Source organism: Thioalkalivibrio sp. ALE30, assembly GCF_000377465.1.
GTDB lineage: Bacteria > Pseudomonadota > Gammaproteobacteria > Ectothiorhodospirales > Ectothiorhodospiraceae > Thioalkalivibrio.
On sequence record NZ_KB898170.1, the window covers coordinates 112979 to 168148 of the forward strand.

The window sequence follows — 55170 nt, forward strand, 5'->3', positions numbered from 1 at the left end:
ATGGCCACCCGCTCGGGAGTACCGAAGAGATTGGCCAGAACCGGGATGTCGGATCCGGTGGGGTTCTCGAACAACAAGGCCGGGCCGCCGGCGCGCAAGACGCGGTCGGCGATCTCGGTCATCTCGAGGTTCGGGTCCACCTCGCGGGTGATGCGACGCAGCTCGCCGCGCTGTTCGAGGCCGTCGATGAAATCACGCAGATCCTTGTACTTCACGGGTCGCTCCCAGTGGTCAGGCGGGCCGGTGAGTGGTCTCGGCTAGTCGGAGAATTCCGCCCAGACCGGGGCATGGTCGGAAGGACGCTCCCAGGAGCGCGGTTCGCGATCGATGCCGGCGGCCTGCAGGCGCGCCTGCAGTGGCGCGCTGGCCAGGACCAGGTCGATCCGCAGGCCGCGGTTGCGGCGGAACGACGCGGCGCGATAGTCGAACCAGGAGAACTCCGCCTCCGGCTGGTCGAAGGCGCGGAAGGTATCGACCAGGCCCAGACCGGTGAGGGCTGCCAGGGCCTCGCGTTCGGGCGTGGAGCAGAGGATGCGTTCGTGCCAGGCCTCGGGGTCGTGGACATCACGATCGTCGGGGGCAATGTTGAAGTCGCCCAGAACCACCAGATTCGGATGCCGAGCGATCTCGTCGGCCAGCCAGTCGCGCATGCGTGCCAGCCAGTCGAGCTTGTAGGCGTATTTCTCGGTGCCAACGTTCTCGCCATTGACCACGTACAGGTTGACCACGCGGATGTCGCCGATGGTGGCGGCCAGGATACGGCGCTGGGCATCCTCGAGCCCGGGCGGATCGGTGACGAACTCGGTCGCCTCGGTGCGCGACAGGATCGCCACGCCGTTGTAGGTCTTCTGGCCCGAGTACACCACCTGGTAGCCGGCGTCCTGAATGGCGGACACGGGGAAGTTCTCGTCGGTCAGCTTGGTTTCCTGCAGCGCCAGGATGTCGGTGCGCGAGCTCGAGAGCCACTCGAGCACCTGCGGCAGGCGAACCTTCAGCGAATTGACGTTCCAGCTGGCGATCTTCACGCGGCGTCCTCCAGGCCGCTGTGGCGCAACAGGGCATCGATCTGGGGATCACGACCCCGGAACGCCCGGAAGGAATCAGCGGCGGGCCGCGAGGCTCCCGCCTCGAGGATCTCGTGCAGGTAGGCGGCGCCGACTTCCGGGGAGAACAGGCCTTCTTCCTCGAAGCGGCCAAAGGCATCCGCGGACAGGACCTCGGCCCACTTGTAGCTGTAATAGCCAGCGGCATAGCCGCCGGCGAAGATGTGGCCAAAGCCGTGGGCGAAGCGGTTGAATTCCGGCGGATGCACCACCGCGATCTCTTCCCGAACCGCCTCCAGCAGGTGCTGGATGGCGGCCGCGTCGCCCGGGGGCGGACCGGCGTGCAGGCGCATATCGAACAGGGAAAACTCGACCTGGCGCAGCAGCTGCAGGGCGGCATGGAAGTGACGCGTGCCCAGAAGACGCTGGTAGAGGTCCTCGGGCATCGCCTCCCCGGTCTCGTGGTGACGGGCAAACAGGTCCAGGGCCTCGCGCTCCCAGCACCAGTTCTCCATGAACTGGCTGGGGAGTTCCACCGCATCCCACTCGACCCCGTTGATGCCGGCGATGTCCGGTTCGTCGACGCGGGTCAGCATGTGGTGGAGTCCATGCCCGAATTCGTGGAACAGGGTGATCACCTCGTCATGGGTGAACAGGGCGGCCTTGCCGTCCACCGGAGGGGTGGAGTTGCAGGTCATGTACGCGACCGGCAGTTGGGCGCGATCACCCGAGACAAAGCGGTTGCGGCAGACATCCATCCAGGCGCCCCCGCGCTTGTTCTTGCGGGCGTAGAGATCGAAGTAGAAGCCGGCGCGTTCCGCGCCTTTCGCGTCAAAAATACGGTAGAAGCGGACATCATCATGCCAGGTCTCGACGCTGTCGTCGGGCTCGAAGCGGACCTGGAACAGGCGCTGGACCAGGCCGAACAGGCCGTTCACGGCCTGGTCGGCGGGGAAATAGGGCTTCAGCATCTCCTGACTCAGGCCCAGGCGCCGTTCGCGCATCTTCTCCGCGGCGAAGGCCATGTCCCAGGCCTCCAGCGTCTCCAGATCGAGCTCGTCCCGCGCAAAGCTCTGCAATTCCTCGAGGTCGCGTTCCGCCCGGGGGCGTGCGCGGTGGGCAAGATCCAGCAGGAACCCTTCGACCTGTTCGGCGCTGGTGGCCATCTTGGTCGCCAGCGAACGCTCGGCATAGTGGGCGAAGCCCGTCAGATCTGCCTTTTCCGCGCGCAGCTGCAGGATCTCGACCATGATCTCGGAGTTGTCATGGTTGCCGGCCCCCGGCCCGCGGTCGGAGGCTCGCGTGGTGAAGGCCTCATAAACCCGGTAACGCAGCTCGCGATCCTCGGCATGGGTCATCACCGCGAGGTAACTCGGGATGTCGAGGGTGACGACGAAGCCCGACTGATCATGGTCGCGGGCGTTCTGGGCCAGCATGGCGCGATCCGACTCGGGGATGCCCGCCAGGGCCGCGGGATCATCGGTCTGCCAGGTCCACGCCTGGGTGGCATCGAGCACATTCTCCTCGAAACGAGCAGTGAGCTCGGACAACCGGGCGTTGATCGCGCGCAGCCGGTCGCGCTGGGGCTCGGGAAGGTCCACGCCGCTGAGATGAAAATCGCGCAGCATGTCGTCCAGGACCTTGCGCCGGGGGGCCGGGAGATCTCCATATTCGTCGCTGTCGGCCAGGGCACGGACGGCGCGGTACAGTCCCTGATGCTGCGAAACCCAGCTGCCATAGTCGGAAAGCAGGGGCAGGCTGGCGTTGTAGGCCTCGCGGATCGCGGGGCCGTTCATCACCGCGTTCAGGTGTCCGACCGGGGACCAGACGGCATCCAGACGGGCGTCCAGTTCCTGCAGCGGCCGGATCAGCGAATCCCAGCTCGGGTGATCCCCGGCCGCTTCCACCAGTCGGTCGATCTCGGTTCGGTTCTCGACCAGCACGGTTTCCACCGCCGGCAGCACGTGTTCGGGTTCGATGGAGCGGAAGGCGGGCAGCCGGTCGGTCTGCAGCAGGGGATTGGACACGGTCTCTCCAGGGGTCGGGTGAGCCAGGGTCGCGCGAACCGGTCATGGCACGCGGGCGCGACTGCCTGCGGATTATGCCATTCGGACCGCATCCCCGGGAGGGTGTTCCCCCTGGGGATGCAAGCCGGTTCAGGCCGAGGTGTCCGGTGGGGGTCCGATGGGATCGAAGGTTTGATAGCCCGCGAGGCGCGCCAGGGGACCCAGGGCCCAGTGCCTGCGCAGGGCGGAAAAGTCGGCTACCGCGGCGTTGTATCGCGCGAGGGCGTCGGTAATGGCCTGATCCAGGGCTGCGACCCGTTCCGGGGTACGCCCGGCAAGGACCGGTGCAGATTCTTTTTCTTCCGATAATTCATACAGATAGGTGTCCCACGTGGCTCGAATGCTGCGCTCGGTTCGGGCCAGCGCGGGGAGATCGCCGCGGCGTCGGGCAGCCTCCTGCGCACGCAGGGCGGTCTGGACGTCGACGAGCGGATCGGGGTCGGCCAATCCCATCATGTGCAGGAGGCCGTTGCGTTGCGTAAGCAGTGTGTCCAGGCGATTCCAGGCGGATACCACCCGGCGTTCGTGGATTGCCAGGTGGGTGTGCACCCGGAAGCCGACGAGGCTCAGGACCACCAGCGTGAGGATGACAGCCAGGACCTCCATGCGCAGGGGCTACATTCGGGGCGAGGCGTGGCCCGTCAGATATCGACGTTCTCCGCGCTCAGCGCCCGTGTCTCGATGAAGTCGCGTCGGGGTTCGACCTGGTCCCCCATCAGGGTGGTGAAGATCTCGTCGGCCCGGATCGCGTCCTCGACACGCACCTGCAGGAGGCGGCGGGATTCGGGATTCATGGTGGTTTCCCACAGCTGGTCCGGGTTCATTTCGCCCAGACCCTTGTAACGCTGGGTGGCCAGGCCGCGGCGGCCTTCGTGCAGGAGCCATTCCATGGCTTCCGAGAATCCCTCGATCAGGTGGACCCGCTCGCCGCGCTTCATGTAGGCGCCTTCGTCCAGCAACGCATTGAGTCGGGCGGAGAGGTCCAGCACAGCCTGGAAATCACGCGAGGCCAGCGTATCGTCGTTGATGTACTGGGACAGGGCCGCGCCGTGCTCGATCCGGTCCAGGCTCAGCTGGGCATGGCCGTCGCGGTCGGTCACTGCCCCCAGGCTGTAGCGCGTCGCGCCGGCCTTGTCGCTGGAGAGCCCCTCGAGGATGCGGCCGAACCAGGCCTGCACCTCCGGATTGGTGACGCTACGCGGCTCCGGGATGGCGTCGGCCTCGAGCATCGCCCAGAGGATGCGCGGGTCGTACATGCGGCCCAGGCGCTCGACCGCGCGGGCGGCCTTCTGGTAGCCCTTCACCAGATCCTCGAAGGCCTCGCCGGTAATGGGCGGGGCATCCGGGCTGGGATAAAGCGCGGCACCATCCAGGGCCAGAGAGATCACGATCTCGCCCATCTCGGCCTCGTCGCGCACGTATTGTTCGCGCTTGCCACGCTTGATCTTGTACAGCGGTGGCTGAGCGATATAGACATGGCCACGTTCGATCAGCTCCGGCATCTGGCGGAAGAAGAACGTGAGCAGAAGGGTTCGGATATGGGAGCCGTCCACGTCGGCATCCGTCATGATGATGATGCGGTGGTAGCGCAGCTTGTCCGGGTCGTACTCTTCCTTGCCGATACCGCAGCCCAGGGCGGTAATCAGGGTCCCGACCTCGGCCGAGCCGAGCATGCGGTCAAAACGCGCCCGTTCGACATTCAGGATCTTGCCCTTCAGCGGCAGAATGGCCTGGAAATGACGGTCCCGCCCCTGCTTGGCCGATCCGCCCGCGGAGTCGCCCTCCACCAGGTAGAGCTCGGACTGGGCCGGATCCTTCTCCTGGCAGTCGGCCAGCTTGCCGGGGAGCCCGGCGATATCCAGGGCCCCCTTGCGGCGGGTCACCTCGCGGGCCTTGCGGGCGGCCTCGCGAGCACGCGCGGCGTCCAGGACCTTCTCCGTAATCGCCTTGGCCTCCTGCGGATTCTCCAGCAGGAAGTTGTTGAGGGCGTCCGACAGCACACTCTCCACAATCGGCTTGACCTCCGAGGAGACCAGCTTGTCCTTGGTCTGGGAGGAGAACTTCGGATCAGGCACCTTCACCGACAGCACGGCCGTGAGGCCCTCGCGCATGTCGTCGCCCGCCGTGGCCACCTTGGCCTTCTTGATGAGGCCTTCGGTCTCCAGGTACTGGTTGATGGTTCGCGTCAGCGCCGCGCGGAAGCCCGCCATGTGGGAGCCACCATCGCGCTGCGGGATGTTGTTGGTATAGCAGAAGATATTCTCCTGGTAGGAGTCATTCCACTGCAGCGCCACCTCGACCGCATAGTCATCCCGCATCTGGTCGGCATAGACCACGGTGGGATGCAACGCGGTCTTCTTCTGGTTGAGATGCTCGACGAAGGCCCGAATCCCGCCCTCGAAGACGAACGTCTCCTCGCGGTTGTCGCGATGGTCGCGCAAGGTGATGCGGACCCCGGAGTTCAGGAACGACAGTTCGCGCAGACGCTTGGCCAGCACCTCGTAGTGAAAGTTGATATCGGTAAAGATCTCGGGGCTGGGTCGGAACCACACGCGGGTGCCGTGACGGTCGGTCGTGCCGGCCTCGGCCAGCGGTGCGGCGGGAACCCCGAGGTGATACGTCTGTTCGTGGCGCTTGCCGTCGCGATGGATCTCGAGGCGCAGCTCTTCCGACAGGGCGTTCACGACCGAGACACCCACGCCGTGGAGCCCGCCGGAGACCTTGTACGAGTTGTTGTCGAACTTCCCGCCGGCGTGCAGGACAGTGAGGATAACCTCGGCCGCCGACGTGCCTTCTTCCTCGTGGATATCCACCGGGATACCACGGCCGTTGTCGCTGACGGAGACCGCGTTGTCCTCGTGGATCGTGACTTCGATGCTGTCGCAGTAACCGGCCAGGGCCTCGTCGATGGAGTTATCGACGACCTCGAAGACCATGTGGTGCAGGCCCGTCCCGTCATCGGTGTCGCCGATATACATCCCGGGTCTCTTGCGCACGGCATCGAGACCCTTGAGGACACGGATCTGGGAAGAATCGTAGGCGGAGGGATCTTGGGATTCGATATCGGACATGCAGGTGGTCATCCGGCGAGTTGCAGACACGCCAGTATAGCGCAAAGACGGGGGCGACCGGTGGGGGGGCGTCGAGAGGCCGCGGGAGCGTCGGGGCGTCCATGGGCCCGCGACAGCGAAGAGGATCAGGCGGGGGTGCTCGGTGTGACGCGGCCATGTTTCACGTGGAACAATTCGCCCGCGTCCGCTCCAACCAGCCCCGGCACCGCATCCTCCACGGCCGTCACCAGGATCTGCCAGCCGCACTCACGGAGTCCAGCCATCAGCCCCTCCACCGCTTCCCGGTCCAGTTCGGAGACGACATCGTCCAGCAACACCACGGGTGCCCGACCGCACTCGCGTTCCAGCATTCGGGCCTGCCCGCCAACCAGCGCTGTCACGACCCGCTTTTGCTCCCCCCTGGAGGCCTCGGCTGCCACCCGCCCCGCCAGCCGGAGGTCGATATCCGCCCGTTGTGGCCCCACCTGCGCGAACCCGCGCTCCTCGTCGCTGCCCCGGCTACGCTCCAGGGCCTCCCCAAGACTGCGGTCCCGATCCCACCCCATGCGAACCCGCAAGCCCAGGTCTCCCAGCCGGTCGCCAAACCCGAATCGTTCCGCTGCCTCTGCGGTGCACCCTTCCCAAGCCCCGACGTACCGCGCCCGCGCCTCGCTGATCGCCACCCCGAATTCCACCCACGGGCGTTCAAACTCCCGGGCGGCGGCCCGGTCGCCGGTGCGGAGGGCCGCATTGCGCTGATCGTGGGCGCGTTTCCAGCGTTGCCAGTTCTCACGGTATCCCGGGATCGCATGAAAACAGCCCCAGTCCAGCAGACGACGTCGCTCCTCCGGCCCCCCGGTCAGCAATTCGAACGAGCCGGCATGCAGGGTGCGCACCGGCAGCCATTCGGCCACCGTCGCATGGCCCTCCATCCAGCGACCATCCAGGCGGGATCGCCGCGTACCATCCCAGACGACGCCCAGGCGATGCGCACCGCCACGCCCATCGCGGACCTCTCCGCCAACCCAAAGCGACTCGCCGCCACTTCGCAATACCCGCCGCAATTGCTGCGTCCGGAACGAACGCCCCGCCGCGAGGATGTGGACGGCCTCGAGCACCGAGGTCTTTCCCGCGCCGTTCGGGCCAACCAGGCGATTGATCCCCGGCCCCAGTGCCAGCGTCTGCTCCCCGAGATTACGCACCCCCTGCCACCAGAGCGACTCCAGCACACAACCTCCAGCCTACGGAAACACGAATTCATCGACACGCACGCGCTCGAGTCGCTTTTGCGTGCGTTTAATGCGCGGCGACGGCCGTGCAGTCATTCTGCTACAGGTCAGCCGCAACGCTGTGCGCGCGCCCGTTGTCATTAAAAACGAGCGGCCGAGCCCCTTCGTTGATTCGGTTGCGGGGTTGGCGCCCCCCTGTTCCCCAATCCTGCGTTGCGCCCCGAATCCATCAGAAAAGGGCGGGTAGAACTACCCGCTACACGACGCGTCCGGTCTCGGAAAACCCGGGATACCAACGCGAGCGTATTCATGGATCGGTGTTTCCCTAGAGCCGCATCGGCATGACGACGTAGCGTGCCCCGCCCGGCGGTTCCGCCTGGATCAGGATGGACGAGTTGCCGTCGCGCAGCCCGATCCGCACCTGGTCGGTCTCCAGCACATTCAGCACGTCGGCGAGGTAGCCCAGGTTGAACCCGATCTCCATCGGGCCCCCGTCGTATTCCGCCTCCACCGACTCCTGGGCCTCTTCACGATCGGCGTTATGGGTCATGACCTGACACCCGCTCTCGCCCAGCACCATCCGCACACCCCGATACTTGTCGCTTGCCACAATCGCGACGCGCCCCAGTGCCTGCTTCAGGACCTCGCGGTCCACCCGCAGGGTGGCCGGAAGATCCGCCGGGATCACCCGTTCGTAGTCCGGGAACCGCCCTTCGATCACCTTGCTCCGCAACACCGCGCTGCCGAGCTCGAACACCACCTGGTCTTCCCCGAAGCCGATGCGCACCGACGTGTCGTCATCGGCCAGGTTGCGCCGCAGCTCGGCGACGGCCTTTCGCGGCACGATGCGTTCGATTCGCTCCTCGACCGGCTGCTCCAGCTCTACCTCGGCCAGCGCCAGGCGATGACCATCCGTGGCTACCGCCCGCAGACTGTTGCCACTGGCGACCAGGAGAAGCCCTTGCAGGTAGTAGCGCACGTCCTGCTGAGCCATGGAGAACATCGTGGCCTCGAGCAATCGGCGTAGCCGATTCTGCGGCACATCCAGCACGGCCTCGGACCCACGCGCCTCCCAGTCGGGAAAATCTGCCCCCGGGAGCGTGGCCAGACTGAAGCGCGAGCCTCCGAAACCGACCGTCATGCGTTCGCCCTCGACCTTCGCGCGAATCTCGCTGTCGGCCGGTGCGGCCTTGACCACGTCGAGCAGCTTGCGAACCGAGACCGTGACATCGCACTCCCCGGGAATTGCGCCCTCGGCGCCGGCCTGCCAAGCGAGTTCGAGATCGGTGGTGTCCATCCGGATCGCGCCATGGTCATCCGGGCGCAGGCGCACGTTCCCGAGAATGGGCATCGTCAATCGTTTCTCGGCCGCGCCCACAATCCGTTGCAGCGCTTCGGTCATCGTCTCGCGATTGAAAGACAGTTCCATGGCGATGTCCTGTATCTAGTCTGTTTAGATATTCATCTAGTGATAATAAGAGGCCGACTTCCCTGTGAAGAAAACCCTATACATTCTTTTTAATCAGCAACTTGATAAGATTCCAGGGGCTGCCGATACCTCTGTGAAGCCTGTTGCCAACCTGTGGACAGTTTGGCCGTCGAATTTTTCCACGAATCCATACCGGCGTTGCACCCAGGTTATCCACAGGTTTCGGCCGACCGGAATGGACCGCGTTCAACTGCTCAGTGTCCGCAACAGATTGGAGTAGTCCTCGTCCAGGCTTGCATCTGCCTCGCGCAACTCGACCACCTTCCGGCAGGCATGGATGACGGTGGTGTGGTCGCGCCCGCCGAAGGCCTGGCCGATCTCCGGGAGGCTGTGCTGGGTCAGTTCCTTGGCCAGTGCCATCGCGATCTGACGCGGCCGGGCGATGGAACGGCTGCGCCGGGTGGAGAGCAGATCCGCGACCTTCACGCGATAGTAATCCGCCACGGTCTTCTGGATATTCTCCAGCGTAATCAGCTTGTTCTGAACGGCAAGCAGGTCCCGCAGCGCATCCTTCGCGAAGTCGAGCGTGATCGGCTTGCCGGTAAAGTGGGCATTGGCGATCACCCGACGCAACGAGCCTTCCAGTTCGCGGATGTTGGACCGGATGCGCTTGCCCATGAAGAAGGCGACCTCGGTGGGAAGCTCGATCCCGGCTTGCTCGGCCTTGCGCTGGAGGATCGCGACCCGCGTCTCCAGTTCGGGCGGCTCGATCGCAATCGTCAGGCCCCAGCCAAAGCGCGACTTCAGTCGCTCCTCGAGGCCCTCGACCTCCTTCGGATAGCGATCCGAAGTGAGGATGATCTGCTGCTGGCCTTCCAGGAGGGCGTTGAAGGTGTGGAAGAACTCTTCCTGCGAACGCTCCTTGCCGGCGAAGAACTGGATGTCGTCGATCAGCAGCGCGTCCGCGGAGCGGTAGTGCTGCTTGAACTCGTCGATCGCGTTGTGCTGCAGCGCCTTGATCATGTCGGCCACGAAACGCTCGGAGTGCAGGTAGATGATCCGCCCCTCCGGATGCCGCGCCAGGATGCTGTGCCCGATCGCATGCATCAGATGGGTCTTGCCCAGACCCACCCCGCCGTAGATGAACAGCGGGTTGTAGGCGACCCCGGGATTCTCCGCGACCTGCAGACTCGCCGCCCGCGCAAGCTGGTTGGATTTCCCCTCGACAAAGGTGTCGAAGGTAAACGCGGGGTTCAGGTTGCTGACCGGACCCTGGGGCCGCGGCGCCGGGCTTGCCTTTTCCGCTGCGGCCCGCTCGCGCTGGGACTCGTGGGGATCGGGGGCCGGAGCCGCCGGCAGCTCCGCACCGCCGATGCCAAGGCGCACGCGCCGACCGCCCGGATCGTTGGCAGGCTGCAGCTCGCCGACCGTTTCCTCGATCGAGGCCAGCAGATGGTCGCGCACATGCTCGAACACAAACTGATTCGGCGCCAGCAGGCGCAGCGTGCCCCCCGACTCCTCGGCATGCAGCGGCCGCAGCCAGGTGTTGAGTTGCTGCTCGCTGACCTTCCCCTGCAGGCGGTCCAGACAGGCTGTCCACAGGGCATTGGCTGACACGCGTTTGTCTCCGGGGCGGCGGGGAATGGAAGTCCCCGAGTCTACGCCGATGGGCCCCCGCGGTGCCAGCGCCTTCCCGACCCCGAGATTGACTTTGTCCCCGGATGGCGCTAGTTTTCACCGCCCTTTAACCAAGCGTCACGGGAACCGACATGAAGCGCACTTTCCAACCCAGCCGGCTCGTCCGAGCCCGCACGCACGGCTTCCGGGCCCGTATGGCCACCCGTGGTGGTCGCAAGGTCCTGAACGCCCGTCGCGCCAAGGGCCGCAAGCGCCTCTGCCCGTAACCCGGGCGGCGCGCCGGCTCCCGTGACCGCGGCGCCAGCCATCCAGACCTTTCCGCGCCGCGTCCGTTTGCTGACGGGTGCGGATTACCAGCGTGTATTCGAGGATGCCCGGCGGCAGCGCGGTCGCGACCTGACCTTGCTCTATCGACGTTCGGAGACCGGCGAGGCGCGTCTGGGCCTGGCCATCGGCAAGCGGCATGTGCGCCATGCCTCGGACCGCAACCGGATCAAGCGCATCGTGCGCGAGGCGTTCCGCGTGCGCCGCGCCCAGCTGCCGCCGGTCGACATGATCGTGCTGGCGCGGGGTGGCGCGGCGAGCGCCGACCGGCGCGCGCTGCGTGCCCAAATCGACAGCCTGCTGGAACGTCTGCAATGAGCCTGCCCCGCAAGATTGCCCTGCTGCCCGTGCGGGCCTACCAGTACGGGATCTCGCCGTTCATGGCCCCGCATTGCCGTCACTACCCGACCTGCTCGGCGTATACCGTCGAGGCGGTCGAGACCCACGGGGTCCTGCGGGGCTTCTGGCTGGGTCTGCGGCGCATCCTGCGCTGCCACCCCTGGTCCCCGGGCGGTTATGATCCGGTTCCGGCACCGCGTTCCGATTCTCCCAGCACCCGACCCTCAAAGTAGTCGCGCTCATGGATAACCTTCGTCCCCTCCTGTGGCTAACCCTGGCCTTTGTCCTGTTCCTGATGTGGCAGGCCTGGAATCAGGATTACGGCACTCCCTCCCAGCCCGATCGTACCGCCGAGCAGGCCGAGGAGGATCCGGACGCGCGGCCGGAGGATGTGCCGGATGCGCCGCAGTTCGAGTCGGAGGACCAGCCGCGCGCGGACGATGCGCCGCAGGTCAGTACGCTGCAGGAGCCGGACCGCCGGCAGATCACGGTGCGTACCGACACCCACGAGATCCTGATCGATACCCGTGGCGGTACGCTCCTGCGGGCGGACCTGCTGCAGTACCCGCGGGACCTGCAGGACGATCCGCTGGTCCCTGTGCGCCTGTTCGACCACCGGGTCCGGGGCTATGTTGCCCAGAGCGGCCTGACCCATGATCGGGTCAACGACCGTTCCATGGAGGGTCGCGCCCCGTCGCATCACGCCAATTTCCAGGTCGACCAGGACCGCTTCGATCTGGCCGAGGGCCAGGACACCCTCGAGGTCCCGCTGCGCTGGACCTCCGAGGATGGCGAGATCGAGGTCATCAAGACCTATACCTTCACCCGTGGCTCGCATCTGATCGAGGTGGACTACGAGGTCCACAACCGCTCGGATTCCACCTGGAGCGGTCGCCAGTACCGTCAGCTGCGTCACGGCCCCACGCCCGACCGCGAGTCCTGGTGGCTTTACACCTTCACCGGTGCCGCCTATTTCGATGGGAGCTACGAGCGCGAACGCTTCGAGTCGCTGCGCGACGACCCCATCCAGGCGCGCATCCAGGGTGGCTGGGTCGCGATGATCCAGCACTACTTTGTGTCCGCCTGGGTCCCGGGCGAGGACGAGGTCAATGCGCTCTATGCCCGCGCGGTGCCGGGCGAGGTGGGTGACGAGTACCTGATCGGCCTCCACTCCGAATCGATCCAGATCCCGGCCGGCTCCAGCGGCGCGTTTTCCACCCGCCTGTGGGTGGGGCCGAAGCTGCAGGACGAGCTCTCCCAGATCGCACAGGGTCTGGAGCTGACCGTCGACTACGGCATCTTCACCTTCCTGTCCAAGCCCCTGTTCTGGCTGCTGGACAAGATCCATGCGGTGGTCGGCAACTGGGGCTGGGCGATCGTCATCCTGACGATCCTGATCAAGCTGGCGTTCTTCAAGCTCTCCGCGACCAGCTACCGCTCGATGGCGCGCATGCGCAAGGTCGCGCCCAAGCTGCAGGCCCTGAAGGAGCGCTACAAGGACGACAAGCAGCGCATGAACCAGGCGCTGATGGACCTGTACAAGAAGGAGAAGATCAACCCGCTGGGTGGCTGTCTCCCGATCCTGGTCCAGATCCCGGTATTCATCGCCCTGTACTGGGTGCTGCTGGAGAGTGTGGAACTGCGTCAGGCCCCGTGGTGGCTGTGGATCCAGGATCTGTCCTCGCGTGATCCGTACTTCATCCTGCCGATCCTGATGGGCGTGTCCATGTTCGTGCAGTACAAGCTGAACCCGCCGCCGATGGATCCGGTGCAGCAGAAGATCTTCATGGCGCTGCCGTTCGTGTTCACGATCTTCTTCGCCTTCTTCCCGGCGGGCCTGGTGCTGTACTGGTTCACCAACAACCTGTTCTCCATCGCCCAGCAGTGGTACATCACGCGCAAGATCGAGGGCGGCGAGGACCCGGACAAGCAGAAGAGCTGACCGGGCCGTGACCGTGGCGGACACCATCGTCGCGGTCGCCACCCCGCCGGGGGTCGGCGGCATCGGCGTGGTCCGCCTGTCGGGCCCCGAGGCACTGGTTATCGCGCGGCGCCTGACCGGGCGCGACAGACTGCGACCGCGCCACGCCCACTACGGCCGCCTCATCGATCCGACCAGCGGCGAGGCCATCGACGATGGCCTGATCCTCTATTTCCCCGCGCCCCATTCCTACACCGGCGAGGACGTGGTCGAGCTGCAGGGGCACGGCAGCCCGGTGCTGCTGGAGGCGCTGGTCGCGGCGTCGGTCGATCTCGGGGCCCGCCGCGCGCGGCCGGGCGAATTCACCGAACAGGCCTTTCTGAACGGTCGTCTGGACCTCGCGCAGGCGGAGGCCGTCGCCGACCTGATCCATGCCCAGACGGCCGAGGCCGCGCGCCTGGCCCGCTCCAGCCTCGATGGCGCGCTGGCCGCGGAGCTGGAGCCGGTCTCCCGCGCGATCCGCGACATGCGCGTGGTCATCGAGGCCGAGATCGACTTCGGCGAGACCGATCTTGAATCCGAGGCCGCCCCGGACATCGCCCGGCGGGCGGAGGCCCTGCACACCACCATCGTCGCGCTGCTGGAGCGCCTGCGCCCGGCCCGCTACTTCGCCCAGGGTTTGCGTCTGGCCCTGGTCGGGGCCCCGAATGTCGGCAAGTCCAGCCTGATGAACCGCCTGGCCGAGAGTGAGGTGGCGATCGTCACCGATCGCCCCGGGACTACGCGCGACGTGCTGCGCTCGCCGATCGCCATCCACGGCATCCCGGTCGAGTTGATCGACACCGCCGGACTGCATGCCAGCGACGACCCGGTGGAGCGGATCGGCATGGAGCGCGCCCGCGAGGCCGCGACCGGGGCCGATCTGATCGTGGAGCTGCGGGACCTGACCCGGCCGGAGGCCGTCCCCGATCTGGAGGCCGCGCCCGAGATCCCGCGTCTTACGGTCTGGAACAAGCAGGACTGCGTTGCAAAGGATTCCCTTCCAGGCCGGGGGATCGCCATCTCCGCGCGCACGGGTGCGGGCATCGAAGCACTGAAGCAGGCGATCGTCGAGCGCCTGGGTGCCGGCGAGGGCGGTCAGCAGCGCTTCAGCGTGCGGGCGCGCCACCTCGATGGTCTGCGTTCGGCCGCCCACCACCTGGCCGCGATCGACGCGCAGGCCCCGCCGGATGTGATTGCCGAAGAGCTGCGCCTGGCCGAGGCCGCGCTGGATGCCCTGCTGGGTCGCCAGGACCACGAGGCCCTGCTCGGCGAGATCTTCGCCGGGTTCTGCATCGGCAAGTGATGGCGCAGGGAAACATGGATCCCCATGCGGCCGCTTCGACGCCGCCGCCACTCCTGCTAAACTGCTGATTTTACGTTTTCGGGCCGACCACCGGCCGGGCTTGCAGAGGTCATGGCAGAAACATTCGATGTCATCGTGATTGGCGGCGGACACGCCGGCACCGAGGCCGCACTGGCCGCGGCGCGCGCGGGTGCGCGCACGCTGCTGCTGACCCACAACCTCGAGACCATCGGCCAGATGAGCTGCAATCCGGCGATCGGCGGCATCGGCAAGGGCCACCTGGTGAAGGAGATCGATGCCCTGGGGGGCGTGATGGCACGTGCGGCGGATGCTGCCGGCATCCACTTCCGCATCCTCAACCGGCGCAAGGGCCCGGCGGTGCGCGCGACCCGCGCCCAGTCCGACCGGCAGCTCTACCGCCAGGCCATTCGCCAGTTCGTGGAGGCCGAGCCGAATCTGGAGATCTTCCAGCAGCCGGTGGCCGACATCACCATGGAGGGCGATCGTGCGACCGGCGTGGTCACCGAGGCGGGGACTGCGTTCCAGGCCCGTGCCGTCGTGCTGACGGTGGGGACCTTCCTCAACGGCCAGATGCACACCGGGCTGACCCGGCAGCCGGGCGGTCGCGCGGGCGATCCGCCGAGCGTGCGCCTGGCCGCGCGCCTGCGCGAGATGGCCTTTGCGGTCGGGCGCCTGAAGACCGGCACCCCGCCGCGCATCGACGGGCGCAGCGTCGACTTCGCGCGCCTCGAGGTGCAGCCGGGCGATGACCCGCGCCCGGTGTTCTCGTTCACCGGCTCGGCCGACGACCACCCGGCCCAGCGCCCCTGTCATATCGCGCGCACCAGCGAGAAGACCCACGACCTGATCCGCGCCAACCTCGATCAGGCCCCGATGTATTCCGGCCAGATCGACAGCACCGGACCGCGCTACTGCCCCTCGATCGAGGACAAGGTGGTGCGCTTTGCCGACAAGACCAGCCACCAGGTCTTCGTCGAGCCGGAAGGGCTGACCACCCAAGAGCTCTACCCGAACGGGATCTCCACCTCCCTGCCCTATGCGATCCAGGTGCCGCTGGTGCAGAGCATCGAGGGCTTCGAGCACGCCCGCATTACCCGTCCGGGCTACGCGATCGAGTACGACTACTTCGACCCGCGCGGCCTGCGCCCGTCGCTGGCCACGCGCGAGGTAGCCAATCTGTTCTTCGCCGGGCAGATCAACGGCACCACCGGATACGAAGAGGCCGCCGCCCAGGGCCTGGTCGCCGGGCTCAATGCCGCCCGCCTGACCCGGGACGCCGAACCCTGGATCCCGCAGCGTTCCGAGGCCTATATCGGCGTGCTGATCGACGACCTGGTCACCCGCGGCACGCAGGAGCCCTATCGGATGTTCACCTCGCGCGCCGAATACCGGCTGCTGCTGCGCGAGGACAATGCGGATCTGCGTCTGACCCCGGTCGGCCGTGAATACGGCCTGGTCGACGATGCCCGCTGGGCCCGGTTCGAGCGCCGCGCCGCCGCGATCGAGTCGGAGATGAGCCGGTTGGCACAGACGCGACCGGACCGCGATCAGCGCAGCCGCCCGGCCCTGGTCGAGCTCCTAGGCAAGGCCCCGGACCCGGATGCCACGCTGCTCGACCTGCTGCGCCGGCCGGAGGCCGACTATGACGCCCTGATGCAGGCCCTCCCGGAACTGGATGCGGGCTGCGCACCGGACGTGCGCGAACAGGCCGAGATCCAGGCCAAATACGCCGGGTACATCGAGCGCCAGCAGGCCGAGATCGATCGCCAGGCCAGGGCGGAACAGACCGCGCTGCCGGACGGACTCGACTACGACCGGGTCCACGGCCTGTCCAACGAGATCCGCCAGAAGCTGGCCGAATTCCGTCCGCATACCCTGGCCCAGGCCCAGCGCATTCCCGGCGTGACCCCGGCCGCGCTGTCGGCCCTGGCCGTACATCTGAAGCAGCGCGCCAGTGGCGAGTGAGGACTGGGGGGCGCGGCTCGCGTCCTGTGCCGATGCCTGGGACCTGGATGCCCGCGCCCGCGAGGTGCTGGCGACGTACCTCGCCGAGCTCCAGCGCTGGAACCGGGTGCACAACCTCACCGCGGTGCGCGATCCCGCCTTGCTGATTCCACGTCACGTACTCGACAGCCTGACCCTGCGCCCGTATCTTCAGGGCGAGCGCGTGCTCGACGTGGGCACCGGGGCCGGGCTCCCGGGGTTCATCCTGGCCGCGACCGAACGCGAGCGCGACTTCTGTCTGCTGGACAGCGCGGCCAAACGCATCCGCTTCCTGCGTAACGTGATTGGCCTGACCGGTCTGGCGAACGCCGAGGCGATCCACGCGCGCATCGAGGACTTCCACCCCGAGGCGCCGTATACCACCGTGCTGTCGCGGGCGTTCAAGGCCCCGGCCGAGATGCTCGCGCGGGTCGCGCACACCGTGGCGCCCGGGGGGCGGGTGCTGGCCATGCTCGGACAGCGGCGGGTGGTCGATGACCCCCTGCCGGCGCCCTGGGCGTACCGCCGGGTGGATCCGGTTACCATTCCCGGCGAGGTGGCCGAGCGCCACGTTGCCATTATCGAGAGAGCCTGAGCCGTGACCGATACACTGGCGATCACCAATCAGAAGGGCGGGGTCGGCAAGACCACCACCTGCGTTAACCTGGCCGCATCGCTGGCGCGCCTGGGCAAGCGCGTACTCGTGGTGGACATGGATCCCCAGGGCAATGCCACCACCGGCTCCGGCGTGGACAAGCATGCCGACGACCCCACCTCCTGCGAGGTGCTGCTGGGCCAGGCCACGGTCGCCGAGGCTGCCCACCGGGTCGAGGCCGGCTACGACCTGGTCCCGTCGAACGGCGACCTGACCGTGGCCGAGGTCCGGCTGATGGAGGCCGATCGCCGCGAATACCGCCTGCAGGATGCGCTGGGCGCGGCCGCCGCGAACTACGATCACATCCTGGTCGACTGCCCGCCGTCGCTGAACCTGCTTACCGTCAATGGCCTGGTCGCCGCCGATGGCGTGGTGATCCCGATGCAGTGCGAGTACTACGCCCTCGAGGGTCTGACCGCGCTGATGCGCACCATCGAGAGCATCCAGCGCGGGCCGAACCCGAAGCTGCGCATCTCCGGGTTGCTGCGCACCATGTTCGACCCGCGCAACCGCCTGTCCGGCGACGTCTCCGAACAATTGACCGGCCATTTCGGCGACCGTGTGTTCCGCACCGTGATCCCGCGCAACATCCGCCTGGCCGAGGCCCCCAGTTTTGGCCAGCCGGCCTTGTTGTATGATGCCTCCTCGCGTGGCGCGGTGGCCTACCTGGCCCTGGCCGGCGAGATGTTGCGGCGCTGACGCCGCCCGTCCCCCAACCGACTGTCTGCAGGAACGATCGACCATGGCGAAACGTGGACTGGGCCGCGGCCTCGATGCCCTCCTTTCCGGCGCCCAGGCCGGCGGCGACGAAGCCGACAGCCTGGATCAACTCCCGATCGAGCAGATCCGGCGTGGCAAATACCAGCCGCGCGTGCATATGGCCGAGGCCGCCCTGGCGGAACTCGCGGACTCCATTCGTGCCCAGGGGATCGTGCAGCCAGTCGTCGTCCGGCGGCTGGAGGATGGCTACGAACTGATCGCCGGCGAACGCCGCTGGCGCGCGGCCCAGATCGCGGGGCTGGAGACCGTGCCGGCGGTGGTGCGCGACATCCCCGACCAGGCCGCCGCCGCGATGGCCCTGATCGAGAACATCCAGCGCGAGGACCTGAACCCGCTGGAGGAGGCCCAGGCGATCCGGCGCCTGATCGGGGAGTTCGAGATGACCCACCAGGCCGCGGCCGATGCCGTGGGCCGTTCGCGCACCTCGGTGACCAACCTGCTGCGCCTGCTGGAACTCCACGACAGCGTGAAGGAACACGTCAACGAGGGCCGCCTGGAAATGGGCCATGCGCGCTGCCTGCTCGCTGTTCCCCTCGACGATCAGCCGGGGGTTGCCGCCACCGTCGTCAAGCGCGGGCTCTCCGTGCGCGCAACCGAACAACTGGTGAAGAAGGTCCTGGCCGCCACCCCGGAGCCGAAGAAGGACACCGGACCCTCGCCCGAAGTCCGGCAACTGGAAAGCCGCCTGTCCGACCAGCTCGGCGCCCCGGTGCAGGTGCGCTACAACCGCCAGGGCAAGGGTCGCCTGGTCATCGAGTACAACAGCCTCGACGAGCTCGACGGGATCCTCGAACACATCCAGTAGAGGCCGCGGACTCCCCGCGCCAATCCTCCCGGCAACGCCGTCCGCGCGCCCCGCCCGCACCGGGCCCAAACCCCTGCTTACAGCCCCATAACGGTTTGACCTAATAGAAGGGCGCTCTTATACTACGCGCACTTTTTGGGAGAGGGGTGGGTGTGCCCATCCGCTGAATGACACCGCGACGCTTCAGACACGCCTTACAATCGCTGGGTCTGCAGCTCGCCTTAACGCTGATTCTGTCGGGCCTGCTTCTGGCCCTGTTCCCCCCGATCGTGGCGATCTCGGCCGCGGTGGGCGGCATGACCGCGACCCTCGGCAACGCCGTGGCCGCGGTCGTCGTGTTTCGGCCCTATCGAGCCGATCAGGTGGGCTCGCTGACCGCCCGCATGATGGGCGCACAGCTGGGACGACTGGCAATCATCGCGGTGGCATTCGGGGTGGCGTTCGCTTACCTGGACGAGCCGGACCTACCGGCCCTGTTCGGCATCTTCCTCCTGGTGCACCTGGCCCCCCTGTGGTGGCTGCACCGGGTTTCTGATCAAGCAATGACGAGATAACTGCATGGCTTCAGAAAGCGAACTGCCCACGATGGAAGAGCACATTGCTCACCATCTCACGAACCTCACCTTCGGGCTCCACCCCGAGAACGGACTGAGCTTCGCCTCGACCAGCACCGAAGCCGCCGAGATGGGCTTCTGGGCGATCCATGTCGACTCCATGCTCTGGTCGATCGGTCTGGGTCTGCTGTTTATCCTGACGTTCCGCGCCGCGGCCAAGAAGGTCACCGCCGGCGTCCCGGGCGGCTGGCAGAACTTCGTCGAAATGACCATGGACTTCGTCAACGACAACGTCCGTGGTTCCTTCAAGCACAAGAACGACATGGTCGCGCCGCTCGCGCTGACCATCTTTGTCTGGATCTTCCTGCTCAACCTGATGGACCTGGTGCCGGTGGATCTGCTGCCGCACATCGCCTATCTGCTGGGCATCCCGTACTTCAAGATCGTGCCCACCACGGATATCAACGTGACCGCCGGCCTCGCGCTGGGCGTGTTTATCCTGATCATCTACTACTCGCTGAAGATCAAGGGCCCGGTCGGCTTCATCAAGGAACTCACGGGTATCCCGTTCCAGACCAACATCGTCTTCCTGAAGCCGATCTTCTGGACGATCAACTTCGTCCTCGAGTTCATCAACCTGCTGGCCAAGCCGGCCTCGCTCGCCCTGCGACTGTTCGGCAACCTCTACGCCGCGGAGATGATCTTCATCCTGATCGGCGTGATGTACTCCGCGGGCCTGATCCTGGGTCTGGCCGGCGGCGTGCTGCATGTCGGCTGGGCGATCTTCCACATCCTCGTGGTGCCGCTGCAGGCCTTCATCTTCATGGTGCTGACCGTCGTCTATCTGGACATGGCGTACAGCGAAGACCACTGATTCCGATCTTCCTACTCAACTGACTGTTTCAACACTCGACTGGAGATACAAAAATGGAAATGGCAAACGCTCTGATCGTTCTGGCTGGCTCTCTGCTCCTGGGTCTGGCCGCTGTCGGCGCCGCGATCGGCGTGGGCACCCTGGGTGGTCGCTTCCTGGAAGGCGCCGCGCGTCAGCCGGAACTGATCCCGATGCTGCGTACCCAGTTCTTCATCGTCATGGGTCTGACCGACGCCGTGCCGATGATCGGTGTGGGTATCGGCCTGTACGTTCTGTTCGCCCTGGGCTAAGAGGCTGACCGAGTCCCGAGGATCCCTCACACTCGTCAACCCGAGGTAGCAGGATGAATATCAATCTGACCATCATCGGCCAGCTGCTCGCGTTCAGCGTCTTCGTGTGGTTCACGATGCGCTACGTCTGGCCGCCCATGTCCAACGCCCTGGAAGAGCGTCGCAAGAAGATTGCCGACGGTCTCGCCGCAGCGGAGCGCGGCGAGAAAGAGCAGGAGCTCGCCCAGGAGCGTGCGACCGAGGTGATCAAGGAAGCCAAGCAGCAGGCCAACGAGATCGTCGCCTCCGCCCAGAAGCGTGCCAACGATCTGGTCGAGGAGAGCAAGACCACGGCCCGCGAGGAAGGCGACCGCATCAAGGAAGCGGCGCAATCCGAAATCGAGCAGGAGCTCAATCGCGCGAAGGAAGAGCTGCGCAAGCAGGTCTCCGAACTGGCGGTTGCCGGCGCCGAGCAGATCCTGGCCAAGGAGATTGACGCCAAGGCCCACGGCGATCTGCTCAAGAAGCTCGCGGCCAAGCTCTAAGGAGACGTTATGTCAGACCTGATTTCGGTCGCCCGACCCTACGCCCGCGCGGCATTCGAGCGGGCCCGCGAGGCCAAGGATCTCGCCGGCTGGGCCGAGCAGCTCGAGTTGCTGGCGGCGATCGCCAGCGACTCGCAGATGCACAGTCTCCTCTCCAACCCGCGGCTCCCGCGTGCCGATCGCGCCCAGCTGGTGCTGGACGTGGCCGGTGACAAGGTCGGTGCCGAGGCCGGCAATCTGGTGCGCCTGCTGGCGGAGAACGGCCGCCTGCCGGCCCTGCCCGCCGTCCGTGACGCCTTCGAGGAACTCAAGGCCGCCGCGGAACAGCGCGTGCACGCCGATGTCACCGCCTTCCGCAAGCTCACGCAGGCGCAGGAGAAAGAGATCCACGACGCCCTGGTCAAGGGCCTGGGCTGCGAAGTCGATCTCGAATGCTCAGTCGACAGCTCCCTGCTGGGGGGCGCCATCATCCGCGCCGGCGACCTGGTAATCGACGGCTCCGTGCGAGGCCAGCTGAACCGCCTGGCTGCCAATTTGAGTCGCTAAGAGGATATTTAACATGCAACTGAATCCCTCCGAGATCAGTGATCTGATCAAACAGCGCATCGAGAAATTCGATGCCTCCTCCGAGGCCTCCAACGAGGGCACCGTGGTCAGCCTGACCGACGGTATCGCGCGTGTGCACGGCCTGGGTGACGTCATGCAGGGCGAGATGCTCGAGTTCCCCGAGGACACCTTCGGCATGGCGCTCAACCTCGAGCGCGACTCCGTCGGCGTCGTGATCCTGGGTGACTACAAGCACATCAAGGAAGGCGACACGGTGAAGTGCACCGGCCGCATCCTCGAGGTCCCGGTGGGCGAGGCCCTGCTCGGTCGCGTGGTGGACTCCCTGGGTCGCCCGATCGACGGCAAGGGCCCGGTGAACACCGACGTGACCAGCCCGATCGAAAAGATCGCCCCGGGCGTTATCGAACGCCAGTCCGTCGACCAGCCGCTGCAGTCCGGCATCAAGGCGATCGACGCCATGGTTCCGGTCGGCCGCGGCCAGCGCGAGCTGATCATCGGCGACCGTCAGACCGGCAAGACCGCCGTGGCGATCGACGCGATCATCAACCAGAAGGACTCCGGCGTTAAGTGCATCTACGTCGCCGTGGGCCAGAAGGCCTCGTCGGTTGCGTCCGTGGTGGCCAAGCTGGAAGAGGCCGGCGCGATGGAGAACACCATCATCGTCGCCGCCAACGCCTCCGAGTCGGCCGCGATGCAGTTCATCGCCCCGTATGCCGGCTGCGCGATGGGCGAGTACTTCCGCGACCGTGGCGAAGACGCCCTGATCGTCTACGACGACCTGACCAAGCAGGCCTGGGCCTACCGTCAGGTCTCCCTGCTGCTGCGCCGCCCGCCGGGCCGCGAAGCCTATCCGGGCGACGTCTTCTACCTGCATTCGCGTCTGCTGGAGCGGGCCTCCCGCGTGAACGCCGAGTACGTGGAACAGCACACCAACGGCGAAGTGAAGGGCCAGACCGGTTCCCTGACCGCGCTGCCGATCATCGAGACCCAGGCCGGCGACGTGTCCGCGTTCGTGCCGACCAACGTGATCTCGATCACCGACGGCCAGATCTTCCTCGAGACCGACCTGTTCAACTCGGGTATCCGTCCGGCGATCAACGCCGGTCTGTCGGTCTCCCGCGTGGGTGGTTCGGCGCAGACCAAGATCATCAAGAAGCTCGGTGGTGGCGTGCGTCTGGCGCTGGCCCAGTATCGCGAGCTGGCGGCGTTCTCGCAGTTTGCCTCCGATCTGGACGAACTGACCCGCAAGCAGCTGGATCGCGGCAAGCGCGTGACCGAGCTGATGAAGCAGGGTCAGTACCAGCCGATGTCCATTGGCGAGATGGCCTTCTCCCTGTATGCCGCGAACGAGGGCTACCTCGACGACGTCGAGGCGGAAAAGGTCGTGAGCTTCGAAAAGGAACTGATCGCCTATGCGCGTTCCTCGCAGAAGGAGCTCCTGGACGAAATCAACAGCACTGGCGACTACAACGACTCCATCCAGGAAAAGCTGAAGAAGGCCCTGGAAGAGTTCAAGGCCAAGCACAGCTGGTAACGGGAGCACGCAATGGCGGGCACTAAGGAGATTCGGACGCAGATCAAGAGTATCCAGAATACTCAGAAGATCACCAAGGCGATGGAGATGGTCGCCGCGTCCAAGATGCGCAAGGCCCAGGACCGTATGGAAGAGTCCCGGCCCTACGCGCAGAAGATCCACGACGTGATCGGTCACGTCGCCATGGCGAATGCCGAGTACAAGCATCCGTTCATGGTTGAGCGCGAAGTGAAGCGCGTGGCGCTGATCATCGTGTCGACCGATCGCGGCCTCTGCGGCGGGTTGAATACCAACCTGTTCAAGAAGGCTGTCGGCGAGATGCGCCGGTACCGCGACGAGGGTGTCGAGGTCGATCTCTGCGTGGTGGGCAACAAGGCGCTGCAGTTCTTCAAGCGCCTTGGCGGCAACATCGTGGCCGAAGCCAAAGATCTCGGTGACCGTCCGCACATCAACGACCTGATCGGGTCGATCAAGGTGGTGCTGGACAACTTCCGCGACGGCAAGGTGGACCGCGTCGTGCTGCTGGAGAACAAGTTCGTCAACACGATGACGCAGCAGCCCGAGGTGACCCAGCTGCTGCCGACGGCGCCGAGCCGGGACGAATCGCTCAAGCACCACTGGGATTACATCTACGAGCCCGACACGCATCCGGTGATGGATACGCTGCTCGAGCGCTATGTCGAGTCCCTGATCTACCAGGCGGTGGTCGAGAACGTGGCCTGCGAAATGGCCGCGCGCATGGTGGCGATGAAGTCCGCCTCCGACAACGCCGGCACGATGATCAAGGACCTGCAGCTCGTCTACAACAAGGCGCGCCAGGCCGCGATCACCCAGGAGATCTCCGAGATCGTCAGCGGCGCGGCCGCGGTCTAGCGCCCGCCGTCACGTATCGGTCGACTCGGCACGAATTACGACTTACGAGGATGAACAAATGAGTTCTGGAAAGATTGTCGAAATCATCGGCGCCGTCGTGGATGTGGAGTTCCCCCACGGCGAAGTGCCCAAGGTCTACGACGCCCTGACCCTGGAAAACGGCCTGACCCTGGAAGTCCAGCAGCAGCTGGGTGACGGTGTCGTGCGCACGATCGCCATGGGCACCACCGAGGGTGTGAAGCGTCAGACCCCGGTCACCGCGACCGGCAAGCCGATCTCCGTGCCGGTCGGCAAGGGGACCCTGGGCCGCGTGATGGACGTCCTCGGTCGTCCGGTGGACAACGCCGGCGACGTGGAGGCCCAGGAGACCTGGTCGATCCACCGCGCCGCCCCGACCTTCGACGAGCAGGCGGGCTCCACCGAGCTGCTGGAAACCGGCATCAAGGTCATCGATCTACTGTGCCCCTTCGCGAAGGGCGGCAAGGTCGGCCTGTTCGGCGGCGCCGGCGTGGGCAAGACCGTCAACATGATGGAGCTGATCCGCAACATCGCGATCGAGCACTCCGGTTATTCCGTGTTTGCCGGCGTGGGCGAGCGTACTCGTGAAGGGAACGACTTCTATCACGAGATGAAGGACTCCAACGTCCTCGACAAGGTGGCCCTGGTCTACGGCCAGATGAACGAGCCGCCGGGCAACCGTCTGCGCGTCGCGCTGACCGGTCTGACCATGGCCGAGTTCTTCCGTGACGAAGGCCGCGACGTGCTGATGTTCATCGACAACATCTACCGCTACACCCTGGCCGGGACCGAGGTCTCCGCGCTGCTGGGTCGTATGCCGTCCGCGGTGGGTTACCAGCCGACCCTGGCGGAAGAGATGGGTGTGCTGCAGGAGCGCATCACCTCGACCAAGAAGGGTTCGATCACTTCCATCCAGGCCGTCTACGTGCCGGCGGATGACTTGACCGACCCGTCCCCGGCCACGACCTTTGCGCACCTGGATGCGACCGTCGTGCTGTCGCGCCAGATCGCCGAGCTGGGGATCTACCCGGCGGTGGATCCGCTGGATTCCACCTCGCGCCAGCTGGACCCGCAGATCATTGGCCAGGAGCACTACGACACCGCCCGTGCGGTGCAGGGTACCCTGCAGCGCTACAAGGAGCTGAAGGACATCATCGCGATCCTCGGGATGGACGAGCTGTCGGAAGACGACAAGCTGGTCGTGGCCCGCGCGCGTAAGATCCAGCGCTACCTGTCGCAGCCGTTCTTCGTGGCCGAGGTCTTCACCGGGGCGCCCGGCAAGTACGTGTCCCTGAAGGACACCATCCGTGCGTTCAAGGCGATCGTCGACGGTGAATACGACCACCTGCCGGAGCAGGCCTTCTACATGGTCGGCACCATCGAGGAAGCCGTCGAGAAGGCCGAGAAGCTCGGCTAAGGAGCAAGGCGTTATGCCCATGAATATGCATGTGGATGTGGTCAGTGCGGAGGAGTCCATCTACTCCGGTACGGCCCTGATGATCGCCGCGCCCGCCGAAGGTGGCGAGGTCGGCGTATATGCCGGGCATACCCAGATGCTCGCCCGGCTCAATCCGGGCGAACTGCGCATCCAGGAAAAGGAAGGCGCCGAGCCGCAGCCGGTGTTCGTCTCCGGCGGCATTCTCGAGGTCCAGCCCTACCACGTAACCGTCCTCGCGGACACCGCGGTGCGGGCCAAGGACCTCGACGAGGCCGAGGCCCTGGAGGCCAAGAAGCGCGCGGAGGAGGCCCTGGAGAATTCCAAGGCCGACTTCGACTACGCCAAGGCTCAGGCGGAACTGGTCGAGGCGGCCGCCCGCCTGCAGATGATCCAGAAGCTGCGCCGGAAATAATCCGGCGAATTGCGACGGATGACCTACCCCAAGGGCCAACCATCTCGGTTGGCCCTTTATCATTGCAGCCATGCCTGAAATGACACCCCTCCATCTCGTGGTACTGGCCGCCGGCAAGGGCACGCGCATGCGTTCGCGCAAGCCGAAGGTCTTGCAGCCCCTCGCCGGCCGGCCCCTCCTTGCCCATGTACTCGATCGCGCGGCCGCGCTGGACGCCGCCGCCTGCCACCTCGTGGTGAGCCACCAGCAGGAACGTGTGCGTGCCGCATTCGCGGAATCGACCTTGCCCCTCGAGTGGGTGGATCAGGGCGAGCCCCGCGGTACCGGCCACGCGGTTTTCCGCGCCCTGGAGCATATCCCGGATGCGGCGCGCGTCCTGGTGACCTACGGGGACGTCCCGCGGATCCCGGTCGCCGACCTCGAGGCCTGCGCGGCGGGCGATGGCGTGACCGTGCTCGCCGCGCGTGTTGCCGATCCCGCGGGCTACGGGCGCCTGATCCTGGGCCCGGACGGCGCCCTCGAGCGAATCGTCGAGGACAAGGAGGCGTCGATCGACGAACGGGCCGTGGATCTGATCAATACCGGGGTCCTGGCCGCGCCGGCGGGCGATCTGCGCCGCTGGCTGGCCGCCTGCGAGCCGGCGCCCGGCGGCGCCCGCGAGTGGTACCTGACCGACGTGGTCGCCACGGCCCGCGCCGACGGATCCGCGGTCACTGTCGCCGAGAGTCGGGATCCGGCCGCGGTGCTCGGCGTGAACGATCGCGCCCAGCTGGCCGTCCAGGAACGGCTCTACCAGCAGGCGCAGGCGAACGAGATGATGCGCGACGGCCTGGCCCTGGCCGATCCCGACCGTATCGATGTCCGAGGCGTTCTCACCTTCGGGCAGGATTGCACCCTGGACGTGAACGTCGTGATCGAGGGCACGGTCACGCTGGCGGATGATGTCTACATTGGCCCCGGCTGCGTGCTGCGCGACTGCCAGATCGGGTCGGGCACGCAGATCGCGGCGCACAGCGTCCTCGAGGGGGTGCGCGTGGATGCGGATGCCCGGGTCGGGCCGTTTGCGCGCCTCCGGCCGGGTACGGTTCTCGGCACGGGCGCGCGGGTCGGCAACTTTGTGGAGATCAAGAACGCCACCCTGGGCCCGGGAGCGAAGGCGAATCACCTGACGTATGTTGGTGATGCCCGGGTGGGCGCGGGCGCGAACCTGGGCGCCGGCACCATCACATGCAATTATGACGGGGCCAACAAGCACCACACCGAGATCGGCGAACGGGCCTTTATCGGCTCGAACACCGCGCTGGTGGCGCCCATCCGCATCGGCGACGATGCCACTGTGGGGGCCGGGTCGACCCTGTCCGACGACGTCGAGCCGGGTGCCCTGGCGCTCACGCGCGCCCGGCCCCGCACCATCCGCGACTGGCCGCGTCCGAAGAAGACCAGCAAGAACAAGGAGAGCTAACCCATGTGCGGTCTGGTGGCAGGCATCGGCGAGCGCAACCTGGTCCCCGTCCTGGTGGAAGGGCTTCACCGCCTGGAGTACCGGGGCTATGACTCCGCCGGCGTGGCGGTGGTGAACGACGGGGCGGTTGCGGACATCCGCGCCATCGGCAAGGTGGCGGCGCTGGAGCAGCGCATCGACGCCGCCGGCCTGCAGGGGCGCGTGGGCATCGCCCACACCCGCTGGGCCACACACGGTGCCCCGAGCGAGGAGAATGCCCACCCCCATCGTTCGCGGGATGGCCGCGTGGCGATCGTGCACAACGGCATCATCGAGAACCATGCGGACCTGCGCTCGCGACTGGACGCAGCGGGCTGGCCCTGCGTGTCGGCGACCGACAGCGAGGTCATCGCCCACCGGCTGGAACAGGCGCTGGAGGCCGGTGCCACCCCGCGAGAGGCGATGCGCAGCACCTGCGCCGAGCTCCAGGGGGCCTACGCCATCGCCGCGGTGTTCGCGGACTTCCCCGACGAGCTGATCGTCGCCCGCTCCGGGAGTCCGGTGCTGCTCGGCCTGGGGATTGGCGAGACCTTTGCCGCATCCGACGTGCAGGCCCTGCTCCCGGTGACCCAACGCTTTGTCGACCTCGAGGACGGCGACATCGCCCGTCTGACGCGCGCCGGCGTCGAGGTCGAGGATGCGCGCGGGGCTCCGGTCGAGCGCGGCATCCGCGAGAGTCGTTGCCAGGTGAACGTCGCGGATCGTGGCGAATACCGGCATTTCATGCTCAAGGAGATCTACGAGCAGCCCCACGCCCTCGAGGAGACGTTGTCCGGTCGCCTCGGCGAAGCGGCCATCCTCGAAAACATCCTCGGCCCGGGCAGTGACGAACGGCTCGCCGACGTCGCCGCCGTCCAGATCGTGGCCTGCGGCACCAGCTATCACGCCGGCATGGTCGCGGCCCACTGGATCGAGGAGCACCTGGGCCTGCCGGCGCGGGTGGAGGTCGCCAGCGAGTACCGCTACCGCCGCCATGTCCTCGCCCCCGGCACGCTGCTTGTGGTGATCTCCCAGTCCGGTGAGACGGCCGACACCCTCGCGGTGCTGCGCCAGTCCCAGGAGGAGCCGTTCCTCGCCCGCCTGGCCATCTGCAATGTCCCCGAGAGCACCATGGCGCGCGCGGCCGACCTGATCCTGATGACGCACGCCGGCCCGGAGATCGGTGTCGCCTCCACCAAGGCCTTCACCACCCAGCTCGCCGCCCTGGGGATCCTGGTCCTGCTGCTGGGTCAGGTCGCGAAGGCCGCCCGGATGCCGGCCAGCGACCGTGCCGCCGCTGTCGCGGCCCTGCGGGGCCTGCCGGATCAGGTCGCGCGGATCCTCGCCCTGGACACCCCCATCGCGCGGATTGCCGAGGACCTGCTGGAACGCCAGCACGCCCTGTTCCTGGGCCGGGGCGCGTATTTCCCGATCGCCCTGGAGGGTGCCCTCAAGCTGAAGGAGATCTCCTACATCCACGCCGAGGCCTATCCCTCGGGCGAGCTGAAACACGGCCCGCTGGCCCTGGTCGATACGGAGATGCCGGTGATCGCGGTCGCCCCGGACGACGCCCAGCTGGAAAAGCTCTCCAGCAACCTGCAGGAGGTTCGGGCGCGGGGCGGGCAGCTGATCGTGATCGGCGAATCCAGCGCCGCACGGGCGCTGGCCCCGGAAGACACCTGGATCGGCCTCCCGCAGAACGAGGCCCTCAGCCCCTGGCTGGCGCCGGTCCTGTTCACCATCCCGCTGCAGTTGCTCGCCTATCACACGGCCGTGCTGAAGGGCACCGACGTGGACCAGCCGCGCAACCTCGCGAAGTCGGTCACCGTCGAATAACGCGCCGCGCCAAACCGCTTGTTCCATCAGGAAACGCTTGTATTCGCGCCCCGGGTCGGCTAGATTCGGGCGCGCTTGAACAATCTGTCACAGGAGTCCCTCATGGATCAGCAAGAGCTCAACAACCGCTGCGTCACCCTGTTCCAGTCCCCGCGCATCCAGACCAAGCTCTGGAACCCGCGCATGTTCTGGGAAGTGGGCCGCAAGCTGAACACCACCCCGGACGAACTGACCCAGCCGAAGGTCGACCTGTGCGAGCTGGAAGTGATGCTCTCCGCTGCCGCCTACGAGCCGTCGCAGTGCGCCGACAACCTGAACCAGCGCGAGGCCGGCCGTGCCGACTTCATCCGCCGCGCGGTCCAGTCCGGCCAGCGTCCGTTCCTGCGCCGCGCGGCCTGAGCCGCGCCCGCAGCGAACCCTGCGCTGTCCCTGGAGACCCGGCCCTGTGCCGGGTTTCTTCGTTTCCGGCCCCGCAAACCATTTTGGTCACCACAGAGCACACAGAGGACACGGAGAAAGTACGGAGGGGCTTGGAGCGAATCCCTTCGTCGGGCCGCCGGCGCGGCCACGGCATCCGCAGCACGCGAGCCGGGACCTTCTCTGTGTCCTCTGGGCCCTCTGTGGTGCTATCGCCCTTCTTCGTGCCTTCGTGCACTTCGTGGTGCAACCCGCCCTTGCCCTCTGGTTCCGTCGCCCGTCGCGTCGCGGGTTACTGGCCACGGGCCTCCAGCCAGAAGGTGACCGGCCCGTCGTTGGTCAGGCTCACCTGCATGTCCGCGCCGAAGCGACCACTGGCAACCGGTGCGTGGCGTTCCCCGGCCCGCCGCACCAGATAGTCGAACAGTGCCGCCCCGTGTTCCGGGGTGGCGGATCCCGAGAAGCTCGGGCGCATCCCCTTGCGGGTGTCGGCCGCGAGGGTGAACTGCGGCACCAGCAGCAGCCCGCCCCCGGTCTCGGTCAGGCTCCGGTTCATCCGCCCCTCGGCGTCGGCGAAGACCCGGTAGCCCAGCAACCGGTCCAGCATGCGCTCCGCGCCCGCCTCGGTGTCGTTCGGCTCCACCGCGACCAGCGCGAGCAACCCCGGCCCGATAGTCCCGACCGCCTCCCCGTCGATCGCGACCCGGCCCTCGGTGACGCGCTGGATCACCGCGATCACGCGCGCGCTCCCCCGGTCCCGGGCTCCACCTGCCCCGCCAGGTCGGCGGCCAGCCGGTCGGTCGCGGCCACCAGGCGGCGCAGGATCCCGGGCTCGGCGGCCGAATGGCCCGCATCCGGCACGATGTCCAGCTGCGCCTGTGGCCAGGCCCGGTGCAGCGCCACCGCCTGGTTGACCGGACAGACCACGTCATAGCGCCCGTGCACCAGCGTCCCGGGGATCCCCGTCAGCCGCCCGGCGTCGCGCAGCAGCTGGTCCGGCTCGAGGAAGGTGTCGTGTTTGAAATAGTGGCACTCCAGCCGCGCGAGGCTGACCGCGACGTCCGGGTCCTCGAAGTGGGCAATGACATCGGGGTTCGGCACCAGACAGGATGTACGCCCCTCCCAGCCCGACCAGGCCCGGGCCGCGGCCTCGCGCACCGGGCGTTCCGGCGAGGTAAGCCGCCGGTAGTAGGCGCCCACCATATCGTCGCGCTCGGTCTCGGGGATCTGAGCCTCGTACTCGGCCCAGGCCTCGGGGAACAGACGGTCGGCCCCGGACTGGTAGAACCACTGGATATCCTGCGGCCGGCACAGGAAGATCCCGCGCAGCACCAGGCCCAGCACCCGCTCCGGATGCGTCTCGGCGTAGGCCAGGCCGAGGGTGGAGCCCCAGGACCCCCCGAATACCACCCAGCGCTGGATCCCCAGGTGCTCGCGCAGGCGCTCGATGTCCGCGACCACGTGCCAGGTGGTGTTCGCCTCCAGACCGGCATGCGGGGTCGAGCGCCCGCAGCCCCGCTGGTCGAACAGCACGATCCGGTAGCGTTCCGGGTCGTAGAAGCGCCGGTGCCAGCCCTCGCAGCCCGAGCCCGGTCCGCCATGCAGGAATACCACCGGGATCCCGTCGGGATTGCCGCACTCCTCGAAGTAGAGTTCGTGGCCGTCGCCGACCGCCAGGCGGCCCATCCCGTGGGGTTCGATCTCGGGGTACAGTGCGTCCATCAGGGGTCTCCGGCCAAAACCCCGAGTGTCGCCAAAAAGTCCCGCGGGCGAAAGACTACTCCGGGTCGTCGATCACCCGCCCGCGGTAGACCCGGCGTTTGTGGGTGGGCCGGCCCCCTGCGGATGGCGCCGCGTCGGTCCCGGCGGGCGGCTCACGCCGCGGCGCGTGCAGATACCCCGACCCTTCGAGCTGGCTGCGCAGGGTCAGCGCCGCGGCCTGCACCAGGCTCGACTGCGAGCGCGCCGCATAATCCAGAATGGTCTCCATGAAGTCCGGGTCACCGGCCGACAGCCGGGCCACTGCGGGGAATTCGGCCCGCATGTTCCGCCGCAGTTCGGCGGCCAGGCTGAGGCTCTTGCGGTCGTGCATGGGGGTCCCCGGTGGACATGGGTGTTCCCGAGCTCATGCAAACCCAATGCCACGGCGGGACCCGCCGCGCAGGCCCAGCGTGCGCCCCGGTCGCCGCGATCCCGCACCGCGATCCCGCACCCTGGCGGCGCAACGCTTGCCCGGCCACGGTGCATGCGCGGCCCGCTGCGCCCCAAAGCCTGGCGTGCCCTCTCCCCGGATTGGCATGCCGGTGCTTGCGTGCCGGGCGGCGGCGGCCTATGTTGCGGCCCCATGGAGACACCCGCCGTTCCCGCCTCGATTCGCCGCCTCGCCGGCCGCGCCATCGCCGACTTCGACATGGTGCGCGAGGGCGATCGCATCCTCGTCGGCCTGTCCGGCGGCAAGGATTCCCTGACCCTGCTGTGGCTGCTGCACAACCTCGCACGCCGGGCGCCGGTGCACTTCGAGGTCGGCGCGGTCACCATCAATCCGGAGATCGAGGGCTTCGAGCCGCAGCGCCTGCTGGACTACCTCGCCGCCTACGGCATTCCCTATCACTTCGTGTCCGAGCCGATCGCCGAGCTGGCCGACGCGCACATGGACAACGACTCGTTCTGTTCCTTCTGCTCGCGCATGAAGCGCGGCCTGATGTATCGCACCGCGCGGGAACACGGCTACAACGTGCTGGCGCTGGGCCAGCATCTGGACGATCTCGCCGAGAGCTTCATGATGAGCGCGTTCCACGGCGGCCAGTTGCGCACCATGAAGGCCCACTACGCGATCGATGCAGGCGACCTGCGGGTGATCCGCCCGCTGGTCTACGTACGCGAGCGCCAGACGCGGGACTTTGCCGAGGCCGCCGGGCTGCCGGTGATCCTCGACAACTGCCCCGCCTGCTTCGCGATGCCCACCCAGCGCGAGCACATGAAACAGCTCCTGGCGCAGGAGGAGGCGCAGCACCCGCGCTTGTTCCGCAACCTGCGCACGACCCTCAAGCCGCTGATGACCGAAGGCGGCATTCCCCCGCGCGAGCCGCCATCCGCGACCATCGAACCCGAAGCCCCCGAACATGGCCCGACGTCGGCATCTGCGTGATCGCCTGATCGGGGGTGGCCTGCGTCTGCTCGCGCGCCTCCCGCTGCGGGTCAACCACGCCCTGGGCGGCCTGGTGGGGGCGCTGGTCTGGTACCTGCCGACCCGCTCGGCGCGCATCACCCGAATCAACCTGGCGCTGTGCTTTCCGGACAAGGACCCGGCCTGGCGCCGGCGCGTCGGACGGCGTTCCCTGATGGGCATGGGCCGTGCCCTGACCGAGTCCCCCTGGCTGTGGCAGGCACGCCCGGAGACGCTGGAGGCGCTGGCGGTCCAGCCGCCGCACTACGCGCGCCTGCGCGACCGTGCCGCCGGCCGTGCCCTGTTCCTGTGCGCCCCGCATCTCGGATCCTGGGAGTTCGCCGGTCTGCACGCCGCCCGCCACGGGCCCATGGCCACCCTGTACAGCCCGTTCAAGACGCCGGAGATCGATCGCTGGGTGCGCGAGGCCCGGGCCTCCACCGGCGCCGAGCTGGCCCCGGCCGATCGCAGCGGCCTGCGTATCCTCCAGCAGGCCCGCGATCGCGGCGCGATTATCGGCATCCTGCCGGACCAGAGTCCCAAGGGCGCCTCGGGGCAGCACGCCCCGTTCTTCGGCCGCCCGGCCCTGACCATGACCCTGCTCCCGCGCCTGCTGCGCGGGCGCGGGGATCACGTGGTCTTCCTGTTTGCCGAGCGCCTGCCCGGGGGCCGGGGCTTTCGCTATCACGAGGTCGAGGCCGGGCCGGAGGTGGCCGACCGCGACTTCACCCGCGCGGCCGCGGCGATCAACGCCCATGTGGAGACGCTGGTGCGGCGCTGCCCCGAACAGTACAACTGGGCCTACAAGCGCTTCCACCCGCCGCCCGAGGGCTGGCCGGATCCCTACCGCCCGGGGGCGCCCGAGTAACGGCGCGGCGCGGCGTCAGAGGATGTAGCGGGACAGGTCCTCGTCCTCGACCAGATCCCCCAGGCGCTGATCGACGAATTCGCGGTCCACGATCACGGCGCCGTCCACGTCCGGGGCGCGGTAGGCGACGTCCTGCAGCAGGCGTTCGAGCACGGTGTGCAGGCGGCGGGCGCCGATGTTCTCGGTGCGCGCGTTCACGTCATGGGCGATCTCGGCCAGGCGGCGCACCCCGTCCGCCTCGAAGCGCAGCTCCACGCCTTCGGTCTTCATCAGCTCGGTGTACTGCTCGGTCAGCGAGGCGGTGGGTTCGGTCAGGATGCGCACGAAGGCGTCCGCCGACAGCGCATCCAGCTCCACCCGAATGGGCAGCCGCCCCTGCAGCTCCGGCACCAGGTCGGAGGGCTTCGACAGGTGGAAGGCGCCGGAGGCAATGAACAGGATGTGGTCGGTGCGCACCATGCCCAGCTTGGTGGACACGGTGGTGCCCTCGATCAGCGGCAGCAGGTCGCGCTGCACGCCCTCGCGCGAGACCTCGCCGCCGCTCGATTTCTCGCTGCCCTTGGCGACCTTGTCGATCTCGTCGAGGAACACGATGCCGCTTTGCTCCACCCGCTCGATGGCGCGCTCCTTCAGGTCTTCCTCGTTGATCAGGCGCGCGGCCTCCTCCTCGATGAGCAGCTTGCGGGCCTCGGCGATCTTGAGCCGCCGCGAGCGGGTCTTCTGACCGCCGAGGTTCTGGAACATCGACTGCAGCTGACTGGCCATCTCCTCCATGCCCGGCGGTGTCATGATCTCCACACCCTGCGGGTTCTGCGAGACCTCGATGTCGATCTCGCGCTCGTCCATGTCGCCTTCGCGCAGGCGCTTGCGCAGCTTCTGCCGGGTCTCGCTGCCGGCGTCCTCCGGCTCGGACTCGGTGAAGCCGGCATTGCGCGGGCGCGGCAGCAGGGCGTCGAGGATGCGTTCCTCGGCGGCGTCCTCGGCCTTGACGCGGTTTTCCTTGATGGCCTCGTCGCGCAGCTGCTTGACCGCGGCCTCGGCCAGGTCGCGGATGATCGATTCGACATCGCGGCCGACATAGCCGACCTCGGTGAACTTGGTCGCCTCGATCTTGATGAACGGCGCGCGGGCCAGCTTGGCCAGGCGCCGGGCGATCTCGGTCTTGCCGACACCGGTCGGGCCGATCATCAGGATGTTCTTCGGTGTGACCTCGGGCTGCAGCTCTGGCGGCAGCTGGCGGCGGCGCCAGCGGTTGCGCAGGGCAATGGCGACGGAGCGCTTGGCCTCGTCCTGGCCGATGATGTAGCGGTCCAGTTCCTGGACGATCTCGCGGGGGGTCATGTCGGTCATGGCAAAAGGGGCCTTGGTCGGATCGGGTCGTCCGGGGCCTGGCGCGTTACTCCGCGTCCAGGCTCTCCAGGGTGATGTTGTGGTTGGTGTATACGCAGATGTCGGCGGCGATGTTCAGGGACTTCTCCACGATCTCGCGCGCCGACAGGTCGGTGTTCTGCAGCAGGGCCTGGGCGGAGGCCTGGGCGTAGGGCCCGCCGGAACCGATCGCGATCAGTGCGTTCTCCGGCTCGATCACGTCGCCGTTCCCCGAGATCACGAACGAGTTCTCGCGGTCGGACACGGCCAGCAGGGCCTCCAGCTTGCGCAGGGCGCGGTCGGTGCGCCAGTCCTTCGCCAGCTCCACCGCAGCCCGGGTGATATTGCCGGAGTGCTTCTCCAGCATGCCCTCGAAGCGCTCGAACAGGGTGAAGGCATCGGCGGTGCCGCCGGCAAACCCGGCCAGGATGCGGTCGTGATAGACCCGGCGCACCTTGCGCGCGTTGCCCTTCATCACGGTGTTGCCAAGGGATACCTGGCCGTCGCCCCCGAGGGTGACGGCGCCGTCCTTGCGGACGCAAACGATGGTGGTGCCGCGAAACTGTTCCACGGGGTTCTCCTGTCCGGCTGTGTATCGGGGGCACGGTGTTGGGTCGCGGCGACCCGGGATCGTTCACCCGGCGGGTGCGATCGCGGCCGGATCAATCTCTCCGGCGGGCCCGCGGATGGGCGGCATCATACACCTGTGCCAGATGCTGATAGTCGAGATGGGTATAGATCTGGGTGGTTTCAAGGTTGGCGTGGCCCAGAAGTTCCTGGATGGCCCGCAGGTCGCCGCTGGATTCCAGCAGATGGCTGGCGAACGCATGGCGCAGCCGGTGCGGGTGCAGGCGCACGTCCAGCCCGGCGCGGCGTCCCGCCTCGGCGACGCGGCGCTGCACCGCGCGGTTGCCGATGCGCGGGCCGCGACGGCTGACGAAGACCGCCCGCTCGTCCGGCGCTGCCCAGTCCCCCCGGTGCCGCAACCAGGTGCGCAGGGCCTCGCGCGCCTTGCGCCCCACCGGCACGCTGCGCTCGCGCCGGCCCTTGCCGAGCACCCGCACCAGTCCCGCGTCCAGGTCGAGATCGGTCAGATCCAGCCCGGTCAGCTCCGACAGGCGCAGCCCGGAGGAATACAGCAGCTCCAGCATCGCCTGGTCGCGGGCGGCCAGCGTCGGGTCCGGGCCCTCGGCCGGAGCCAGGGCCTGCTGTGTCTGGTCGACATCGAGATCGCGCGGCAGGGCGCGCCCGGCCCGGGGGCCGCGCATGCCGGACGCCGGGTTGGCGGGCATGCGCCGCTGTTCCACCTGGTAGGCAAAGAAGCCGCGTGCAGCGGACAGGAAGCGCTGAATGGAGCGCGGGTGATGGCCCTGGCGCGCCAGTTGCCCGGCGATGCGGCGCATGTCGGCCGGCCTGAGCGCCTCCCAGGGGCCGTGATGCAGGCTGCGCAGGCGCGTCAGGTCGCGTCGATAGGCCTTGACGGTATGCGGCGAATGGCCGCGAACGTCGCTCAGGTGGCCCAGAAACGCCGTGATATCCGCATCCTGCGCGGGCGCGTCCCCGGTTGCCGGGTCAGGCCGCGGCGTGGGTCCGCTCGACATGGCAGCGGATCGACTCGGCCAGCAGGTCGCCGATGTGGGTCACGAAATAGGTGCCCATGTCGGGCTGGAAGCGGTTCGCGGATTCGCTCGCCAGGCCGAGCACGCCGATCCGGTCGGCATCATCGCCCAGGGGCATCAGGATCGCGGATCCGATCTCCTCGGCATCGTCGAACAGTACATCCAGCATCTCGGCGGGGACCCGGCCACACTGGGCCTTGCCGCGGCTGAACAGCGGGTCGAAGGTGCCCAGCTCACCCTTGTCCAGCGCATGCAGGTCGTCGACCTTGCGATGCGCCAGGCGGATGCTGACGCGCTCCGCGCCCAGCTCGTTGCGCAGGGCGTCCTGGGTCAGGGCCAGCACGGCGTCCAGGTTTTCGGCGCGCATCAGGGTCTTGGCCAGTTCGTGCAGGTGCTGGCCCATGCGTTCGTTGTCGCGGGCGCGCTCGACCAGCTCGCCCATGTGCTGCTCCATCGCGCGGTGCTTCTCGCGCAGCAGCGCGACCTGGCGCTCCAGCAGCGAGACGGCCCCGCCGGATGGATGGGGGATGCGCAGGATGTCCAGCAGCGGCAGGTGGTCCTGGAAGAAATCCGGGTGCTCGCGCAGGTAGGCCTCGACGTCGGCGGCGCCGATCGGGGCTTGCGGGTTCTTTTTCGGCGAGCGGGTCTTCGCGGTCTCTGCAGCAGAGGCGTTGGAGGATTGCCCAGTCATAGATCGATCCAGCCGTTGAATACCGTGGTGGCCGGCCCGGTCAGCCAAACCGGTGCCTCGGCCTGTCCGTCCCAGCTTAGCACAAGGGTCCCGCCCGGCAGGGCCACCTCGACGTCATCGTCGACCAGTCCGCGGCGGCGCAGCACGGCCATCGCGGCGGCCGCGCCACTGCCACAGGCCAGCGTCTCGCCGACCCCGCGCTCGAATACCCGCAGGTCGACATGGCCGCGGTCGCGCAGCGCGGCGAAGCCGACGTTCACGCGCCGCGGGAAGCTCTCGTGGCGTTCGATGATCGGGCCGATCTCGGCCACCGGGGCGCGCGCGACGTCGTCGACCAGGATCACCGCATGGGGGTTGCCCATGGACACCGCGCCGAGGGTGATCGAGTGGCCCTGCACGTCCAGGGTGTAGGCGTCGGCTTCGGCCTCGGCGACCAGCGGGATGCGCGCCGGCGCGAACTCGGGTCGGCCCATGTCCACGCGCACCCGCTCGTCGTCCTCGACATGCAGCACGATGCGCCCGCCCAGGGTCTCGACCGGGATCTCGCGGGCCTCGGTCAGGCCCTGCTCGCGCACGAAGCGGGCGAAGCAGCGCGCCCCGTTGCCGCACTGCTCCACCTCGGAGCCGTCGGCATTGAAGATGCGGTAGCGGAACAGTGCCTGCGCCGGATCGCTCGGCGCCTCCACCAGCAGCACCTGGTCGCAGCCGATGCCGAAGTGGCGATCCGCGAGATGGCGCAGCGTCGATGCGTCCAGCCGGACCGACTGGCGGATGCCATCGATCACCACGAAATCGTTGCCCAGCCCGTGCATCTTGGTGAATTCGAGACGCATCAGCGGTGCCCCGGCAGGTGACCGAAAATGATCATGTGGCGGTCCGACGTGACGTGGACGGTAAAACCGTCGAGGCCGGCGGCGGCCAGCTGCGCGCGCACCTCCTCGGGCGTGAAGGCGGCGTGCAGGGAGTGCTGGAAGTCGCGCCGCAGGACGTCCGGGTCATCGGCTGCGTACTGCGCGACCAGGGCCTGGACGGACTCGGTCGAGTCCGGGCGGCGCAGGTCCATCACGAATACCGCTGCCCCCGGTGCCCCGTCGCGGCGGATCGCCTGCCACAGCACCGCGGGGTCGTGCAGGTGATGCAGCAGGGAGTTGCTGATGATCGTGGCATACGGGGCGCGCGGGCCGCGGGCCTCGGGCAGGCAGCCCTCGGCCAGATGAACCCGCCGCGCGGCCGGGTGACCGGCCATCAGGGCGTCGCCGGCGGCCAGCATCGCGGGCGCGCCGTCGAGGCCGTCCACCTCGCAGTCGGGGTAGCGCGCGGCGAAGCGCAGCGAGACGTCACCCGGGCCACAGCCGAGATCCAGCACCGGCCCGGTCACCGGGCCCGGGAAGACCTCGGCGAAGGCATCCACGAAGCCCTCGTGCGGGGCGGCGAAGTCGGCCTCGGCGTAGGCGCGTGCCTGCGCAGGCTCCAGCATCAGCTCCGGTTCGGGCTGGCGCGGGATCACGGGGCCACGCTCCCGGGCGGGTCCGTGTCATCCGGGTCCACGTCTTCAGAATCCTGGGGCAGCATGCTCTCGCGCATCATCAGGTGATCCACCTGCTCGCGGCGGTTGATGATCTGGAAGTGGTCGCCGTCGACCATCACCTCCGGCGGGCGCGGCCGCGAGTTGTAATTGCCGGCCATCACATAGCCGTAGGCCCCGGCAGAGCGCACCGCGAGCAGGTCACCGGCGGCCAGCGCCAGTTCGCGCTCGCGGCCGAGGAAGTCGCCGGTCTCGCAGACCGGGCCGACGATGTCGTAGGTCCGCGTCGCCGTGTCGTCGCGCTGTACCACCGGCACGATCTCCTGCCAGGCGCCGTACAGCGCCGGGCGCAGCAGGTCGTTCATCGCGCCGTCGACGATCGCGAAGTCATGCGCCTCGGTGTGCTTCAGGTATTCCACCCGGGTCAGGAACACGCCGGCGTTCGCCGCGATGGCGCGGCCCGGCTCCAGCAGCACCTTCAGGCTTCGTTCGCCCAGCACCTCGCGCAGGGCGCTGGCCCAGACATCGGGCTCCGGCGGCGTCTCGTCGCGGTAGCGCACGCCCAGGCCACCGCCGACATCGATGTGTTCGAGTGTGATGCCGTCCTCGGCCAGCTGATCCACCAGCGCCAGCACACGCTTGAGGGCATCGGTGAACGGATCAATGCGGGTCAGCTGCGAGCCGATGTGGAAGTCGACGCCGGTGGCCGCCAGGTGCTGGCTGTCACGCACCCGGGCATACAGCGCCGGCGCCTCCTCGATCGCCACACCGAACTTGTTCTCGCGCAGCCCGGTGGCGATGTAGGGGTGGGTCTCGGCATCGACGTCCGGGTTCACCCGGATCGACACCGGGGCCTGAATGCCGAGCTCTGCCGCGACCGTCTCCAGCCGCTCCAGCTCCGGCGCGGACTCGACGTTGAAACAGTGGATGCCGACCTCCAGCGCGCGGCGCATCTCGGCGGCGGTCTTGCCGACGCCGGAGAACACGATCTTCGCCGGGTCGCCGCCGGCGCGCAGCACGCGTTCCAGTTCGCCGCCGGAGACGATGTCGAAGCCGGCGCCCAGGCGCGCGAGCACGTTCAGCACCCCCAGCGCGGAGTTCGCCTTCACCGCGAAGCAGACCTGGTGCGGGGTCCCGATCAGCGCCTCGCTGAACGCGCGATAGTGGCGCTCCAGCGTGGCACGGGAATACACGTAGGCCGGGGTGCCGACCAGTTCGGCCAGGCCGTCCAGGGCCACACCCTCACAGAACAGCGTGTCGCCGTGGTAGTCGAAATAGTCCATCTAGTGGTCCTTCAGCGGGATCATTGCGGGTTGTGCTCCTCGGCTTCCTCGTCATCGGGCAGGTAGAGATCGCCCTTCTGGCCGCAGGAGGCGAGCATCTGCATCGTGCCGAGTACGACGATCACGGCGATCAACAGCCATTGGGCCTTGCAGGAAAACATGGTCGGGTCCGGGGTCTACGTTGCATGGAAAGGCGATAGTGTGCCATTGATACGCCGCTGGCTTCAGATGCCAAGGGGCTTGGCAGGCCCTCGCAACCCGACGAAATTCACCCGATTGCGAATCGCGATGATTCGTTCATCAATGATTCAGCGAGGTTTGGGACGATGCATCTGCGAGACCAGCAAAAAGACCACTGAAGCTGGTCAGGGGGCGGATCCCGGTCCGCAGGGAATAGACCCCTGCAGGTCGCCGTCCAAAGCAACAGGCGTCGAGGCGGCTCACCGCCAGGACGTCCCGGATTATCCGGAACTGACCCACAAGATGAGAGGAGATCATCCATGATTAGCACCAAGCGCCGTGTCTTCCTGAAAGGCACTCTCGCCGCCGGTACTGTCGGTGTCGCCGTCGGGGCCGGTCTGCTCGCCCCGAGCAAGCTGCTTGCCGCCTGGCCGTCCGAGGCCTTCGCCGCCGAAGGTCTGGAAGCCGCCATGGAAGCCGTCACCGGTTCCAGCGACGTGGCTGATGGTGACGTGACCCTGAGCGCCCCGGAAATCGCCGAGAACGGCGCCGTGGTCCCGGTGTCCGTCGAGTCCAGCCTGGACAACGTGACCGAAATGGCCGTGTTCGTCGAGCTGAACAACCAGCCGCTGACCGCCCACTACGTCCTGGGTGATGGCGCGCATGCGAACGTCTCCGGCCGTATCCGCATGGGCGAGTCCTCCAACGTGATCGCCGCCGTGAAGTCCGGCGACACCTGGTACAAGACGGTTCAAGAAGTGAAGGTCACGGTTGGTGGCTGCGGCGGCTAACGCCGACCCCGAACCGCTGATCCGAACACTACTGGAGGTTTAAGATATGTCTATTCGAGTTCGCGCCCAGGAAAGCAACGGCGTTATCAATATCCGTGCGCTGATGAGCCACGACATGCTGGTCCCCGACGATGACGGTGGCCCGCACTTCATCGAGACTGTGGAAATTGCGCGTAACGGCACCACCGTCGTCACCGCCAACTGGAACTACACCGTCTCCCGCAACCCGTTCCTGCAGACCGAGATCGACGGCGCCTCTGGCGACACTGTGTCCATCTCCTGGACGGACAACCAGGGTGAATCCGACTCGACCGAGGTCGAAGTGCGGTAATCAGGAGCATTCATGCTCTTGAATCAAAGCCGGGGCTTGCCCCGGCTTTTTTTGTGTCCGGGTTGGGTTCGTCGCACCCCGGCCTTTCTGGCCTACACTCCAGACAGGCCCATGCCGAGCGACGAGCCATGCCACCCCATTCCCCGCCGCGAAACCCGGATGCTGAACCCGCGCTGCGCCCGGCCCTGCTCCTCGAACCCCACCAGCCCCTGTGGCAGCGCCTGCCGCGGCGCGACGCCGAAGGCCGTCGGCTGGCGGACTTCATGATGCTGATCCCCGGTCTGCGCCAGCGCCCGCGCGCCGAGATCCACGCCCGGGCGCTGGCCATCGAGCGGGTCCTCCATGGCTACGGGGCCGATATCGCGTTCGTCGAGCTGAACCTGAAGCTGAACACGCTGTGGGTCTCGCTGAGCGCGCGGCCGGGGATCTGCAGCGAACTGCCCTGCGCCATCCAGGAGGCCGTCCCCGAGGCCTTGCTGGTCGGCCCGAAGCTGGGGTCGCGCGGATAAGACCCGCGGTCATACCGGGCGCGGGCCAGCCTTGCTACACTGGCGTTTTACCGTGCCTGAACCGGAACATGACTGAACGCACCGCATCCGTCCGCCGCGACACCCTGGAGACCCGTATCGCCATCGAGCTGAACCTCGACGGCACCGGGCAGAGCCACCTCGAGACAGGCATCCCGTTCCTCGATCACATGCTGGATCAGGTTGCCCGCCACGGCCTGGTCGATCTCGACGTGCGCGCCGAGGGCGATCTGCATATCGACGCCCACCACACGGTGGAGGACATCGGCATCACCCTGGGCCAGGCGCTGGCGCAGGCGCTGGGCGACAAGAAGGGCATCCGCCGCTACGGCCATGCCTACGTCCCGCTGGACGAGGCCCTGTCGCGCGTGGTGATCGACTTTTCCGGGCGCCCAGGGCTGGAGATGCACGCCGACTTCCGCCGCTCGCACATCGGCGAATTCGATGTCGACCTGTTCCACGAGTTCTTCCAGGGCCTGGTCAACCACGGCTGGATGACCCTGCATATCGACTGTCTGCGTGGTGACAATGCCCACCATGTCGCCGAGACCATCTTCAAGGCCTTCGGACGTGCACTGCGCGTGGCGGCGGAAATGGATCCGCGCTCGGCGGGCATGATGCCGTCCACCAAGGGAACCCTGTAACGGACAAGGGACGAGACCCGGCCATGGAAACTGTTGCCGTCATCGATTACGGCATGGGCAATCTGCACTCGGTCGTGCGTGCGCTGGAGCACGAGGCCGCGGCCGATCAGCGTGTGCTGCTCACGGACGAGTCCGAGACCCTGCGCGAGGCGGACCGCCTGGTGTTCCCCGGCCAGGGGGCGGCGGGGGACGCCATGCAGGCGCTGGCCGGGCGCGGCCTGGACCGGCTGCTGCCGGAACTGGCGGCGGACCGGCCCTTCCTCGGCCTGTGCCTGGGCCAGCAGATCCTGATGGACACCAGCGAGGAGAGCGGCGGGGTCGACCTGCTGGGCATCCTGCCGGGCCGGGTGGCGCGCTTTCCCGCGATGGAGGGTGCGGATGGCCGCCGCCTGAAGATCCCCCACATGGGCTGGAACCGCGTGCTGCCGGCGCGGGAGCACCCCCTGTGGCACGGTCTGCCGGAGACGCCCTGGTTCTACTTTGTCCACAGCTACCGGGTGCAGCCCGAGCGCGAGGCGGATGTGGCCGGGCGCACCGATTATGGCGAGACCTTTGCCTCGGCACTGGCACGGGGCTCGTTGTTCACCATGCAGTGCCATCCGGAGAAGAGCGCCGCCTGCGGGCTGCGCCTGCTGCACAACTTTCTGCGCTGGGACGGAGACGGTCCCGGGGCGTCGTGAGGAGTCGAAGATGCTGGTCATCCCCGCAATCGATCTGAAGGAAGGCAAGTGCGTTCGCCTGCGCCAGGGGAACATGGACGATTCCACGGTGTTCGGCGAGGACCCGGTGGAGATGGCGAGACGCTGGGTGGACGCCGGGGCCGAACGCCTGCACATCGTGGACCTGGACGGCGCCTTCGCCGGCCAGCCGCGCAATGCCCAGGCGGTGCACGCCATCGCGAAGGCCTTCCCCGACCTGCCGATCCAGATCGGCGGCGGGGTGCGCGACGAGGACACGGTACAGGCCTACCTCGATGCCGGGGTCGAGTTCGTGATCATCGGCACCCGGGCGGTCAGCGCCCCGCACTTCGTGAACGACCTGTGTCTGGAGTTTCCCGGTCGCATTATCGTCGGGCTGGACGCCAAGGACGGCAAGCTCGCGGTGGATGGCTGGTCCAAGCTCTCGCACCACGACGTGATCGACCTGGCCCAGCACTTCGAGGCCGACGGCGTCGTGGCCTTCGTCTACACCGACATCGCCCGCGACGGGATGATGAAGGGCCCCAACGTGGAGGCCACCGCCCGCCTGGCGAGCAACGTGCGCGTGCCGGTGATCGCCTCCGGCGGTATCAGTTCACTGGACGACATCCGCAATCTGGCGGCGCGCGAGGAAGACGGCATCACCGGCGCGATCGTCGGCCGGGCCCTGTACGAGGGCGCCTTCACCCTGGAGGAGGCCCGCGCGGCCGCCGGGAGCTGAGATGCTCGCCAAGCGCATCATCCCCTGCCTGGATGTCGACGCCGGCCGCGTGGTCAAGGGCGTCAACTTCGTCGGCATCCGCGATGCCGGGGACCCGGTGGAGATTGCCCGGCGCTACAACGCGCAGGGCGCGGACGAGATCACCTTTCTCGACATCACCGCCTCCAGCGACGACCGCGAGACCATCCTGCACGTGGTCGAGGCGGTCGCGCGCGAGGTCTTCATCCCGCTGACGGTCGGGGGTGGCGTGCGCGCGGTCGAGGATATCCGCCGCCTGCTGAATGCCGGGGCCGACAAGGTCTCCATCAATACCGCCGCGGTGCACCGCCCGGAGCTGGTGCGCGAGGCCGCCGACTGGGTCGGCAGCCAGTGCATCGTGGTCGCGATCGACGCCAAGCAGGTCAGCACGGGGACTGAACCCCCGCGCTGGGAGGTCTTTACCCACGGCGGGCGCCGCGAGACCGGGCTGGACGTGGTCGAGTGGGCGCAGCGCATGGAGTCCCTGGGGGCCGGCGAGATCCTGCTGACCAGCATGGACCGAGATGGCACCCGCATCGGGTTCGATCTGGCCCTGACGCGCGCGGTCAGCGATGCGGTGGGCATCCCGGTGATCGCCTCCGGCGGCGTCGGTGAGCTCCAGCACCTGGTGGAGGGCGTGACCGAGGGCCATGCCGACGCCGTGCTGGCGGCCAGTATCTTTCATTTCGGCCAGCACACCGTGGGTGAGGCCAAGGACGCGATGGCGGCGGCCGGTGTGCCGGTGCGACCGAACGATGCCGAGGTGGCCACGCAATGACCGAGTCCGCGCCCAACCGTCCCGCCGGCGCCGAGGTGCTCGCCGCACTGGCCGAGGTCATCGAGCAGCGCCGTCAGGCCGACCCGGAGCAGTCCTATGTGGCGAAGCTCCACGCGCGCGGCCTGGACGAGATGCTGAAGAAACTGGGCGAGGAATCGGCGGAGACCCTGATCGCCGCGAAGAATGACGACACCGACGCCCTGGTGTCGGAAATGGCCGACCTGTGGTTTCATGCCCTGGTGGTGCTCGCGGCGCGCGGCCGGCACCCGGACGATGTCCTCGACGAACTGGCGCGACGTTTCGGCCTGTCGGGTGTCGCGGAGAAGGCCGCGCGCGAAACGAGTGGACGTCGCTCCGATCACTGATGATCTCCCGGCGGCCTTTGACTGGCTCCGGTAAAGCGTTCGTTCATGTTGCTCGGCTACACTGCGGTCACCGTGTCGGGTCCACGCGCCAGAGCAATCCGGGCGCGAGCATGTACATGACCCGGCGTGCCGCACAGTTGATTATGGGCCTGGCGCCGTTCAGGCTAACCCCAAAGTCGTTTTACCGGAGACAGAATCCATGGGTATCGGTGGTATCAGTATTTGGCAGCTCCTCATCATCCTGTTGATTGTCGTGCTGCTGTTCGGCACCAAGAAGCTGCGCAACATGGGCGGGGATATCGGTTCGGCGATGAAGAACTTCCGCCAGGCGGTCAAGGACCCCGACGCCGAAGAGAAGAAGGAAGGCGAAGACGGCGAGACGCGCGAGGTCGAGGACCAGACGGACGACAAGGGTCGCGTGGTCGACGCCGAGGTCAAGAAGAGCAGCGAAAAGGATTCCGACGCCTCGCAATCGGACAAGAAGTCCTGAGCCTCGCGCCCGGCGCGGTGGCCCGGCTCGAACGGCGGTAATCCATGTTCGATATCGGCTTCTGGGAAATCATCATCATCGTGCTGGTGGCGCTGCTGGTCGTCGGGCCGGAGCGGCTGCCCGGGCTTGCGCGCGAGATCGGGCGCTGGGTGGGCAAGACCCGGCGTTTCGTGCACAGCGTGCGCTCGGATTTCGAGCAGGAGCTGCAGACCGACGAGCTGCGCAAGATGCTGAAGAGCCAGGATCGCGAGATCCGCCAGCTCAAGAACATGATGGACGAGACCGAGACCAGCCTGCGCGAGGAGTTCGAGGACACCGAGCGTGGTCTGCGGGAGGACATCGAGGGTCAGCCGAAGACGGGCAAGCACCTCTCGGACTCCGAGCAGAAGGCGCTGGCCGAGAAGAAGCCGGCCAAGCCGGCGGTGCGCGACAAGCCTTCGATGCGCAGCCCCGACGCGGCGGTGCGCGGTGGCGACGATGAAACGCCGGATACCGACGCCGAAGCCGACGAACCGGCCGAGGTGCGCCGTGTGCCCACGCAGGGCGATCTGGACGGCAACCTGATGACCGACGACCCGGCGCTGGCCGCCGAGCAGAAGGCACGGGCGGCCGACGGGCCGCGTCCGGAGCGCAAGAAGCCGGCGGTGCGCGAACGCCGGACCCCGGATCCCGCGGACGAGGGCGCGCGCCCGGCGCGGGACTCGACGACCGACACCACTCACGACGACCAGACCCCTGACAAGCACTCATGAGCAAGACCAAACCGGGGGTCGAGCCGAGTCCGGAAGCCACCGAGACCCTGCTCACGCATCTGATCGAGCTGCGGGACCGCATCCTCAGGATGTTCATCGCCATCCTGGTGGTGTTCCTGATCCTGTTCCCGTTCGCCAATCCGATCTACACCTGGCTGGCCGATCCGCTGATGCAGCATCTGCCGGAAGGCACCAGCATGATCGCGATCGACGTGGCCGCGCCGTTCCTGATCCCGTTCAAGCTGACCCTGCTGCTGGCCGTGGTCCTCAGCATCCCGTACCTGCTGTACCAGGTCTGGTCCTTCGTGGCCCCGGGTCTGTACGCCCACGAAAAGAGCATGGCGCTGCCGCTGGTGGCCTCGTCCACCATGCTGTTCTACCTCGGGATGGCGTTCGCCTATTTCGTGGTGTTCCCGCTGATCTTCGCGTTCTTCACCGCCACCGCGCCCGAGGGCGTGTCGGTGATGACCGACATCTCGCGCTACCTGTCGTTCGTCATCATGCTGTTCATCGCCTTCGGCATTGCCTTCGAGGTGCCGGTGGCGACCATCCTGCTCGTCTCCATGGGGGCGACCACCCCGGCCAAGCTGGCGCAGAAGCGCCCCTACGTAATCGTCGGGGTGTTCCTGGTGGGGATGGTGCTCACCCCGCCGGATATCATCTCGCAGACCCTGCTGGCGCTGCCGATGTGGCTGCTGTTCGAGATCGGCCTGATCCTGTCGCGGATCATGGAGCGCAAGAAGGCCGAACGGCGCGCTAGCGCGGGCGGTGACGCGGACACGGGCGACGACGACGGCCCGGATGATGACGGCCCGGGTGGTGGCAAGCCGCGGGGTGGCGGCAGCGGCGGCGGATCGCGCAAGACGGCCGCGGCGAGTTCGGCGGCGACGGCATCCGGGACGACCGGGACCGCCGCCGGGGCGGGCGAAAGTGCCACGGCGGCCGCGCGTACCGGGTACACCCCGCTGACCGATGACGAAATGGATGCCGAGCTGGACCGCATCGAGGAAGAGCAGGCTGAACTGCGCCGCCAGCGGGCCGCCCGCGATTCCGGGGGCACGCCCGCCGGCTCTGGAGAGCAACCGGCGGTGTCCGGCACGGCGGGCGACGACACCCCGCCCGGCGCCGATTCGGACCCCGGGGACGCCTCAACCGAGGCGGATGACACGCAGCGCGATCGCTGAACCGGCCGGGGCACCCGCGATTTGTGCGGCCCGGCGCCCCGCCAAGCATCGGAAGTTGCTAAAATACCCGGGTAACCCATTGACCCAGGTAATGATCCCGCGATGGCCGATCCGCGTTCCACCCCCCGCCGCCCCGTCCTGCTGATCGTGATGGACGGAGTCGGCGTGAACCCCTCCAAGCTGAACAATGCCTACGCCGAGGCCGACACCCCGCGTCTCGACGAGTATCTCTCGACCCATACGCACACCACGCTGGATGCCTGTGGCCGCGCGGTCGGGCTGCCGGACGGGCAGATGGGCAACTCCGAGGTGGGGCACCTGACGCTGGGCGCGGGGACCGTGATCAACCAGGACCTGGTGCGCATCGACGACTCCATCGCCGACGGCAGCTTCTACGAGAACGACGCCCTGGTCAGCGCCGCCCGGGCGGCCGCCAACAACGACCTGCCCCTGCACCTGATCGGCCTGGTCTCCGATGGAGGCGTGCACTCGCACATCCGCCATCTGCGCGCCCTGGTCGAGATCTGCCAGCGCGAGGGCGCGCGGCCGATGGTGCACATGATCACCGACGGCCGCGACACCGCCCCGCGCTCGGCGCTGAACTACCTCGACCCGCTGGAGGAAGAACTGGCCAACGCCGGCGGCGCCATCGCCACGGTTTGCGGGCGCTATTACGCAATGGACCGTGACAAGCGCTGGAAGCGCACCGAGAAGGCCTTCCGTGCCATCGCCTATGCCGAGGGCGAGCCCGTCGGGTCCGCCCGCGAGGCCATCGAGGCCGCCTACGCGGCCGGCGAGGACGACGAATTCATCAATCCGCGCATCATCAACGGCGGCGCCCCGCTGGGCGAGGACGCGGTCTGCGTGCTGTTCAACTTCCGCAACGACCGCCCGCGCCAGCTCACCGCCGCCCTGGGCATGGACGACTTCGACGGCTTCGACCGTGGCGACTTCCACCCGGTGTCCGAGACCTGTCTGACCGAATACGATCCGCGCTTCCTGTCGCCGATCGCCTTCCCCCCGGAGCGCCCGTCGACCACCCTGGGCAGTACCATCGCCTCCGCCGGTATCCCGCAGTTCCATTGCGCCGAGACCGAGAAGTACGCCCACGTGACCTTCTTCTTCAACGGCGGCAAGGAAGAACCCTACGCCGGCGAACAGCGGGTGATGGTCCCCTCGCCGTCCGTGGATACCTACGACGAGCAGCCGGAGATGAGCGCGCGGGAGGTGGCCGACGAGACCATCCAGGCGATGCAGAGCGGGCGCTACGGGTTCATTCTGGTCAACTTCGCCAACGGCGACATGGTCGGACACACCGCCAAGCGCGAGGCGCTGATCCAGGCGGTCCAGACCCTGGACCAGGAGGTCGGTCGGGTCCTGGACGCCGCGCGGGAGCTGGAATACTCCGCGATCGTGACCGCCGACCACGGCAACTGCGACGAATACGTGGACCCGGTGACCGGCGCCCCGCACACCCAGCACACCATCTACCCGGTGATGTGCATGATCACCGACTCCCAGCGCTGGCGCCTGCGCACCGGCGGCGGCCTGGCCGATGTCGCCCCGACCGTGCTGGAACTGATGGGGGTGCCCAAGCCCGCCGCGATGGGTGGCCAGAGCCTGCTGCTCGAGGAAGTGCCAGAGTCCGCGTGAGCCCGATGATGCATACGCGCTACGCCGACATCCCGGCCTATGACACCAAGGACGGCTCCGAGATCCGCGAGCTGATGCACCCCGATGTGCACGGCAACGCCGCCCAGAGCCTGGCCGAGGCCGTGGTCGAGCCCGGTGCGATCACGCGCCTGCATCGCCACGCGCGCACCGAGGAGCTCTATCACGTCACCCGTGGCCAGGGCGAGATGCGCCTGGATGAGGCGACCTTCCCGGTGACGGTGGGTGACACGGTCTGCATCGCGCCCGGCACGCCGCATAACATCCGCAACACCGGCGCCGAGCCCCTGCATATCCTGTGCAGCTGCTCGCCGGCGTACTCGCACGACGACACCGAGCTCCTGTAGCCCGTTCTGCGGGCTCATCCGCACCCGTCCTTGTGAGGACCGCCGCCGTCGAAGCGGAAAGGCTGCGTTGAACGGCCGCGGGGCGAGCGAAGCGAGTAACCGCCGGCCGGAGCCACCGACGGGTGGGGCGGGCCGGCGGCTTTCTACCGCGCTGGGAGATTGCTTCGTCGGCTGCACCTCCTCGCAATGACGGAGGTGGACGCGGAAGCGGTGGTGCGCGTCTCCCTAAACGCCGTACTCGGCGCGGTAGGCGCGCAGGGCCTCCAGGTGTTCCGGCGCGCGGCCGGTCTCCTCGAGCATGCGGACCAGGTCGCCCAGCCGGGCGACGCGCACCACCTGCAGGCCCAGATCGGCCTCGACCTCCTGGATCGCGGAGCGCTCGCCGCGGCCGCGCTCCTCGCGGTCCAGAGCGATCGCCACGCCGACCGGGGTGGCCCCGGCGGCCCGGATCAGGTCCACCGATTCCCGGATCGCGGTGCCGGCGGTAATCACGTCGTCCACGATCAGCACCCGACCCTCCAGCGGGGCGCCGACGATGTTGCCGCCCTCGCCGTGGTCCTTGGCCTCCTTGCGGTTGAAGGCCCAGGGGCGGTCCATGCCGTGGTCGCGATAAAGCGCCTCGGTGACCGCGGCGGCCAGCGGAATGCCCTTGTAGGCCGGGCCGAACACCAGGTCGAACTCGATACCGGAATCCCTGATCGCCTGCGCGTAGAACTCGCCCAGCCGCGCCAGGTCCGAGCCGCGATTGAACAGCCCCGCGTTGAAGAAGTACGGGCTCACCCGTCCGGACTTCAGTGTGAACTCGCCAAAGCGCAGGACATCGCGTTGCAGGGCGTATTCCAGAAAGGCGTGGGCGGTCATCGGGGCGGCTCCGGTCGTGAAACGCCGTATTTTGACACACCCGCTTGCGGATCCGGCATCCGTGCGGTCCCGGGGCCTTTTCCGCGCCCGCGCGCACGGGTATTGTTCCCCGCCATGCGCATACTCTCGATGAACGCCAACGGCATCCGTGCCGCCGCCCGCAAGGGTTTCTTCGACTGGCTCCCGTCCACCGAGGCCGATGTGGTCTGCATCCAGGAGACCAAGGCCCAGATCCATCAGATCCAGGGCGAGCCGTTCCATCCACCCGGCTACCACAGCGTCTATGTCGACGCCGTGAAGCCCGGCTACAGCGGCGTGGCGCTGTACAGCCGACGCCAGCCGGACGAAGTCGTGACCCGCATCGGCTTCGAGGAGGCCGACAACGAGGGCCGCTATGCCGAGATGCGGTTCGGCAACCTGTCGGTGGTCTCGCTGTATCTGCCCTCGGGTTCCTCGGGCGACCACCGCCAGGACTCCAAGTGGCGCTTCCTCGAGTTCTTCCGCCCCTGGCTGGCGGAACGCATGCAGGACGGGCGTGAATGGGTCATCTGCGGTGACTGGAACATCGCCCACAAGGAGATCGACCTCACCAACTACAAGTCCAATCGCAAGAACTCCGGCTTCCTGCCGGAGGAGCGGGCCTGGCTGGACCACCTGTTCGACGAGATCGGCATGGTCGACGTGTTCCGCCGGCTGGACGGGCGCCCCGAGCAGTACACCTGGTGGTCCAACCGCGGCCAGGCCTGGGCCAAGAACGTGGGCTGGCGGATCGACTATCAGATTGCCACCCCAGGCATTGCCGCCACCGCGCGCGATCCGTACATCCACACCGACGACCGCTTCTCCGACCACGCGCCGTTCTGGATCGACTATGACTACCAGCCCTGACCGGGGCCTGTGCCGCGCATGACCGACGCCGCCGAAGCGCAACGGCCCCCGCGCCGCGACTGGCGTGCGGCCCTGGCGGTCTACCGCCATCCGCGGGTCATCGGCATGCTGATCCTCGGCTTTGCCGCGGGCTTGCCGCTGCTGCTGACCGGCGGCACCTTCACCGCCTGGCTGCGCGACCTTGGTGTGGAGCTGGCCTCCATCGGCTTCCTCTCCTGGGTCGGCATGGCCTACAGCATCAAGGTGTTCTGGGCCCCGGTGGTCGACCGCCTCGCCCTGCCGGTCCTGACCCGAGTGTTCGGGCGTCGCCGTGCCTGGATGCTGTTCGCCCAGGCCGTAATCATCCTGGGCCTGGCCGGGATCGCCCTGACCGACCCGACGGAGCAGCTCTGGCTGGTGGCCGTCTGGGCCGTACTCACGGCCTTCGGCGCCGCGACCCAGGACATCGCCATTGATGCCTACCGCATTGAGGCCGTCAGCCAGGAGCGCCAGGGCGCGATGGCCGCCGCCTACGTCTTCGGCTACCGCGTGGCCCTGCTGACCGCCGGGGCCGGGGCGCTGCATATCGCCGCGATCGGCAGCTGGAGCCTCTCCTACGGCGCGATGGCCACCCTGATGCTGGTGGGCGTCGTCTGCACGCTGATCGTCCGTGAGCCCGAGGTGGCCCGGCGCGACTCCGCCACGGCCCGACTCGAGGACCGCGTGGTCCACTACCTCAACAACACCTCCGATACGGGCTGGTGGCGTGACCTGAAGGCCTGGTTCATCGGCGCGGTGATCTGCCCGTTCGTCGAATTCTGGCAGCGCTTCGGGAAGATCGCCCTGGTGGTGATCGCCTTCATCGCCGTGTTCCGTATCAGCGATATCTTCATGGGCGTGATGGCGAACCCGTTCTACCTGGACATCGGCTTCACCAAGGACGAGATCGCCAACATCGCCGCCGCCTTCGGCCTGGCCATGACCCTGACCGGCGCGGCCCTCGGCGGCCTGCTGGTGGTGCGCTTCGGCATCATGCGCATGCTGCTCGCGACGGCGATCCTGGCCCCGCTGACCAACCTGACCTTCTCCTGGCTGGCCACGCTGGGCCCCGAGACCTATGGCCTGGTCTTCGCGATTATGGCCGACAATCTCTCCGGTGGCATGGCGATCTCGGTGTTCATCGCCTACCTCTCCAGCCTGACCAACAGCGCCTACACCGCGACCCAGTACGCCCTGTTCAGCTCCATCATGACCCTGCCGGGCCAGTTCCTCGCCGGCTTCACGGGCGTACTTGCCGAACACATCGGCTGGGTCTGGTTCTTCGCCAGCTCCGCCCTGATCGGCATCCCCACCATCCTGCTCGCCTTCGCCCTGATGCGCTGGGCCAATCCCGACCGCATGCCCCAGCCCGGACGTCCGGACCTCGCCGAGGCCCCCGCCCGCGACTAGCCGGCCGAACGCCTCGGGGCCGGACAGCAAAAAGCCCGCATCCGTGGATGCGGGCTCGGGTGATGCCAGCGGGCCGCCGGGTGGCGGCCGCGTACTCTCGTCCTAGAAGTAGTACCCGAAGTTGATGTTGACCCGGGCCTCCCAGTTGTCCTGCTCGTTGGCGCCCAGGCGGTCGCCGAACGGGTTGTCGCCGCGACGGTTTCCGCCGACGAATTCGTTGCCGTTGGAATAGGCCAGGTCCGTGTAGATGTACCAGTTACCCCGGGCCCAGGCTGCGCCCAGCACCAGCATGTCGCTGTTGTTGAAATCGCTCTCGCTCTTCACGATTGAGGACACCTCGGCGTACGGGATTACGTAGTCCAGCCACGGGATGTTGCTGGTTTCCTGGTAGTAACTGAGCGATACAGCCGGGATCCAGCCCTCGGCGGCCACGGTGTTGGGGAAGTCGTAGGCGCCCATCTGGACCAGCTTGTCGGTTCCCAGCGGCTGGTTCGCGTCCACGTCGAACTTGTAGTAGGTCAGCTGGCTGGCCAGGGTCCAGTTGCCCCAGTTGTTGACCATGTGGCCGGAGACCGCGTAATGGTCGCCATCACTCTGCGGACCCTTGCTCTTCAGCTCGCCGTATTGCGCGGAGAAACCGACGTCGGTATTTGCGTTCGGGATGCTGTAGATGCCGCGCACGTTGAACTGGTTGCGTTCTTCGTAGCCGTCGCCAGATTCGTTGACGACGTCATAGGAGTACCGCGCACTGTCCCGGGTGTCGCCCGAGTAGTGGCCTTCATCTCGCGCGTAATAGCCGAAGTCCCAGGTCCAGTCGCCCATCGGCATGGTGTACTTCACGCCGAGGTCCATGTCGTCGGACAGGCCCACGTAGTAGTGCTGGTCGAAGAACCAGCTCTGGGAGACACCGTAGGGGCCCGGGCCGAAGGGCACGCGGTTCACGCCCACTTGCAGCTGGCTCTCGTTCTCGAAGTTGTAGCCGACCCAGCCGGTGTGCAGCATGTTGTAGCCGTCATACCAGCGATACTCGAGCTTGCCGAGCCAGGGACCGTTCTCGTAGTCGAGGTTGATGCGGGCGGTGTCGAGAACGAAGTTACCGCCTTTGTCCCAGGAGCGCCGGTCGGAGTCGGGATAGTCGCCGACCACATAGTTCCCGCGCAGGGCGCCGCCGATCGACAGGTTGCCGACCTGGATGCTGTCGTATTCGGCGGCGGCGACATTCGGGCCCAGGAACAGGGCCAGGGCAACGGCACCGGACAGGGGTGCCAGGGTCCAGCTCATCGTCTTGTTCATTGCGATTCCTCTTCTGGTCAGGCGGTTCGGGTGTCGCCAGTGGCCTTACCGGGCGGACACGAAGTGCACGGTGCGTCCCGGGCTGAAACCGGTGGTCTGCGGACCACGCGGGCCGATGCGTTGTAAACACGATACGCACCCCCGGCGCACTGTGGTGTGACCACGACACCCGCCCCGTGTTCCTTTTCTCGCGCGAGGGCCTTCAGCCGACCGGCGCCCGGCGTACCGGGGCGGCCTTCTGGCTGGGGCAGGCTCCCCAATCCACTTGTTTAGAGCCCATGGCGGGATTTCGCCAGCCGGTGCGTAAGTTGCAATGGAACTATTTTTGTACAAAAATAACTAAACGAGTGATTCAATTGCGGGAAGTTTTGATGACATCCACCCAGGCCGTGCCCCAGGCACACGACAACGAATCCGGTGCCGTCGCCGGCACGAGTGGCGAGCCGGATCTGGCGCGTTCGGTGATCCGCCAGTTGCGGGTGATCATCCGCGCGCTGCAGGGGCACTCGCGGACGGTCGAGCGGGCCTGTGGGATCAGCGCCTCGCAGCTGTGGGCCCTGTGGGAGCTGCAGCGCACGCCGGGGCTTAACGTCAGCGACCTGTCGCGTCGGCTCTCGGTGCATGCCTCCACGACCTCCAACCTGCTGGACAAGCTGGAGCACCGCGGGCTGATCGAGCGCCGCCGTCCGGAAAAGGACCAGCGCATCGTGCGGCTCTATGTCACCGATGCCGGCCTCGAACTGCTGGACCAGGCCCCGGCCGCGCCGCAAGGCGAACTGAACCGGGCCCTGCAGTCGCTGCCGAAGGGGTGTCTGGAGGAACTCGACCAGAACCTCGACCTGCTGGTCGAGGCGATGAACACCACCGAGCCTCGGGCCTGGCTGCAACCGTTCGACGGCAAGGCCTGAGCCCGGGCCCGTCCGGAGGCTCCGATGCGCATCCTTCGCCCCCTCCTGCCCGCGCTGCTCTTCCTGCCGCTTGCGGTGGGCGCCCAGCCGGCCTTCGACGCCCCGCCGGAGCGCTCCACCGATGGCGGGTTCACCCTCGCCTGGGAGGCGGATGCGGCGGTGGTTCTGGAGCAGGCCTCGGGGCCGGATCACGCGGATGCCCGCGTGATCTACCAGGGCGGTGATACCAGCACCGTCATCAGCGGACTGCCCGATGGCGAGTACCGGTTCCGCCTGCGCGCCGCGGATGCGGATGCCTGGGCCGACCAGACCACCGTTACGGTGGAGCAT

The 55170-nt window shown here is 67.4% G+C and carries 61 protein-coding genes (2 of these 61 only partly in view); 40 read left to right on the forward strand and 21 right to left on the reverse strand.

All coding sequences use genetic code 11. The features are described 5' to 3' along the window. The 8 genes from ubiD to dnaA all read right to left on the reverse strand — a co-directional run. On the reverse strand, positions 1-215 hold the start of the coding sequence (gene ubiD / locus D107_RS0105435) for a 4-hydroxy-3-polyprenylbenzoate decarboxylase (protein WP_018867601.1). 1249 nt of this gene lie to the left of the window's left edge; only the first 215 of its 1464 coding nucleotides appear in the window; it begins with the start codon at positions 213-215; its stop codon lies off the left edge, out of view. 42 nt (positions 216-257) lie between these two features. Then, entirely contained in the window at positions 258-1025 is a 768-nt protein-coding gene (gene xth / locus D107_RS0105440; RefSeq protein WP_018880941.1) for an exodeoxyribonuclease III, read from the reverse strand. Continuing rightward, positions 1022-3070, reverse strand: coding sequence for a M3 family metallopeptidase (locus D107_RS0105445; protein WP_018880942.1), 2049 nt, complete (start codon positions 3068-3070; stop codon positions 1022-1024). Before D107_RS0105445 ends, xth begins: the two co-directional genes overlap by 4 nt. Before the next feature lie 129 nt (positions 3071-3199). Further along, positions 3200-3715 (reverse strand): hypothetical protein, encoded by a 516-nt coding sequence (locus D107_RS0105450; RefSeq protein ID WP_018878237.1) that lies wholly within the window; start codon positions 3713-3715, stop codon positions 3200-3202. 35 nt (positions 3716-3750) lie between these two features. Beyond that, positions 3751-6180, reverse strand: a complete 2430-nt coding sequence (gene gyrB / locus D107_RS0105455) for a DNA topoisomerase (ATP-hydrolyzing) subunit B (RefSeq protein WP_018880943.1) — start codon at positions 6178-6180, stop codon at positions 3751-3753. 125 nt (positions 6181-6305) lie between these two features. Continuing rightward, entirely contained in the window at positions 6306-7388 is a 1083-nt protein-coding gene (locus D107_RS0105460) for a DNA replication/repair protein RecF (RefSeq protein ID WP_018880944.1), read from the reverse strand. Between the two features lie 325 nt (positions 7389-7713). Further along, entirely contained in the window at positions 7714-8817 is a 1104-nt protein-coding gene (dnaN, locus tag D107_RS0105465; protein ID WP_018880945.1) for a DNA polymerase III subunit beta, read from the reverse strand. A 246-nt stretch (positions 8818-9063) separates the two neighbouring features. Then, positions 9064-10434 (reverse strand): chromosomal replication initiator protein DnaA, encoded by a 1371-nt coding sequence (gene dnaA / locus D107_RS0105470; protein ID WP_018876791.1) that lies wholly within the window; start codon positions 10432-10434, stop codon positions 9064-9066. 152 nt (positions 10435-10586) lie between these two features. On the opposite strand from dnaA, the gene rpmH reads away from it, so the two are divergent. The 21 genes from rpmH (at position 10587) to D107_RS0105570 (ending at position 29427) form a co-directional block, all read left to right on the forward strand. Beyond that, positions 10587-10721 carry a 50S ribosomal protein L34 gene (rpmH, locus tag D107_RS13640; protein WP_018141118.1) on the forward strand — a complete coding sequence of 45 codons (135 nt, stop codon included), beginning with the start codon at positions 10587-10589 and terminating at the stop codon, positions 10719-10721. 22 nt (positions 10722-10743) lie between these two features. Next, a complete protein-coding gene (gene rnpA, locus D107_RS0105475) occupies positions 10744-11097 on the forward strand; it encodes a ribonuclease P protein component (protein ID WP_018880946.1) in 354 nt (117 codons plus the stop codon). Next, positions 11094-11351, forward strand: a complete 258-nt coding sequence (gene yidD / locus D107_RS0105480; protein ID WP_017943060.1) for a membrane protein insertion efficiency factor YidD — start codon at positions 11094-11096, stop codon at positions 11349-11351. Before rnpA ends, yidD begins: the two co-directional genes overlap by 4 nt. A gap of 8 nt (positions 11352-11359) precedes the next feature. Then, the gene (gene yidC, locus D107_RS0105485) at positions 11360-13060 is read left to right on the forward strand and encodes a membrane protein insertase YidC (RefSeq protein WP_018880947.1); all 1701 of its coding nucleotides are present in this window, start codon (positions 11360-11362) and stop codon (positions 13058-13060) included. A gap of 7 nt (positions 13061-13067) precedes the next feature. Next, on the forward strand, positions 13068-14384 hold the full coding sequence (mnmE, locus tag D107_RS0105490) for a tRNA uridine-5-carboxymethylaminomethyl(34) synthesis GTPase MnmE (protein ID WP_018880948.1): 1317 nt from the start codon (positions 13068-13070) through the stop codon (positions 14382-14384). A 111-nt stretch (positions 14385-14495) separates the two neighbouring features. Next, positions 14496-16370 (forward strand): tRNA uridine-5-carboxymethylaminomethyl(34) synthesis enzyme MnmG, encoded by a 1875-nt coding sequence (gene mnmG / locus D107_RS0105495; RefSeq protein WP_018880949.1) that lies wholly within the window; start codon positions 14496-14498, stop codon positions 16368-16370. Then, a complete protein-coding gene (gene rsmG / locus D107_RS0105500; protein WP_018867613.1) occupies positions 16360-16983 on the forward strand; it encodes a 16S rRNA (guanine(527)-N(7))-methyltransferase RsmG in 624 nt (207 codons plus the stop codon). The genes mnmG and rsmG overlap by 11 nt, the downstream gene beginning before the upstream one ends. A 3-nt stretch (positions 16984-16986) precedes the next feature. Further along, a complete protein-coding gene (locus tag D107_RS0105505) occupies positions 16987-17742 on the forward strand; it encodes a ParA family protein (RefSeq protein WP_018867614.1) in 756 nt (251 codons plus the stop codon). Positions 17743-17785: 43 nt separating this feature from the next. Beyond that, a complete protein-coding gene (locus D107_RS0105510; protein ID WP_018867615.1) occupies positions 17786-18628 on the forward strand; it encodes a ParB/RepB/Spo0J family partition protein in 843 nt (280 codons plus the stop codon). A gap of 167 nt (positions 18629-18795) precedes the next feature. Beyond that, positions 18796-19182 (forward strand): ATP synthase subunit I, encoded by a 387-nt coding sequence (locus D107_RS0105515; RefSeq protein WP_018867616.1) that lies wholly within the window; start codon positions 18796-18798, stop codon positions 19180-19182. Positions 19183-19213: 31 nt separating this feature from the next. After that, positions 19214-20056 carry a F0F1 ATP synthase subunit A gene (gene atpB / locus D107_RS0105520; protein WP_018867617.1) on the forward strand — a complete coding sequence of 281 codons (843 nt, stop codon included), beginning with the start codon at positions 19214-19216 and terminating at the stop codon, positions 20054-20056. A 53-nt stretch (positions 20057-20109) separates the two neighbouring features. Continuing rightward, the gene (gene atpE, locus D107_RS0105525) at positions 20110-20346 is read left to right on the forward strand and encodes a F0F1 ATP synthase subunit C (protein WP_012983953.1); all 237 of its coding nucleotides are present in this window, start codon (positions 20110-20112) and stop codon (positions 20344-20346) included. 53 nt (positions 20347-20399) lie between these two features. Beyond that, a complete protein-coding gene (locus D107_RS0105530) occupies positions 20400-20870 on the forward strand; it encodes a F0F1 ATP synthase subunit B (protein WP_018867618.1) in 471 nt (156 codons plus the stop codon). Positions 20871-20879: 9 nt separating this feature from the next. After that, positions 20880-21416: a F0F1 ATP synthase subunit delta gene (locus D107_RS0105535; RefSeq protein WP_018867619.1), complete on the forward strand. Its 537-nt coding sequence runs from the start codon at positions 20880-20882 to the stop codon at positions 21414-21416. 13 nt (positions 21417-21429) lie between these two features. Continuing rightward, the gene (gene atpA / locus D107_RS0105540) at positions 21430-22971 is read left to right on the forward strand and encodes a F0F1 ATP synthase subunit alpha (protein WP_018880950.1); all 1542 of its coding nucleotides are present in this window, start codon (positions 21430-21432) and stop codon (positions 22969-22971) included. 12 nt (positions 22972-22983) lie between these two features. Next, positions 22984-23844, forward strand: coding sequence for a F0F1 ATP synthase subunit gamma (gene atpG, locus D107_RS0105545; protein WP_018867621.1), 861 nt, complete (start codon positions 22984-22986; stop codon positions 23842-23844). 58 nt (positions 23845-23902) lie between these two features. Then, positions 23903-25279, forward strand: coding sequence for a F0F1 ATP synthase subunit beta (atpD, locus tag D107_RS0105550; protein WP_018867622.1), 1377 nt, complete (start codon positions 23903-23905; stop codon positions 25277-25279). 13 nt (positions 25280-25292) lie between these two features. Next, positions 25293-25712 carry a F0F1 ATP synthase subunit epsilon gene (locus D107_RS0105555; protein ID WP_018867623.1) on the forward strand — a complete coding sequence of 140 codons (420 nt, stop codon included), beginning with the start codon at positions 25293-25295 and terminating at the stop codon, positions 25710-25712. 79 nt (positions 25713-25791) lie between these two features. After that, complete coding sequence (glmU, locus tag D107_RS0105560) at positions 25792-27174, forward strand: bifunctional UDP-N-acetylglucosamine diphosphorylase/glucosamine-1-phosphate N-acetyltransferase GlmU (RefSeq protein ID WP_018880951.1); 1383 nt, start codon at positions 25792-25794, stop codon at positions 27172-27174. Between the two features lie 3 nt (positions 27175-27177). Further along, positions 27178-29028, forward strand: coding sequence for a glutamine--fructose-6-phosphate transaminase (isomerizing) (glmS, locus tag D107_RS0105565; protein WP_018880952.1), 1851 nt, complete (start codon positions 27178-27180; stop codon positions 29026-29028). Between the two features lie 102 nt (positions 29029-29130). Further along, positions 29131-29427, forward strand: coding sequence for a hypothetical protein (locus tag D107_RS0105570; protein WP_017943077.1), 297 nt, complete (start codon positions 29131-29133; stop codon positions 29425-29427). Positions 29428-29737: 310 nt separating this feature from the next. Here the strand turns inward: D107_RS0105570 and dtd are convergent, their stop codons facing one another. Genes dtd through D107_RS0105585 form a run of 3 tightly spaced genes read right to left on the reverse strand, consistent with a single transcriptional unit; the run spans position 29738 to position 31537 of the window. Further along, entirely contained in the window at positions 29738-30184 is a 447-nt protein-coding gene (gene dtd / locus D107_RS0105575; RefSeq protein WP_018878247.1) for a D-aminoacyl-tRNA deacylase, read from the reverse strand. Continuing rightward, a complete protein-coding gene (gene pip, locus D107_RS0105580; RefSeq protein WP_018879258.1) occupies positions 30181-31167 on the reverse strand; it encodes a prolyl aminopeptidase in 987 nt (328 codons plus the stop codon). The genes dtd and pip overlap by 4 nt, the downstream gene beginning before the upstream one ends. Positions 31168-31222: 55 nt before the next feature. After that, positions 31223-31537: an SAM-dependent DNA methyltransferase gene (locus tag D107_RS0105585; RefSeq protein WP_018880953.1), complete on the reverse strand. Its 315-nt coding sequence runs from the start codon at positions 31535-31537 to the stop codon at positions 31223-31225. A gap of 252 nt (positions 31538-31789) precedes the next feature. Here D107_RS0105585 and D107_RS0105590 point away from each other — a divergent pair, with 252 nt between their 5' ends. Then, positions 31790-32593, forward strand: coding sequence for a tRNA 2-thiocytidine(32) synthetase TtcA (locus D107_RS0105590; RefSeq protein ID WP_018879257.1), 804 nt, complete (start codon positions 31790-31792; stop codon positions 32591-32593). Beyond that, on the forward strand, positions 32568-33479 hold the full coding sequence (locus D107_RS0105595) for a lysophospholipid acyltransferase family protein (protein ID WP_018879256.1): 912 nt from the start codon (positions 32568-32570) through the stop codon (positions 33477-33479). Before D107_RS0105590 ends, D107_RS0105595 begins: the two co-directional genes overlap by 26 nt. A gap of 15 nt (positions 33480-33494) precedes the next feature. Here the strand turns inward: D107_RS0105595 and hslU are convergent, their stop codons facing one another. From hslU to D107_RS13645, 8 genes are all read right to left on the reverse strand, one after another. After that, positions 33495-34829, reverse strand: a complete 1335-nt coding sequence (gene hslU / locus D107_RS0105600) for an ATP-dependent protease ATPase subunit HslU (RefSeq protein WP_018867631.1) — start codon at positions 34827-34829, stop codon at positions 33495-33497. Positions 34830-34875: 46 nt separating this feature from the next. Then, on the reverse strand, positions 34876-35418 hold the full coding sequence (gene hslV / locus D107_RS0105605; protein WP_018141092.1) for an ATP-dependent protease subunit HslV: 543 nt from the start codon (positions 35416-35418) through the stop codon (positions 34876-34878). A 91-nt stretch (positions 35419-35509) separates the two neighbouring features. Beyond that, positions 35510-36448: a tyrosine recombinase XerC gene (gene xerC / locus D107_RS0105610; RefSeq protein WP_018880954.1), complete on the reverse strand. Its 939-nt coding sequence runs from the start codon at positions 36446-36448 to the stop codon at positions 35510-35512. After that, the gene (locus D107_RS0105615) at positions 36420-37157 is read right to left on the reverse strand and encodes a DUF484 family protein (protein ID WP_018876778.1); all 738 of its coding nucleotides are present in this window, start codon (positions 37155-37157) and stop codon (positions 36420-36422) included. The genes xerC and D107_RS0105615 overlap by 29 nt, the downstream gene beginning before the upstream one ends. Next, positions 37154-37990 carry a diaminopimelate epimerase gene (dapF, locus tag D107_RS0105620; protein WP_018867634.1) on the reverse strand — a complete coding sequence of 279 codons (837 nt, stop codon included), beginning with the start codon at positions 37988-37990 and terminating at the stop codon, positions 37154-37156. The genes D107_RS0105615 and dapF overlap by 4 nt, the downstream gene beginning before the upstream one ends. Then, a complete protein-coding gene (locus D107_RS0105625; RefSeq protein ID WP_018867635.1) occupies positions 37990-38664 on the reverse strand; it encodes a trans-aconitate 2-methyltransferase in 675 nt (224 codons plus the stop codon). The genes dapF and D107_RS0105625 overlap by 1 nt, the downstream gene beginning before the upstream one ends. After that, positions 38661-39965: a diaminopimelate decarboxylase gene (lysA, locus tag D107_RS0105630; RefSeq protein ID WP_018867636.1), complete on the reverse strand. Its 1305-nt coding sequence runs from the start codon at positions 39963-39965 to the stop codon at positions 38661-38663. The genes D107_RS0105625 and lysA overlap by 4 nt, the downstream gene beginning before the upstream one ends. 20 nt (positions 39966-39985) lie before the next feature. Continuing rightward, the gene (locus D107_RS13645; protein WP_018867637.1) at positions 39986-40126 is read right to left on the reverse strand and encodes a lipoprotein; all 141 of its coding nucleotides are present in this window, start codon (positions 40124-40126) and stop codon (positions 39986-39988) included. Between the two features lie 339 nt (positions 40127-40465). Between D107_RS13645 and soxY the strand changes: the two genes are divergently transcribed. From soxY to D107_RS0105700, 13 genes are all read left to right on the forward strand, one after another. Beyond that, positions 40466-40936, forward strand: coding sequence for a thiosulfate oxidation carrier protein SoxY (gene soxY / locus D107_RS0105640; protein WP_018878253.1), 471 nt, complete (start codon positions 40466-40468; stop codon positions 40934-40936). A gap of 46 nt (positions 40937-40982) precedes the next feature. Next, positions 40983-41267: a thiosulfate oxidation carrier complex protein SoxZ gene (gene soxZ, locus D107_RS13290; protein ID WP_038032872.1), complete on the forward strand. Its 285-nt coding sequence runs from the start codon at positions 40983-40985 to the stop codon at positions 41265-41267. Between the two features lie 128 nt (positions 41268-41395). Beyond that, a complete protein-coding gene (locus D107_RS0105650; RefSeq protein ID WP_018867640.1) occupies positions 41396-41776 on the forward strand; it encodes a hypothetical protein in 381 nt (126 codons plus the stop codon). A gap of 68 nt (positions 41777-41844) precedes the next feature. Beyond that, the gene (gene hisB, locus D107_RS0105655; RefSeq protein ID WP_018867641.1) at positions 41845-42438 is read left to right on the forward strand and encodes an imidazoleglycerol-phosphate dehydratase HisB; all 594 of its coding nucleotides are present in this window, start codon (positions 41845-41847) and stop codon (positions 42436-42438) included. Positions 42439-42461: 23 nt separating this feature from the next. After that, entirely contained in the window at positions 42462-43118 is a 657-nt protein-coding gene (gene hisH / locus D107_RS0105660; RefSeq protein WP_018880955.1) for an imidazole glycerol phosphate synthase subunit HisH, read from the forward strand. 10 nt (positions 43119-43128) lie between these two features. Then, on the forward strand, positions 43129-43857 hold the full coding sequence (hisA, locus tag D107_RS0105665; RefSeq protein ID WP_018879251.1) for a 1-(5-phosphoribosyl)-5-[(5-phosphoribosylamino)methylideneamino]imidazole-4-carboxamide isomerase: 729 nt from the start codon (positions 43129-43131) through the stop codon (positions 43855-43857). A 1-nt stretch (position 43858) separates the two neighbouring features. Next, positions 43859-44653, forward strand: a complete 795-nt coding sequence (gene hisF / locus D107_RS0105670; protein ID WP_018879250.1) for an imidazole glycerol phosphate synthase subunit HisF — start codon at positions 43859-43861, stop codon at positions 44651-44653. After that, on the forward strand, positions 44650-45018 hold the full coding sequence (locus tag D107_RS0105675) for a phosphoribosyl-ATP diphosphatase (RefSeq protein WP_018867645.1): 369 nt from the start codon (positions 44650-44652) through the stop codon (positions 45016-45018). The genes hisF and D107_RS0105675 overlap by 4 nt, the downstream gene beginning before the upstream one ends. Positions 45019-45217: 199 nt before the next feature. Beyond that, a complete protein-coding gene (gene tatA / locus D107_RS0105680; RefSeq protein ID WP_018867646.1) occupies positions 45218-45508 on the forward strand; it encodes a twin-arginine translocase TatA/TatE family subunit in 291 nt (96 codons plus the stop codon). 44 nt (positions 45509-45552) lie between these two features. After that, complete coding sequence (gene tatB / locus D107_RS0105685) at positions 45553-46260, forward strand: Sec-independent protein translocase protein TatB (protein WP_018879249.1); 708 nt, start codon at positions 45553-45555, stop codon at positions 46258-46260. Beyond that, entirely contained in the window at positions 46257-47444 is a 1188-nt protein-coding gene (gene tatC, locus D107_RS0105690; RefSeq protein WP_018880956.1) for a twin-arginine translocase subunit TatC, read from the forward strand. The genes tatB and tatC overlap by 4 nt, the downstream gene beginning before the upstream one ends. Before the next feature lie 102 nt (positions 47445-47546). Continuing rightward, entirely contained in the window at positions 47547-49097 is a 1551-nt protein-coding gene (gene gpmI, locus D107_RS0105695) for a 2,3-bisphosphoglycerate-independent phosphoglycerate mutase (RefSeq protein WP_018880957.1), read from the forward strand. Positions 49098-49105: 8 nt separating this feature from the next. Beyond that, complete coding sequence (locus D107_RS0105700) at positions 49106-49462, forward strand: cupin domain-containing protein (protein ID WP_026280347.1); 357 nt, start codon at positions 49106-49108, stop codon at positions 49460-49462. A 225-nt stretch (positions 49463-49687) separates the two neighbouring features. On the opposite strand, the gene pyrE is transcribed toward D107_RS0105700, so the two are convergent. Further along, the gene (gene pyrE / locus D107_RS0105705; protein WP_018879245.1) at positions 49688-50323 is read right to left on the reverse strand and encodes an orotate phosphoribosyltransferase; all 636 of its coding nucleotides are present in this window, start codon (positions 50321-50323) and stop codon (positions 49688-49690) included. A 114-nt stretch (positions 50324-50437) separates the two neighbouring features. Here pyrE and D107_RS0105710 point away from each other — a divergent pair, with 114 nt between their 5' ends. After that, a complete protein-coding gene (locus tag D107_RS0105710) occupies positions 50438-51211 on the forward strand; it encodes an exodeoxyribonuclease III (RefSeq protein WP_255349388.1) in 774 nt (257 codons plus the stop codon). 18 nt (positions 51212-51229) lie between these two features. Beyond that, positions 51230-52639: an AmpG family muropeptide MFS transporter gene (locus tag D107_RS0105715; protein WP_038035196.1), complete on the forward strand. Its 1410-nt coding sequence runs from the start codon at positions 51230-51232 to the stop codon at positions 52637-52639. 102 nt (positions 52640-52741) lie between these two features. Here the strand turns inward: D107_RS0105715 and D107_RS0105720 are convergent, their stop codons facing one another. Further along, complete coding sequence (locus D107_RS0105720; protein WP_018880959.1) at positions 52742-53932, reverse strand: hypothetical protein; 1191 nt, start codon at positions 53930-53932, stop codon at positions 52742-52744. Positions 53933-54303: 371 nt separating this feature from the next. Here D107_RS0105720 and D107_RS0105725 point away from each other — a divergent pair, with 371 nt between their 5' ends. Together D107_RS0105725 and D107_RS0105730 are read left to right on the forward strand one after the other, a co-directional pair. Further along, positions 54304-54840, forward strand: a complete 537-nt coding sequence (locus tag D107_RS0105725; RefSeq protein WP_018880960.1) for a MarR family winged helix-turn-helix transcriptional regulator — start codon at positions 54304-54306, stop codon at positions 54838-54840. A gap of 24 nt (positions 54841-54864) precedes the next feature. After that, positions 54865-55170: the 5' portion of a hypothetical protein gene (locus D107_RS0105730; protein WP_018880961.1), read on the forward strand. The gene runs 96 nt beyond the window's last position; 306 of the gene's 402 nt are visible here — the first part of the coding sequence; the start codon lies at positions 54865-54867; its stop codon lies beyond the right edge, outside the window.

Excerpts from the sequence above, each read along its gene's own strand:
- xerC (WP_018880954.1), bottom strand. The coding sequence starts at position 36,448 with ATGTCGAGCGGACCCACGCCGCGGCCTGACCCGGCAACCGGGGACGCG.
- dnaN (WP_018880945.1), bottom strand. The coding sequence starts at position 8,817 with ATGGAACTGTCTTTCAATCGCGAGACGATGACCGAAGCGCTGCAACGG.
- D107_RS0105595 (WP_018879256.1), top strand. The coding sequence starts at position 32,568 with ATGGCCCGACGTCGGCATCTGCGTGATCGCCTGATCGGGGGTGGCCTG.
- atpB (WP_018867617.1), top strand. The coding sequence starts at position 19,214 with ATGGAAGAGCACATTGCTCACCATCTCACGAACCTCACCTTCGGGCTC.
- D107_RS0105615 (WP_018876778.1), bottom strand. The coding sequence starts at position 37,157 with ATGACTGGGCAATCCTCCAACGCCTCTGCTGCAGAGACCGCGAAGACC.
- soxZ (WP_038032872.1), top strand. The coding sequence starts at position 40,983 with ATGTCTATTCGAGTTCGCGCCCAGGAAAGCAACGGCGTTATCAATATC.
- mnmG (WP_018880949.1), top strand. The coding sequence starts at position 14,496 with ATGGCAGAAACATTCGATGTCATCGTGATTGGCGGCGGACACGCCGGC.
- gpmI (WP_018880957.1), top strand. The coding sequence starts at position 47,547 with ATGGCCGATCCGCGTTCCACCCCCCGCCGCCCCGTCCTGCTGATCGTG.
- D107_RS0105585 (WP_018880953.1), bottom strand. The coding sequence starts at position 31,537 with ATGCACGACCGCAAGAGCCTCAGCCTGGCCGCCGAACTGCGGCGGAAC.
- hslU (WP_018867631.1), bottom strand. The coding sequence starts at position 34,829 with ATGACCGACATGACCCCCCGCGAGATCGTCCAGGAACTGGACCGCTAC.
- D107_RS0105555 (WP_018867623.1), top strand. The coding sequence starts at position 25,293 with ATGCCCATGAATATGCATGTGGATGTGGTCAGTGCGGAGGAGTCCATC.
- pyrE (WP_018879245.1), bottom strand. The coding sequence starts at position 50,323 with ATGACCGCCCACGCCTTTCTGGAATACGCCCTGCAACGCGATGTCCTG.
- glmU (WP_018880951.1), top strand. The coding sequence starts at position 25,792 with ATGACACCCCTCCATCTCGTGGTACTGGCCGCCGGCAAGGGCACGCGC.
- D107_RS0105675 (WP_018867645.1), top strand. The coding sequence starts at position 44,650 with ATGACCGAGTCCGCGCCCAACCGTCCCGCCGGCGCCGAGGTGCTCGCC.
- rpmH (WP_018141118.1), top strand. The coding sequence starts at position 10,587 with ATGAAGCGCACTTTCCAACCCAGCCGGCTCGTCCGAGCCCGCACGCAC.
- hisB (WP_018867641.1), top strand. The coding sequence starts at position 41,845 with ATGACTGAACGCACCGCATCCGTCCGCCGCGACACCCTGGAGACCCGT.
- D107_RS0105715 (WP_038035196.1), top strand. The coding sequence starts at position 51,230 with ATGACCGACGCCGCCGAAGCGCAACGGCCCCCGCGCCGCGACTGGCGT.
- lysA (WP_018867636.1), bottom strand. The coding sequence starts at position 39,965 with ATGGACTATTTCGACTACCACGGCGACACGCTGTTCTGTGAGGGTGTG.
- tatC (WP_018880956.1), top strand. The coding sequence starts at position 46,257 with ATGAGCAAGACCAAACCGGGGGTCGAGCCGAGTCCGGAAGCCACCGAG.
- D107_RS0105720 (WP_018880959.1), bottom strand. The coding sequence starts at position 53,932 with ATGAACAAGACGATGAGCTGGACCCTGGCACCCCTGTCCGGTGCCGTT.
- atpE (WP_012983953.1), top strand. The coding sequence starts at position 20,110 with ATGGAAATGGCAAACGCTCTGATCGTTCTGGCTGGCTCTCTGCTCCTG.
- D107_RS0105570 (WP_017943077.1), top strand. The coding sequence starts at position 29,131 with ATGGATCAGCAAGAGCTCAACAACCGCTGCGTCACCCTGTTCCAGTCC.
- tatA (WP_018867646.1), top strand. The coding sequence starts at position 45,218 with ATGGGTATCGGTGGTATCAGTATTTGGCAGCTCCTCATCATCCTGTTG.
- D107_RS0105700 (WP_026280347.1), top strand. The coding sequence starts at position 49,106 with ATGCATACGCGCTACGCCGACATCCCGGCCTATGACACCAAGGACGGC.
- D107_RS0105725 (WP_018880960.1), top strand. The coding sequence starts at position 54,304 with ATGACATCCACCCAGGCCGTGCCCCAGGCACACGACAACGAATCCGGT.
- soxY (WP_018878253.1), top strand. The coding sequence starts at position 40,466 with ATGATTAGCACCAAGCGCCGTGTCTTCCTGAAAGGCACTCTCGCCGCC.
- D107_RS0105510 (WP_018867615.1), top strand. The coding sequence starts at position 17,786 with ATGGCGAAACGTGGACTGGGCCGCGGCCTCGATGCCCTCCTTTCCGGC.
- yidC (WP_018880947.1), top strand. The coding sequence starts at position 11,360 with ATGGATAACCTTCGTCCCCTCCTGTGGCTAACCCTGGCCTTTGTCCTG.
- D107_RS0105515 (WP_018867616.1), top strand. The coding sequence starts at position 18,796 with ATGACACCGCGACGCTTCAGACACGCCTTACAATCGCTGGGTCTGCAG.
- D107_RS13645 (WP_018867637.1), bottom strand. The coding sequence starts at position 40,126 with ATGTTTTCCTGCAAGGCCCAATGGCTGTTGATCGCCGTGATCGTCGTA.
- hisF (WP_018879250.1), top strand. The coding sequence starts at position 43,859 with ATGCTCGCCAAGCGCATCATCCCCTGCCTGGATGTCGACGCCGGCCGC.
- D107_RS0105535 (WP_018867619.1), top strand. The coding sequence starts at position 20,880 with ATGTCAGACCTGATTTCGGTCGCCCGACCCTACGCCCGCGCGGCATTC.
- D107_RS0105650 (WP_018867640.1), top strand. The coding sequence starts at position 41,396 with ATGCCACCCCATTCCCCGCCGCGAAACCCGGATGCTGAACCCGCGCTG.
- atpG (WP_018867621.1), top strand. The coding sequence starts at position 22,984 with ATGGCGGGCACTAAGGAGATTCGGACGCAGATCAAGAGTATCCAGAAT.
- dapF (WP_018867634.1), bottom strand. The coding sequence starts at position 37,990 with ATGCGTCTCGAATTCACCAAGATGCACGGGCTGGGCAACGATTTCGTG.
- D107_RS0105590 (WP_018879257.1), top strand. The coding sequence starts at position 31,790 with ATGGAGACACCCGCCGTTCCCGCCTCGATTCGCCGCCTCGCCGGCCGC.
- hisH (WP_018880955.1), top strand. The coding sequence starts at position 42,462 with ATGGAAACTGTTGCCGTCATCGATTACGGCATGGGCAATCTGCACTCG.
- hisA (WP_018879251.1), top strand. The coding sequence starts at position 43,129 with ATGCTGGTCATCCCCGCAATCGATCTGAAGGAAGGCAAGTGCGTTCGC.
- D107_RS0105530 (WP_018867618.1), top strand. The coding sequence starts at position 20,400 with ATGAATATCAATCTGACCATCATCGGCCAGCTGCTCGCGTTCAGCGTC.
- atpA (WP_018880950.1), top strand. The coding sequence starts at position 21,430 with ATGCAACTGAATCCCTCCGAGATCAGTGATCTGATCAAACAGCGCATC.
- yidD (WP_017943060.1), top strand. The coding sequence starts at position 11,094 with ATGAGCCTGCCCCGCAAGATTGCCCTGCTGCCCGTGCGGGCCTACCAG.
- D107_RS0105450 (WP_018878237.1), bottom strand. The coding sequence starts at position 3,715 with ATGGAGGTCCTGGCTGTCATCCTCACGCTGGTGGTCCTGAGCCTCGTC.
- pip (WP_018879258.1), bottom strand. The coding sequence starts at position 31,167 with ATGGACGCACTGTACCCCGAGATCGAACCCCACGGGATGGGCCGCCTG.
- tatB (WP_018879249.1), top strand. The coding sequence starts at position 45,553 with ATGTTCGATATCGGCTTCTGGGAAATCATCATCATCGTGCTGGTGGCG.
- gyrB (WP_018880943.1), bottom strand. The coding sequence starts at position 6,180 with ATGTCCGATATCGAATCCCAAGATCCCTCCGCCTACGATTCTTCCCAG.
- atpD (WP_018867622.1), top strand. The coding sequence starts at position 23,903 with ATGAGTTCTGGAAAGATTGTCGAAATCATCGGCGCCGTCGTGGATGTG.
- glmS (WP_018880952.1), top strand. The coding sequence starts at position 27,178 with ATGTGCGGTCTGGTGGCAGGCATCGGCGAGCGCAACCTGGTCCCCGTC.
- D107_RS0105710 (WP_255349388.1), top strand. The coding sequence starts at position 50,438 with ATGCGCATACTCTCGATGAACGCCAACGGCATCCGTGCCGCCGCCCGC.